We start from the raw sequence: 57,300 nt of genomic DNA on the forward strand, positions 1-57,300 counted from the left end.
GTCGTAAGGCAGTTCATACGACGTCACGGTCGCGGCGTCGTCGGCCGGCGCCCGCACCCCGTACGCCACCGCGTCCGTCACGCCGACGTTGTCCACCAGCACGTACACCCCGTCCCGCCCGAGCCGGTCGTGCACCGCACCGAGCAGCGCCTCACCGGTGTGCCGGTCGGCGAGCACGAGGACGTACGTCGGCACGCCTGTGCCCTTCGCGAGCCGGGCGAAGTCGGAGGTCGTGGACTGGGGAATTTCCCGGGGGAGTTGGTCGGTCACGTAGACCGGGTTGGTGCGGAGGCGGTCGGCGAGGTGGGCGGCTTGGGTGGTATCGGCGGCCCTTGCGGGGATGGCGGTGGAGGTCGCGGTCAGGAGGGCGGACAGCAGGAGGAGCACGAGTGCGAGGACGTATTTCCGGCGAGCGTCGGGCCGTGCCTCGTGGCGTACGTCGTAGTCGTAGGGAGTGATCGCCGTCGCCGGTACGTTTCGTGCGTATCGTCCGTCTCGCAGGCCCCGTGGTCTCATTCGCGGCACCCTACTTATCCGTTCGCTTTGGCGAAACGGGGACTGGACCGGCTTGCACGATGTGCGGGCCCTCGGCCGATACGTATCCGTCATTCGGGAGCCGGGCGTTGCCCAGGGCGGCCAGGAGAGTTCGCATCCGAGCAGCAGTCAACGGGGCCCGGGCACTTCGCCTGGCTGCGTGGTACCGGCCGTTTCAGCATCCGTGCCCGTGCCCCTGCCCCGTCTCCGCATGCGCGGCGCGCGGAGTCCATACGATCGCTGATCGTCGAGAAGGCCTTCTGTAGATCCTCGAAGACGGTGTCTTCGAGGCGCAGGTCGCTCATGTTGTGTTCCGGGTTCCCTGAGCGGTTGTGCAGGTGGGGAATGTGGGGGATGGAGAGGGGCAGTCGCGGTCGGTCCCGGCTGGCTGTACCGACCGCGAAGCGCGTTCCCGCTCAGCGGTTGACGGACTGGATCTCCTGGACGATGACGGCCTGTTCGTTGCCGAACTCGCCGTTGGGGAGGTCTCCGCCCGCGCCGCCGGTGCCGGCCCAGGTGACTTCCCACGTGACAGTCGCCTGGAGTTTGAAGGTGCCGTCGCCGGAGGAGCGGAGGTATTTGAGGCCGCAGGGTGGTGTCTGGTTCGCCTTGCCCTTGGCGTACGGCTCGCCGATTGAACCGTCATCGTTGATCGCGCACTCGCCGGAGGCGGGATAGGTCTCGGCGTCCTCGGTGCCCGGCTCCAGCCTGAGGGAGACCGGCTTGGCGGTGGTGGTCGCCTGGATGTTGAGTCCGCCGGCGTTGAGCTGGGCGGTGACGTCGACCTCCTTGAACGTGGCCTTGTCCAGCCAGGCCCACGTCGGGAGGTTGACCTTGGTGTTCTCCTCGGGCGCGAGCGTGACCTCGGTCTCGGGGAGTTGGAGGCGGTTGTAGGCGAGCTCGGCCAGTACCTCCGGGGTGACGGCGTTCGGGACCCCCGGGTCGTCGCCGTTCTCGACCCAGAACGGCTGCTCGTCGCAGATCTGGGCCTCGGGCTCCAACCAGCGGTCCTCGTCACGGACGGCGACCCACCAGTTGCCCTCGTCCGCCTTGTCCTTGTTGTAGTCCGTGTACTCGCCGTCTTTGTACTTGTCCCTGTACTGACCGACAGCCGTCTTGGCGTAGCCGTGCTGACCGGGGTAGTTGACCGTCTCGTTGTAGGTGTCCTCGACGGACTTGCCGAACTGGTCGGGCGTACGGGGCTCGTACCAGCAGGCCGGCGGGTCCCAGTCGCCGACGGGCCGCACGTTGCCGGTCTTGGCTCGGCCACCGCCTCCGGTACTGCCGCTGAAGGTGACCAGGGACTCGATGGCACCGCCGCGCTGGTTGCCGCTGGTCTGAGTGCCACTTCCCTGCGCGTTACCGCCGCCCCTGTCGGCGAATGCGGTGCCGGGAGTCAGTATCAACGCGGTGGCAGCCGCTCCCGCCACGAGCCACCTTCCCCGCGGTGTCACGGAGCGCACTTCGCGTTCCCCCTCTCCGAGAGGAGACTCGTGGTCTGCCAGATGCCTTGCTCGTTCTTCTCCACGCGTGAGTTGTAGGTGACGTACGAGTTCTTGGTCACGGTCGTCTTGTCGGCCTTGTTGGTCTTCCGATCCTTGTCGTACGCCTTGCTCTCGTCGGAGCAGTAGGCGAGGGCGGCGGTGTCCTTGTCGACGACCTTGAGCTCGGGGTTGAAGTAGCGAGTCTTCCCGGTGATCGACTTACCGTCGTTCTTGTAGCCCTGGACCCACTCCACGGCTCCGATCAGAGCCTCACCCTTGTAGTAGAACTTGATCGCTTCGGAGTCCGGATCGCCTGCTGTGATGGCCGCGTCAGTGGCGTTGATGCGTCGGGTGACGTCCGCGAGCACCGCGTCCTTGGCCGCGTCGCCCGCCTTCCAGTTCTCGAAGGCGTTCGTGACGTCCTTGGGGAGCGTGACCTCAGGCCGCGCGACGGAGTCCGACGCGTCGGCACTCGGTGAAGCCGACTCCTCAGAACCCCCCTGATCGGCCCCGGCGATCTTGTCGCTGTCGTTGGACGTGTCGTCCCCGCCGCCGCAGGCCGTCAGCAGCAGGGCTGCTGTCGCGGCGAGCGCGGTAGCAACGGGCAAAGTGCGGCGCTTCACAGTGAACTCCCCGTGAGACAAAGAAACAGTCAAGAGCAACGACGGTATCCATGGGGCTATAGGTTTCGCTACAGCGAACTTCCTTGCATGGCTGGGCGGATAAGGACGAATTGGGGCAAGCGGATGGCTCTTGTGGCCTGATCGTGTCAGGGCGCACAACGGCCCCGAACGCCACGCGAGCATTCGGGGCCGTGCGATGTCGGGCCGACCCAGCCCGAGTCCGCCCAGCAAGGTGATTGGAAGGTTTGGGACGGTTTTCCGAGGCCATGCGTGTCCCAGACCTTCCAATTACCTGGTAGGGCTCGGCTCTGGTCGGCTTCGGAGGGGTGGATTCTGTCGGTGGGTGGGTTCCGTAGGGCGTGGGATGCGCTGTGTGAGGGTTACCGGGCTCGGCAGCGTTGGCATTCGCACTTCGGGTACGCCGACGTACGCGGCAGCGGGGTGGCTCGGCCGTCGGTCAGGACTTCGACCTTGCCCCGGTCCTCGGTCACCGTGCCCTGCGCGTTGACCTTGTAGACGCGGAGGGTGAGGCGGGGCCGGGGGCGGGTGGTTTCCGGGATTTCCAGTACGTCGGTCATGGGTGGGTAGTGGTCGGCGCACTCTGTGCACGCGTACACGTTGAAGCCTGGGCCCGTCGCCGCGTACACCTCGTGGACCAGGATCGGGGCGTCCGTGGTGCGGTGGCAGCGGGCGCACATCCGTACGGCGGGGCGCGTCATCGGGCGGCCACCGGGACGCCGTGGATGTGGTCCGGGCCTACGTCGATGCCCAGCGTGGCGAGGTAGAGGGCGCGGCGGCGTTCGCGTTGGCGGCGTCGGTGTTCGGCGGGGTCCAGGACGTACGGGCGTACGAGACGGGACGCGTTGCCGTCGAGGAGCTCGGTGAAACGGGGTGGCGGGGCGGGGGTGATTCGGAGGGGTGGGACCGCGCCGAGGCGGTGGCGGCCTCGGGGGCGTGGGGTACAGATGCTCAGCATCCAGCTGAGGAAGCGGACGGTAAGTTCCAGCATGTTGGCGCTCCTGGTTAGGTTCAGCGTCGGCCACGCCCCGGGACGGCTTGCCTCCGTCGCCGGGGTCTTTCGTGCAATCGGCCTACAGTGCTGCGCATGTCAGTGCATAGCAGTGCGCAGCAATAGGGGCATCGCTGCAGCTCAGTGCTGTTTTACGATGGTTGTTATGGCAGCAGACACAGGCGGTTCACCGATCGATCCCAACAAGATCGCGTACGTCTACATGCAGGTGGCTGACCACATCGCTGCCCGGATCGCGTCGGGTGAGCTCAGCCCGGGAGCGCGCCTGCCCGGTGAGCGGGATCTCGGTGCGGAGTACGGGGTCGCCTACCTGACCGCCCGCCGCGCAGTCCGCGAACTCCGCGAACGCGGTCTCGTCGTCACGCTCCCCGCGAAGGGCACCTTCGTCGCGTACCCAGAGGCGGACGAGCCCGCCAACGACGGCCAGGAGTAACGGCGTTGCGGCCTCGCGCACGCCGAAGGCGTCGTCGTCCGTCGCGCGTGCGTGCGTGCGTGCCTGAAGCCTCGCCCAACCCGCCTTCCGGCACACCGCCTCGACGTGGACGTCGACCGGGTTCAGCACGGCCAGATACGCCTCGATGTCCTCCGGGTCGCTGGTGAAGATCACGGCGCTGCCGTGCTTCACGGCGGACAGGGCCACCCACGCGTGCACCGCGTCCGGCTTCTTCTTGGGAGGGAGTTTCGCCTCTCCCAATGCCGCGCCGATGCCGCGCCGATGCGGCGCCAGTCGGTGATGTCAGGGCCGGTGGCGCATGCGATGCACACGGGCTGACCGGCCCTCGTCTCGCGCATTGACGGTTCGGAGGCTCGGGCCTGTGGGACCGTGCAGTCCTTCAGGTGCCGGACAGCGCGTGGATGATCGCTGGACGCGGGCGCCACACCTGGGCGAGAACGGGGCCGAGGACGAGCGCGCGGTGGGGCGTGGCGCTGAGGCCGTTGTGCAGGGCGACGGCCTTCGTCTTCCGGTCCGCCAGGGCGATGAGTAGGCGGCACCTGCCAGGCAATGCCGCGCGTTCACCCGCGCCCTGGTATGCGCGGGTTCCGTACTCGGTCACCGTTACGGGCTTGCCGTGGGCGAAATGCCCGCGCAGTTCGTCCGCGTCTGCTCAGCAAGGCCAGCGCCACCAGCAGAACGCACCCCGCGGCTTCGACGGCGAGGGTCGGCTTGACCAGGTTCGCGTCAAGAGCTTCCTGGAACCCGAAGAGACCGGAGGTGAGGCTGACGATCAGGGCCACCAGTGTGCCGGCCACGAAGAGCGTTCCCAGCGTCGCGAGGGCGGGCAGGAGGCGGGTGGGTGTGATCAGCAGCGACAACGCGAGCAGCCCGGCCCCGATCGCGTTGAGCAGGAACAGCGTGCCGATCGTGTCCAGATATCGGTAGCCGTCATACCAGAGGTGGAGGTGGATCGCGCCCATGGCCACGACCGTTCCCGCCGCGGTCAGCCGGAGGGCGATGAGCGCGACCGTGCGCTCAGTATCCATTGCCGTTGGTTGTGTTGGTGCTGCTGCCCGTTGAGGCGCCGCCCACGGTGAGCTCGGTCTTCATGCCCATGTCCTTGTGGCCGTCGACGGGGCAGTAGACCTCGTACGTGCCGTCCTTCAGCGTGATGGTGAGGTTCGCCGACTCTCCGGGTTCCAGTGTCCGGGTCTCCTCTTCCGTTCCGGATCCCTCGATCTCCAGGGCATGGTCGTGCTGGCCGTCGTTCTTGGCGACGAAGGTGTAGTCGCCCGCCTTCAACGTCGTCTTGGACAGCTCCATCTTGAAGTCGGTCATCTTCACGTCCACCTGGGTGGTTCCCGGCTCGCCGCTCCGTTCCGGGGGCGACGATGTCGACCCGCCACCGTTGTCGTCTCCGCCTCCGCACGCCACGAGGATGCCCGCCAGTGCTCCGGCGGCCAGCCCGGGCCCGACGTTCCTGCGCGCGAACGTCATGAGCGTCGTCGCCATGTCTCGGCCCTCCGTGAGAAATCGTTCGTGAGAAATCGTTCCTGAGTAGAGGTACGGACGGGCCGCGCCAGGGGATTTCCGGCAATCGGGATCAAGCGGGAGAATGGGGCCGTGATCCCGCGTGGAACCGGGGGAATCCGTTCGGCAAAGTTCGCCGTATCCACTGGTATGCGGAGATTGGGCCTACCAGCCGGGCGGCTCTCGGACGAGGCGCTGCTGGCGGGAATGGCGACCGGCGACCCGGAGATCGCCCTCGCGTTCGTCCGCCGGTTCCAGCGCATGGTCTTCGGCATCGCCATCGCTGTCGTCGACGACCCTCAGCTCGCCGAGGACATCGCCCAGCAGACCTTCGAAAGGGCTTGGCGTCATGCGCAGGTATACGACTCCCGGCGCGGATCGGTGAAGACCTGGCTGGGGACCATCACGCACAACCTGGCGATCGACGCCGTCCGCGCGCGCAAGGCGACCCCGGTCTCTCCCGAGGACCTCGACGCTCTGCTCGGCATCGTTACCCGGACGCCCGATACGCCGGAACAGTGGGCAATGGCAGACGAGGCGGCATCCCGTATACGGGCCGCGGTGGCCGGCCTGCCGCGCCAGCAGGCGCGTGCCGTGGTCATGGCCGGGATCTACGGGATGACCGCACGACAGATATCCGAGGTCGAAGGGATCCCCCTGGGCACGGCGAAGACACGGATCAGGACGGCAATGGGGAAACTGCGGACGGTTCTGGGACCCGAGCGAGCAGATCATGGTTGACAGGGACTGCGCGTGGCTGAGGGCCGTCGCCGACGAGCTGGCACTGGGTATCCTCCCTGGTCAGGAGCGCGCCGAGGCCATCGCCCACCTGGACGGCTGCCCCACCTGCCGGGAGCATGTCGAGCAGCTGACGCTCGTCGGAGACGAACTGCTCTCTCTCCTGCCGGGCAGCGAGCCGCCCGCCGGCTTCGAGACACGGGTGACGGACGGGATGGGCCTGAACCGGCCGACGCGACGGCGGCGACCTCGGGTCGGCGTGGCGGTCGCGGCCGCCGCCGCGATCGCCCTCGGGTTCGGCTTCGGCGGCTGGGCCGTCGGTACGGCCATCGAGGGAGCGTCGGCTCCCTCCTCGCGGAGTTCGGAGCCCCTTGGCTCGGAGCACGGCCTGCTCGCAGCGTCTCTGCTGGCCCCCGACCACCGCCCGGTGGGCCGGATCTTCGCCTATACCGGATCTCCGGGCTGGGTCTACATGTCGGTCCACCTCGACCGGGACGGTTCCGGATCCGACTCGCAGGCCGGAGAGGAGTCCGAGGCAGCAGGCTCGCGTGACGAATACCCGGAGGCCGGAGAGGTCAGCTGTCGCCTGGAGCGTGCGGACGGCACTTCGGTCAACATCGGGGAGTTCTCCCTCGACGACGCCGGCCGGGGTTACTGGGGAGCTCCCACGCGTGTCGACCCGGACACGGTGTCCGGTGCCCGGCTGCTGGCCGCGGACGGCTCCGTCCTGGCCACGGCCCACCTCGACGCACGGCAGAACCAGTGACCGCAGTTCACCCCTCATGCCCGGTCCGGTTCGGTTGGGTTCAGTTCGGTTCGGTCAGTGGCGCCAGACGTGACGTCCGGAGTAGCCGCGGCCGCCGAACTCCTCGTGGCGGGTCACGAGCCGCCGCACGCGCTCCGTCTCGTCCGTCGTCGCGGCCGTGGCGATGGGTACGTGGGGAGCGTACGAATGAGCCGCCGGGACCACGCATACGCGGCCTCGTAGGCTTACGCGCACCAGCCTGCGTCGCAACCGTCGCAATCATGGAAACCGTCGGAACCGGGGGAGAACAAACCACATGGCCCGCTACATGGAAGCGCTCACCATCGAGCGCGGCGGCTTTCGAATAAACGTCCCCGAGTCGTGGTGGGAGTTCGACGTGCGGCCCGAGTCGCGGGACGACTCGATTCGGCGGATGGTGGCCGAACGGGTGCGGCAGCGACCGGAGTTGGCCAAGTACCAGGACACCTACACCGCCTTCCTGCAGAAGGCCGCCGCGGACGCCTGGAAGTCGGGGGCGCTGTACTGCGGGTGCATGGCGGAGAGCTTCGGCGGCGATACGCCGATCACGGGGTCGATCACCGTCTCGAACGTCGGCGGACGTACGCAGGCCGGCGAGCCGCTCTCCACCGATCCCCAGGTCATCGTGAGCCAACTCGGTGTACGGGAAGCCAAGAAGGAGGGCGACGCGTGGCGGAAGGTCACGACCGTCGACATCCCGGGCGTCGGCGTGGCCGCGCGCACGTACGGCATCGAGGACATCCCGGTACCCGGTGACAGCCTCAACCGCACCATCCGTGCCGTACTCATGCAAACGTTCATCCCCGTCCCAGGGCAGGACGGCAAGGTCGCCCTCGTCGCCGGGAGCAGCCAGGTGCTCGACCTCGCGGACTCGTTCTTCGACATCTTTGACGCGATCACGTCGACGTTCCGTTTTGCGGAGTAGGGGGGTAGGGGAGCAGAGGCCGTAGCCATGCGTGGCCACGGCCGGGCCACCGCCGCGTGACCTTCCCACCGAACATCAGTGCCTAGTAACTTCGCTTGCGCGTATGTGTGGTTGACGAGGTTGGCGTGACGGGGGTTGCGTGGTGGCGGGTTATCGGCCGACGGACTGGCATGTGCTGGGTCTGGAGAAGGATCCGACGCCGGGGGATCCGGTCCGGGTGCGGTCGCTGGCGAAGAGTCTGCTCGACTTCGCTGATGACGTCTCCGATGCGCTCCGTCTGGTCAAGGGGATGGCGGAGGAGGATGCCGTCCTGGCGATGGTGGGCAAGACCGCCGATGTGTTCCGGGACGAGTTCTCCGGGTCCCGAAGAAGCTGAAGAAGTCGTACGACCTGGCCGGCGATGCGTTGGCCGCGTACTGGCCGAAGCTGGAGCGCGCCCAGGCGCTCGCCGACCGGGCGCTGGTCAAGGGGCTGGAGGTCCAGGCCGACCTGTCGTCCGCCAAGTCCCGTCTGTCGACGGCCGATTCGTGGGTGACGCGGGCCAACAAGGAGGCCGACAAGTACAAGGAGGACAAGGACGCGGGCAAGGACGTCCCGAAGCCGGACGAGGCGAAGGTCCGCGCCGCGACTCGGGATGCGACCAACGCCCAGTCCGCGCAGAGCTCCGCTCAGGTCGTCGCAGAGATCGACCCGCTGGGCGGCACGGTCCGCACCGCCTACGACGCCCATCACCACCTCATCTCCTCAACGGATCAGGTCGAAAACACCACCAGGGCCGTGAACAACCAGCTGGGGCAGCCCACCGAGGTGACCCGGCCGGACGGTACGGTCGTCCGTTTCACCTACAACGACCTCAACCTCATCACCGCGATCGACCTTCCGGACGGAACCACCTGGCGATACGCCTACGACGAGCGCGGTAACTGCGTCGCGGCAACCGACCCGGAGGGGAGAACGGCCCGCAGCGCGTACAGCGCGGCGTATCGAAGTCGGCGGACAGGGGATTCGCGGTCATATGCCACAAAACTCACCCTACACATTATTTTGGACCAGAGGAGACTAAGTTGGCTCGCAATGTGGAAGCCTACTCCGCACTTCGTGAACTCCCCGCTGACTTTCTTGCAGTATTCTGTCTCGCGTCTGTGGAACGTGGGAGCGGAGTATTCACTGTTCTAGCCCAACCCGCGGACGAAGAGTGGTTCTCTTACGCTCTTGAGGTCGCCTGGAGAGCCCCACTCGGGGAAGTCGACGAGGATGACCTCATCGAGATTCTCGAAGAATTCGAAGGCAGAACAGAATCGATCGACGCCGACGACCCGGGCAGTAAAGGGTTCTCCATCGTGCAGTCCGCGATGCTCGCCGTAAACGCCATCGCTGTTTATATGAACCCTAATCCGGCGCGAGCCGAGATGTCCGGCCAGACACTTGAAACGATTCTCGGAAGTTTCGACTTCAAACTCGGCGGAAGTGTCGTTCCAGTGACTCGGGCAGGGGAGGACGAGGGGGTCGGACGCCTTCAGCAGCTGGAGCAAGATGCTCAGAATTCCCTCCTCGAATCAATCAGATCCCTGATCCGCGATCAAGGCGGAAGTGGCCTCGACAGGGATTTCCTTGAAGGTCTGCGTGACTCCTGCGTCCCCATTCGCGACGAGATCAGGGCTGCCACGGAGTCGGTTGCCGAGCTGGTTGGCTGGGATCAGGAGTGAGGCCGGCCCCTCAGGGGACCGAGACCGGCACATTCGCCGCCAGCCCTCAGGTCGAACCTGTGCGCGAGGCGGTCACACGAGGGGACGGCGAGTTGGACTCCACGCATTGCCGTTAGGCACTGATGGCCGACGTGAGTAGCGGTCCCCAGGGAGACATGTGCCCCTGTCCAGGCCATCCCTATTACAGATTGATAAAGATCGCCCGCCAGTGTGGAGTGCATCGGGGCGAAGCGGATCTTTCCGGCCTTGAGTTTAGGTGATGGACACGTCAATATCCCTTCACGGGTTGTGCACTGAGTGACCAGTGATGTGCACGGGGTGTGGGGGTGGGGGAAGTGCTGAGCTCTGTGTCTGCGCGTGTCCGCGTGCTGATCGTGGCGTTGGTGCTGTCCGTGGTTGCGGGCGGCGGCTGGCTGATCAGGGTCAGTGCCGACGGCACGAGTAGTGCCGGTACAGGGAGCGAGGCGTACCGGGGGCCGCGGCCCGCCGCGCAGCAGGAGGCGGTGTCGCCGAAGGAGCGGCGGGAGCAGACCAAGGACCGCGCGAAGGCGACGAAGCCGCATGGTCTGCCTGCGACGAAGAGCAAGCCCGCCACGGCCGCGCAGATCAAGCTGCACCAGCAGAACCAGCGGCAGTTGAAGGCGGCCGGCCCCAAGGCCACGAGGGAGGCGGCCGGTTCGGGCAGCGGTATCCGTCCGGCCTCCTTCACGACCGGTGCGGATGCGGCCGCGGCGTCGTATTCGGCTGGTGCCCTGTGGCAGGTGACAGCCGACCCGTTCGGGAATACGGCGGCCCAGCAGGGCGGGTTCCTGGCGACGCTCGGCAATCACATCGGTGCCGCGGTGCCGGGCGAGCCGCTCCAGCTGTCCGCCGCGATCTGGCAGACCGGGGGCGCCGACGGTGAGGTGCACCCGGTCAAGGTGCGCTGGCAGTTGGACGCGTACAGCTGCCGCCTCAATCAAGCCGACGAGCAGTGGTTCGACTTCGGCCAGACGGTGCAGGCACCGACGCTGAACACCGGGGTGGAACTGCCGGTGGTGAACGCGTCCATCACGATTCCCACCACCGAGTGCACGTACCCGGTCCCGAGGTACTTCATCTACGTCTGCACACAGGTGATGGACGATCCCACGGACACGGAGTCGTGTGGTTCGTACAACGCCTTCGACATCGTTTCAGCCCTGCCCGACGGCGCGGCCTGCAGCGCGGTGTGCGGGGACGCGAGCGGGTCGGCGGGTACGACGGTGATGCGTGCGGACCCGGTGAATACCGCGACGGGCGCGTTCACGGAGGCATTCACCGACGCCCAGGTCCCTGCGCCGGGGGTGCCGCTGACGGTCGGGCGGGTGTACTCCTCGGACAACACACTCACCGGAGCGTTGGGCAAGGGCTGGCAGCTGCCGTGGGAGACGCGGTTGCAGATCGAGTCCGACGGGGATGCGGTCCTGGTCGGTGAGGGCGGCACCCGCCACACCTTCACCAAGAAGTCCGACGGGACGTTCACCACTCCTGCGCAGGCCCGCTCCAAGCTGGCCGCGGACGGCAGCGGCTTCAAGGTCACGACAGCGGATCACTCGACGTACGGGTTCAACGCCTCGGGTCGGCTGACCGCGGTGAAGGACCGCACCGGCCGCGGTCTGACCTTGGCCTACACCGGTGGTCAGCCCACCCAGATCACGGACGCGGCGGGGCGGACAGCCGCCCTCGCCTACGCCGGTGACCGGCTGGACAAGCTGACGCTGGCCGACGGCCGGGTGGTCGACTACACCTACACCGGGGATCAGTTGACCGGTGTGACCGCGCTGGACGGCAAGACGGAGACCTACGGCTACAGCGCCTCCGGCTTCCTCGACAAGGTCACCAACGCCCGCGGCAAGACCGTCACCTCGAACGTCTACGACACCCAAGGGCGGGTGACGTCGCAGACCGACGCGATCAGCCGGACGACCACGTTCGCGTACTCGAAGAACGGCGTGTTCGACCAGGTCGATGTCACGGCCCCCGACCAGGGCGTATGGACGGACATCTACTACAAGAACGTCCTGTTCACACAGCTCGACCCGCTCAACAACAAGAGCTACTACCGCTACGACAAGTTCTTCAACCGCACCAGCGCCGTCGACGCGGAGACCCGTGAAACCCAGTGGGACTTCGACACCTCCGGCCGGCTGAAGCGCCGGTCCAACGCCGCGTCGGACGAGGAGTGGTCGTACGACGCCAAGGGGAACGTCGCCGCCTACTGGGACGGCGAGTACAACAAGACCGTCTTCGGCTACAACACGAGCAACCAGCTGATCTCGGCCACGGATCCGCTGGGCAAGACGTCGAGCTACGGCTACAACGCCACCACCGGGCTGCTGGAGACGTCCACCACGGCGCGCGGCAAGACCACGACCTACGGCTACGACGCCGACGGCAATCTGACGTCGGTCACCACGCCGAAGGGCAACAAGACCACCTACGCGTACGACGCGTCGGGCCGGGTGAAGACGGTCGTCGACCCGCGCGGCAACGTCAGCGGCGCGGATCCGGCGAAGTACACGACGGCCTTCACGTACGACGCCGCCGACCGCACCAAGTCGGTCACCGACGCGCGCGGCAGCACCACCGGCTACGACTACGACGAGGTCGGCAACCCCACCACGGTCACCGATGCCCTGCAGCGGGTCACCACGTATGCCTACAACGAGGCCAACCAGCTGTACCTGATCACGGATCCGGTGCAGAAGCAGACCAGCCTCGGTTACGACCCGGCGGGCCGCCTGAACAAGGAGATCAACCGCCGGGGTGCGAAGGTCACCTACGAGTACGACAAGGCCGGCAACCAGACCCAGGTCGTGAGCGCCCGCGGCAACATCGCAGGGGCCGACGCATCGAAGTACACCTGGAAGATCGGCTACGACAAGGTCGGCAACCGCAAGACGGTCACCGACCCGCTGGGCAAGACCACGGCGTTCACCTGGGACACGGACAACCGGCCGCTGTCGACCACCGACCCGCTCAACCACACCCGCAGCGTCGCCTACGACGACAACGGGTCCGTCACCAAGACCACCGACGGCCTCGGCCACGGCACGACCCTGGTCTACGACGACAACAACCGTCTGCTCTCGTCGAAGACCTGGGCCGGCTATCTCACCAGCTACGAATACGACGACGACGGCAACCTGGCCGCCGAGGTCTCCCCGGAGACCGAGCGCACCACGTACGGCTACGACGATGACGGTCACCTGGCGAGCACCGTCGACCCGCGTGGCAACGTCACCGGCGCCGACCCGGCGAAGTACACCTCGGCCTATGGCTACGACCCGGCGGGCAACCCCACCTCGGTCACCGACCCGCTGGGCCACCAGACCAAGACCGGCTACGACGCCGTCGGTAACGTCACCTCGGTCACCGACGCCGGCAGTAAGCAGACCGCCTACGAATACGACGAGCTGGGACGCCCCACCAAGGTCATCGCGCCGGACACCGGCACCACCAGCCTCACGTACGACGCCGCCGGTTTCCTGGGCACCAGCACCGACGCCAACACGAACACCACCACCTACGGCCACAACTCCGAGGGACAGCTGACCTCGGTCAAGAACCCGCTGGCCAAGACCGTCTCCTACGAGTACGACCTCGACGGCAACCGCACCAAGGTCACCAACGCCCGCGCGCAGACCATCACCACCACCGTCGATGCCCGCAATCTGCCCATGCAGGTCACCTACTCCGACGGCACGCCGGCGCAGACGTACACGTACGACGACGCCAGCCGTATCACCGGTGTCACGGACGCGACGGGTTCCCGCACGCTGGCCTACGACAACGACGACAAGATCCTGTCGATCACGTCACCGGGCGCGGCCAAGCCGTTCAGCTACGTCTGGAACACCGACGACACTCTCAAGTCGCGTACGTACCCGGACAACCGGGCCACCAGCTACACGTACGACAAGGTCGGCCGGATCAAGAGCCAGACCGCCAACAGTAAGGCCACCAACTACGCCTACGACAAGGCGGGCAACCTCACCTCGGTGACGCTGCCCACCACCACGGCGCGCACCGAGACCCGCACCTACGACGAGGCCGGCCGCCTGGCCGCGATGACCACGCCGACCGGCAGCAACACCTACACCTACGACGAGAACAGCCGCCTCACCCAGGACAAGCCCGGCACCGGCAACCCGACCCGCTACGCGTACGACGACGCGGGCCGCACGACCAGGTCCTGCACCGACACCTCGGCCACGTCCTGCCTGACCGGCACCACCGGGGACACGTACAGCTACGACAAGGTCGGCAACCTCAAGACCTCGACCGCCTCGGGCACCACGACGTCGTACGTATACGACGCCGGCGACCAGTTGTCCTCGACCACTGCCGGGTCGACGACCACGAGCTACACCTACGACGCGGACGGCAACCAGACCAAGGACGACGACGGCACCTACGCCTACGACCCGGCCGGCCGGGTCAAGTCCGCGACCATCGGCAGCGACAGCTTCTCGTTCCTGTACGACGCGGACGGCAACCGCACCGTCGCCAACAAGAACAACGCGCTGATACGCACCTCGCGTTGGGACATCAACAACGCTCTCCCGCAGATCGCCACCGACACCGACGCTTCCGGCGCACTCATCGCGGACTACCACTCCGACCCCGACGGCACGGCCCGCTCCATGGACCGCACCGTCGGCTCCTACTACTTCACCCAGGACCGGCAGAACTCTGTCAGTGCAGTCTTCGACTCGGCGGGCGTCGACAACTACCACTACACGTACGGTCCTTGGGGCGCCTCCACCGGCACCGCCACCATCAGCGGCGGCCAGTCCAGCGTCTACGGCTACACCGGCCAGTACAAAGACCAGTACCTGCCCGACCGCCTCCAGCTGCGCGCCCGCTCCTACGACACCACCCAGCAGCGCTTCACCACCCAGGACCCGGTCTCGGCCGCCGCGGACAACCCCAACCAGTCCGCCTACAATTACGCCGACAACGACCCCGCCAACCTCGCCGATCCCTCCGGAAACTGCCCGACGTGCATCGGCGCAGGCCTCGGCGCACTCGTCAGCGGCGGCATCTACGCCTACCAGCACCAGGACGACTTCGACTGGGGCGACTTCGCCGTCGCCACCGGCAAGGGCGCCCTCATCGGCGCCGGCGCAGGCTTCCTCGCCCCGGCGGGCATGGGCCTCGCGGGCTCGCTCGGCCTCTCCGGCGGGCGTGCCCTTGGAGTCGCAGCCATCACCGACGCCGCCATCGGGATGGGCTACACCTGGGCCATCAACACCGCCCAATGCCAGCCCACCACACCTGGAGACCTCCTCATCGGAGGGCTCGGTGGGGCACTTGGCCCCCTGGTCGGCCCTGCTTGGGGAGCCCTGAAGGGCTTCCGCCCCTTCGCCCCCAGGGTCACCGTCTCCGCGCACACGGATGCCGTGTACCCACCCAGCACTCGCGGTGCAGGTGCCGGCAAACCCCCGTGGGCTCCCTTGGACACGTATCCGGCTGCACCCGGCTGGACCCCCGCTGACCAACTGCGGCATGCCGACCAGCTGGCGCTGGATATGGCTGGTAACAGCATTTCCACGTACATCAAGAGGACCGGAAACCGCAGTTATGTCGGCGGGTACAACACCGAAACGGGTGAGATAGCCGTCGGTTCTTCCGGTACCCGTACTCCAGGGGCGCCCAGCTACTGCGCAGAAGGCAACGTGTGCAACGCGCTCGGAGGGGATGGCGCCAAGGTGATCTTCGGCAATGCATACACCGTCGAACGCCAAGCCGGTGGGGCTCTGATGGTGGTTCCCAAGCCTGTGTGTGTAAAGTGCCAGGCAGATTATCCTGAGTCACAATTCGTTGATGGTGTAAAACCGGAGCCTGGCGGCCCCTGGGGTAAGTGAGGGTATGCACGTGCGGACGCTGGAATTTGAGATCTCACGTCATTCTTGGAAAGATATGGAATGCGGCTGCAACAAAACTGCAGCGCACATTCCTGCTGATTTCATGTCCGCCCTGCGCGGCCCTCTCCCGGATCGAATCGGTGAAGGGTGGGCAGACAACCACGCCTACATCCAGTCGAACCTCATGGAGCCTGCTGCGGCGACGGCGGCAATGGTCGCAGCGTGTCTCGCGGACCGTGAAGTGCCGCTGGAATGGAGGCCGCACCTTCTCGGCGTCCTCTCTAATCTCGTCTACGGAGAGCAAGAAGAAATTGCCGAGTCCTGCAAGTCGGCAGTGCGCGGATGCACTGAAGCTCTGTTCGAGGAGATCGCATCGGGCAGATCCAAGATGGCCGCCGCTTATGCGTTCGAATTGCTGATGGCATACGAAGAGCTGAAGGCCAGGCTGGTTTTCTACCAGGCTGCAGCTCAGGCGAATCTTCCGGAGGACCTGCACCCAGGGCGCTTGGACCTCAGCGCCCTGTAGTGCCGAAGATTACGCGACATGCACAGATATCGATCGTGGGTGTCGGCGGGCGTGACCAGATCATCTGGTTCTGGCCGACCACAGCTACGCCCCCGACCCGGTCCTCGCCTTCCTCGGCAGCCTCTGATCCCTACCGTTATGCCGCAAACCGGTCTGGGCCTGTGGTAAGAGCTTGTTCGGGGCTGGCGCGAAGCTCAGCCATCCAAATTCAGGCATCCTGAGGATTTCCCTTCACAGCGTGACCTTGTATTGTCATCGGCTGCTTCTTGAGGAAGAATCAGCGAAGAAGATCAACCGATTTCATGAAGGGGCACAAAATGAGATCACGGGTTGTCCATCGAATTGGCGCGGCGACCGCGGCGCTGGCTGCGGCGATGCTTGTGAACGCGCCCGGAGCCAGCGCCAACTGGAGTAGTTACATCTCGGAATGGGGGCCTTATAGCGAGTCACGCCGCTGGACGGACGAATCTTACTCAGAAGTGCGGTTCGCGAACTGCTACGGGGCGGACGAAGTAATGGATTGGACCGAAGTCAGGCTGAGGCGAGTGGTCGATAACGTTCCGGATGTGAACTACGGCACGAAGACGTACACCAACTGCTTCAACTATATCGAGGGGTCCGATTCTCACTATGTAAGCGCAGGGGCATGGACCGGCCTGCCTTACAGCGCGGCTACCTACGAGGGCGGCGAGTACAAGGGGGGCTACTACTTCGACACCCCGCACATGGATGCGACCGGGCCCCTGAATGTGGAAACCGTGTACCAGGACACCACTCAAGCTGATTGACCCAACTGATTGACACCGGGGCGGCGGAGATTCCGTCGCCCCGGTGTCGTAATCTGAAACTCTGGTATTCTGCGAATGAGATTCACAGCGTCATTGAGATCGAGCACGGCCGCCAAGATGGCGATCTTTGCGCTAGGGCTTACGCTTTTCTACCATCTGGATAATGCCGCTATCCGGCTGCAAGATCAGTCTTATGCCCCAGCGATCGTGGCGGATGCCGTAGGTTCCATAAGCGCATTCGCGTACGCCGTAGCCGGAGCGCTGGCCGCCTGGGAGAGCGGGCGACTCAAGCGTGCACAGATATTGGACTCGACGCTGGTACGGTCCCGCTATTTTGTGGGTTTCAACGCGATCCTGCCGGTCTTGCTACTGTGCTGGATCATGCTGCTGCTCCCCGTCACGATCTCGTTCGTGGAAGCGGCCGTAGTCCCGACTGCTGACAGTTTGCGCCCGCTTGCCCAGCAGCTCGTTCTCTGCGTCATTCATGCGATCATTGGGTACGTAGTCGGCTCGTACGTGCCACGCCTGATCGCAGCGCCGCTGCTGGCGGTTTCTATTTACGGATTCGTCGCATTCTCCGTTTCCATGGAATCTTACTGGGTGAGACATGTCTCGGGAAACTATTACGAGCCCTTGATGTTCGGCGAACTGGCGTCCTTCTCCGCCTTGTATCCGCCGTTGCTATTTTTCGGGTCCGTAGCGGTAGCAGCGATGCTCCTCTGGTCGCCGATCGGGTCGTCAATGGTTAGAGCTGCTCTGGCCGTGGCCGTTGCCATCGCCGGCATGTATGGGGCAGGAGCTGCCGTTCAGGACCGTGGCCCCAGTCTTCCTGTTGTGTCGCACACAGAACCTGACGAGTGTTTTGGAGACGCCCCGAAGATCTGCGCGCCAGTCGCATTCGATGTCGATCTGCAATCAGTTCGCGATCAGGCAGTATCCGTCATTGGTCAGCTCAACGCGGTTGGCGTGAACGTCTCCCCGGAGTTGATTACGGACCGTACGGCATACGGCAGGTATCAGAAGCCGTCTGATGACGAAACCTGGCGCACGGAGATTGTCGTAGGACTGTCGGATGACAGCTTGAGATTCCGATTGATGAGCAGCGCACTCCGCTTCCCCTGCGCAGCCCCCGACCCCATCGTGCGACGGGCAGTTCTTCTGTGGGCAGCTGAGAACATCCATGAACGACGTGCTTTCGAAAATCAGCTGGGACGCGACTTGCATATCCTCTACTCGGCGCAACAGGAGGACGAACAGGTTGCTGATGACATAGAGGATATCGCGCGCACTGGTCTCGATCTTTCGAAAGAGGATCAGGGTTACTGGTACCGACAGACTGCCCGCAAAGCCTGCGAGGTCGGAATATGATCTGGTGGCTAAAGGTGCGGCGTGCTCGCCTTGTCCTGTCTGTATCGCTTCTGTTGTACGCTGCGCTCCTTTTGGTGCTCAATGGCCAGTCGTTTATGATGCCAACCTGGGACGCCGGCACCGCGCAAGCCCGCCTTACACTTTTCGTGCCGCTCGTGATCACCATCGGGCTCGGCCTGTGTATGGAATCGCGGCTCACGGCGCCAGAGGTAGCCGGAATTCGTCCGATCAACCGTCTCGACATCTGTATGTCAGTGGTATCAACACTCGGAGCATTGTTGCTGGGTGTGCTTCTGTCTTTCCTGATCGATTCACCGGAATTCGCGACTGCCGGCCGCAACTCAGTATTCCTTTCAGGGTTGCTCCTGGTTGCGTGGCCTGTACTACGTGAAGCAGCGGTGCTCGTTCCCACAGCCTGGATATTTGTTGTTATGCTGACTGGATTTCGGTCCCCCCTTGATGCTTATCCATGGACAATAATTCCTGAGCCTTCCGACAGGCCCCACGCCTGGATCGGGGCATGCCTGGCATTCCTTCTGGGTATTTTCGTTCAGGCTCGGACCGTACAAAAGGAATCACTGTGACCCTTGTGTTCGAAGAGTGCCGGTACTCGTACCGGTCTTGGCGCCGCCCTATCTTGGACGGGTTGTCTCTTGTGCTGCCCGAAGGTTTCACGATTCTGCTGGGTCCCAATGGGGCCGGTAAATCAACTATGCTGAAGCTTGCAGCGGCTGTCAGCGCCCCTCAGCGTGGAATGGTTTCTTTTCGTGGTGTCGACTCCAAGAAAAAGGAGTACCGGCGGTTGGTCTCGTGGATGCCGCAGCAAATCACTCCGGTGGCAGGACTCACGGTGCGCGAATACGTTGCTTACGTGGGCTGGCTAAAGGGAATGAGCAAGGCGGATGCGTGGGATCGCGCTGTCCAAGCGCTTGAGCGCGTCGAGTTGCAGGACAGGACCAATGTGAAGACCAACCAGCTCTCAGGTGGTCAGATGCGGAGGGTCGGTGTAGCTGGTGCGCTTGTGCACGATGCCGGGCTTCTACTCCTGGATGAACCGACAGCAGGTATGGATCCCAGGCAGCGTCGGGTATTCCGGGATGTGATCCGTTCCCTGAGCGGTGAGGTGCAAGTGTTGATGTCTACGCATGACATCGCAGATCTGGCAGAAGAAGCTGATGCGGTGACTGTCGTCAACGACGGGCGAATACTTACATCCAGCAGCGTCGACGAGTTCATGAAAGCGGCTTCCCCTGACAGCGCTCCCGGCCGCATTGCCGAATCTGCGTACTCGGCCGTGCTCGGCGCTTAGTTGGTACTGCAGCCGCAGTAATGGGGGGCGGTGGCCCCGGCGGCGGTAGTGGCTGAGACGGGCGCGCTGTTGATGGCGGCGGCGCCGGCGTGACCAGTGCCGGATGTGTTCGGTTTCGTGCCGAACGGCCTGGGCTACGGGAACGCCGGGGAGGGGCTCCGCCACCTGGTCAAGGAGCCGCAAGGCGGCGAACTCGCCCCGGGCAGCATCACCCGCATCGCCCGAGCCGCCCTCGTCCTGCTCCAGTTGGAACACGACCACACCACCTGACCGAAGATCACCAATCGTCGCGAGACCTACCGAGAAGGCTCAGCAACTGTCACTTCCTGGTGCCGTGCTGGTGGTTGTCCGCCTGGTTCTGACTGGATCCGCTTGGGTCCGACCATCGATGGCTTCGAAGTGAATAACGTGTAGAGATCATGGCTCTCTTGAGGTGAGATTTCGGCGTGCAGGTTTCGAAGGGCTCGCGCGTGCTGGCTGGGGTCTCGCGGATGCTGTAGTGGTCAAGCGGTAGATGGCTCCGCGTGGCGCCTCTGAGGCTCGTGGTCACTATCACGCCTTGAGGGGCTTATGCGCTGCTGATACGGTGCGGTGACTTGACACTCATTCCACTCATGGCTATTTGGCCAGGTCGGGCAGTATGCCGGATGAGGGGTGAGGTGTTCTAAGTGTCCAGAATGACGAAACCTTCTTGGGTGTACGGGGAGCGGTCGCGTGAAGATCCAAGAGCGTACGGGGGCGGGCAACAACCGTTCCGCTGCGCCGGTTCAGCCGACGATGGGCGAGCGCCTTCCCGCGCCGCCTCGCGAGCGCAAACCCGCGTTGGCCGCGCTTGCGGTGCTGCTGATCCTCGTGGGTGCGCTCGGGGCGACCATGCTGGTGCTGCGCGCGGGGGATCGTATTGAGGTCGTGAAGGTGACGACCGACATCCAGGCCGGAGAATCCGTCACCAAGAGCAACGTGACCTCCGTCATGGTGTCGGCGGACTCGGGCCTCGACTACGTCGAGTGGTCCGAGCGCGCGGCTCTCAAGAACTACAAGGCCAAGTCGACCATCTACAAGGGCAGCGTGCTCGTCGGCCAGATGTTCGCGAAGGGGGCCTCTCTCCCGGCCGGCAAGGCCTCCGTAGGCGTCGCTCTCAAGGAGGGCCAGTACCCGTCCGGCCTGAAGCCCGGCGACATCGTCGCCGCGTACCGCGTCGGCGAAGACAGCGGCGGCTCCAACGCCAGCTCCGGCAGCGACAGTTCGGCCGGTGCGCAGAGCAGAAACTCCCTCATCGTCGACGACGCGCGCGTCAACACCACGAGCAGCGGCGACGACGCCACCATCAGTACCGGCAGCCTCTCGGTCACCGTCCTCGTCGACCAGTCCGACGTCCCCGCCCTCACCGCGGCCGCCGCCGCGGGCAAGGTCGCCGTCGTCCTCGTCCCCGGCAACTAAGGCAAGAGAGTCACCCACCCCATGGCCCTCATCGCCCTCGCCGCAGACAAAGGCTCCCCCGGCGTCACCACCGCGGCCGTCGCCCTCGCCGCGGTCTGGCCCCGTCGAGTCCTCCTCGCCGAGACGGACCCGGCCGGCGGCGACCTCGTCTACCGCAGTGCCGCCGCGCACGGCGGGCCGCTGAACCCCAACACCGGCATGCTGTCCATCGCGGCCACCGCCCGCCGTGGCCTCGTGCCGGACCAACTCTGGGACCACGTCCAGCCGTTGAGCGGCGGGCTCGAAGTCCTCGTCGGGCTCGGCAACGCCGAGCAGGCCGCCGGGCTCGCGGGCCTGTGGCCCACCCTCGGCCGTGCCTTCGCGCAGCTCGCCGACTCCCCGCACGCGCCCGCCGACGTCATCGCCGACTGCGGCCGGATCAGCGGCGATACGCCCGCCGTCGAGATGTTCTCGCAGGCCGCGCTCGTACTCCTCGTCTCCCGCACCGAGCCGGAGGCCATCGCGCGCGTACGCGACCGGGCCGCCGCCCTCACCACCAAGCTGCACGGCGGGGCGCGCGGCGCGGCCACGCTCGGCACGCCCCTCATCGGCGTCATCCTGATCGCCGACCCGAGCGAGTCCGGCAAGCTCCTCCACCAGGTCAACGACATGCTGGTGCACGCCCAGACCGGTGCCCGGGTCGTCGGCACGGTCGCCGACGACCCGGCCGGCGCCGACCAGTTGGCCGGCCGCAGGCGCGGGCGGCTCGACAAGTCGCTGCTCATCCGGTCGGCGCGCAAGGTGACCGCGGATCTCTACCAGCAGTTCGGTGCGGCCTGGGCCGTACCGGCGGCCGCCGGACCCAACGGACAGTCCGCCGCGGGGGCCGGCCGATGACCGCGGCCAGTGAGAACAACAAGAAGAGGACTGCGGGGGCGGGACGATGACCGCCGTCGACCACCAGCTCGTCAAGCGGTTCCGGCAGGACGCCGGTGACCGCATCGCCGAGCAACGCCGCCTCGACCAGGTCTCCGGCGTCACGCCGATGTCCAACGAGGACGAGCGGCACTACGCGCGAGCGGTCATAGCCCAGATCCTCGAGGACTACGCGCGGATCGAGATCAACTCCGGCCGCACACCCCTCGACGCCGAGACCGAGGAGCAGTACGCGGCCGCCGTGCACGCCGCCCTCTTCGGCGTGGGCCGGCTGCAGCCGCTGCTCGACAACCCCGAGGTCGAGAACATCGACATCAACGGGTACGACCAGGTCTTCGTCGGCTACGCGAACGGCGAGGAGGTCACGGGCGATCCCGTCGCGGAGAACGACGAGGAGCTCATCGAGCTGATCCAGATCCTCGGCGCCTACTCCGGCCTCTCCTCCCGGCCCTTCGACTCCGCGAACCCGCAGCTCGACCTGCGGCTGCCCGACGGTTCGCGACTGTCCGCCGTCATGGACGTGACACGCAGGCCCGCCCTGTCCATCCGCCGCGCCCGCATGGGCAAGGTCTTCATGTCCGACCTGGTGGGGAACGGGACGTTGACGCCCGAGGTGGGGCACTTCCTCGCCTGCGCCGTCCGGGCCCGCAAGAACATCATGATCGCGGGCGCGACCAACGCCGGTAAGACGACGCTGCTTCGGGCGCTCGCCAACGAGATCCCGCCGCACGAGCGCCTCATCACCGTCGAGCGCGCCCTGGAGCTCGGGCTCGACACCTTCGTCGACCTGCACCCCAACGTGGTGGCCTTCGAGGAGCGGTTGCCCAACTCGGAGGGCCAAGGCGCCATCACCATGGCCGAGTTGGTCCGCCGGTCGCTGCGTATGAACCCCTCCCGCGTCATCGTCGGTGAGGTCCTCGGCGACGAGATCGTGACCATGCTGAACGCGATGTCCCAGGGCAACGACGGCTCGCTGTCCACGATCCACGCCAACAGCTCCAGCGAGGTCTTCAACCGTATTTCCACGTACGCGCTCCAGGCCAACGAACGGCTCCCCATCGAGGCCAGCCAGATGCTCATCGCGGGCGCGGTGAACTTCGTCGTCTTCGTTCAGCGGCGCAACAACTACCAGGCGGGCGGCCGCCTTCAGCGCGTGGTCACCTCGATCCGCGAGGTCAACGGCGTCGACGGACGTGTCCTGTCCAGCGAGGTGTTCGCGGAGACGCCGGACGGCCGGGTCGTACCGCACGCGCCCATCGCCTGCCTCGAAGACCTGATCCAGCACGGCTATCGCCTGCCCGGCGGGAACTGGGGGTGACCTGACCATGCCTCTAGCCGCTCTCGACTCGCTCGGCTCCATGGGCGGGCTGTTCTCGACGACGGTCCTGTACGCGCTCGCGTGCGGCATCGCGGTCGGCGGTGGCCTCGCCCTGTTCGCCGTCGCGGTGCGCGGACTGCCCGCCAAACCCGAGCACGAGAAGCAGAAGGCGAGTGAACGGGCCAGTGAGCTCGTACGGTTCGCCGGTCAGCGGGGCTCGATCGCGGCCGGCGTCGGCATCGCCGTCCTGCTGCTCACGCGGTGGGCGGTGGCCGGCATAGCGGCCGCCATCCTCGTCTTCTTCTGGGACAAGCTCTTCGGCGGCGCCTCCGAGGAGAAGTCCGCGATGCGCCGCGTGGAGGCGCTCGCGTCCTGGACCGAGTCGCTGCGCGACACCATCGCGGGCGCGGTCGGCCTGGAGCAGGCCATCCCCGCGTCCGCCCGCGCGGCGGCGCCCGTCCTGCGCCCGCATCTCGACGCCCTCGTCGACCGACTCCGCTCCCGTACGCCCCTGCCCGAGGCGCTGCAGCAGCTCGCCGACGAGATCAACGACGCCTCGGCCGACATCATCGTGGCCGCGCTGATCCTCAACGCGCGTCTGCGCGGCCCAGGGCTGCGTCAGGTGCTGGGGGCGCTGGCGAAGTCGGCGCGCGAGGAGGTCGACATGCGGCAGCGCGTGATGGCCCAGCGCGCCTCGACCCGCCGGTCCGTACAGATCGTCGTCGCCGTCTCGGTCGCCTTCGTCCTCGGACTTTCGATCTTCAACCGCGAGTTCGTCGAGCCGTACGGCACGGCGGTGGGACAGCTCGTACTCGCTTGCGTCTGCGGCCTGTTCGCGCTCGGCTTCCTGTGGCTGCGCAAGCTGTCGACCATCGAGACGCCGGAACGGTTCCTGGTCCGGGACGAGGCGGCGGTCCAGTTCGTACGTCCCCGAATGCCGTCGCCGTCCCAGCCGCAGTCGCTGCCGCAGTCGGAAGAGGGGGTCCGCCGATGAACTCGACCCTGACCATGCCCGTCGTGGTCGGCGCGGTTCTGGGGCTCGGGATCTACGCCCTCGTACGCGCCCTGATGCCGACGAAGCGGAGCGCGGTGTCGCAGGTCGCGCGTATCGACGCGATGCGGGCGCGGGGAGCCGCGTACGAGTCCTCGCACCGCACCGCCGACGCCGGGCGGCTCGGGAGCGTACGGACCGGAGTGGGCCGGCGCGTCTCCGAGTTCTATCTGCAGCAGGGCTGGGAGCTGCGGTCGCTGCGGGCCGACCTGGCGGTCCTTGACCGGAGTTGGGAGAACTTCCTCGCGACGAAGGTGCTGCTCGCGGCCGGCGGACTGTTCTTCGGGCCCTTGCTGTTCGCGGTCGTCTGGACGCTCGGCGTCGGCAGGAGCCCGATCATCCCGATCTGGCTGGCGTTGCTCTGCGCGACCGTCTTCTTCTTCCTCCCGGACCTGGAGGTACGCCGGGACGCGGCCGAGAAGCGCCGGGACCTGCGGCGTGTGATCGGCGCCTATCTGGACCTGGTGTCGATGAGTCTGGCGGGTGGCCGTGGTCTCCCGGAGGCCCTGATGGCCGCCGCCGAGGTCTCCGACGGCTGGGCGACGCAGCGCATCCGCAACGCGCTCGCGGACGCCCGCATCACCGGCATCAGCCAGTGGCAGGCCCTCGGCACGCTCGGCGAGGAGCTGGGCATCGAGGAACTCAAGGACCTGTCGGCCTCGTTGGCGCTCGTCGCGGACGACGGCGCGAAGGTGCGCGAGTCGCTCGCCTCGCGCGCCGAGACGATGCGGCACCGCGAGCTCGCCGAGATCGAGGGCAGCGCCGGCGAGAAGTCGCAGTCGATGCTCGTGGCGCAGCTGCTGCTCTGCGCCGGCTTCCTGGTCTTCCTGATCTTCCCGGCGGCGATGCGTGTGTTCCAGGTCTGACATGGACTACTGCTTCGAATCCTGCTTCGACAACTACTTCTTCGATTCTTCGAGTCTTCGAGAGGACAACTCACCATGAACGGACGGAACTTCAACACCGGGATCCCGGGGGTGGACTTCCTGATCACCTTCCTCCAGAGCCGGGTGCGGCGTGCCCGCTCCGGCGAACTCGACCGGGGTGCGTCCGCGGTGGAGTGGGTCATCATCTCGGCGGTCGTCGTGGCGATCGTCGGGGTGGTCGCCGCGATCATCAACGAGGCGCTCAGCACGGGCGCGGAGAAGGTCGGTGACTGCATCGAGGGCGCGGACGCGGGCAGCACCTGCTGACACGTCCCACTTGTCCGACATCTCTCATACGGGGTTGCTGGTGAGCGTACGACGCTGGGTACGCCGCCGGGTGGAGGCCGCCTCCGCCCGGGGTGACTCCGGCATGACCGCGATCGAGTTCGTGCTGCTCACGCCGGTGCTCTTCTTCATGATCTTCGCGACGGTGCAGTTCGCGCTGTACTTCTTCGCCGACCACGTCGCCCAGGCGGCGGCACAGGCCGGCGCCCGCAAGGCCCGCGCGACGGCCGACGAGTCGCCCGGCGCGTGGCGGGGCGAGGCACGGGACGTGGTCGAGAGCTACATCTCGCAACTGGGACCGCAGTTGGTTCTCTCCCCGGACGTGGAGATGCTCCAGCCGGAGCAGAACACGGTGGGGGTGGAGATCACGGCGCGGGTGCCGGCGGTGTTTCCCGGGCTGGATCTGACGGTGCACGCACAGTCGGTGGGGCCGGTGGAACGGTTTGTTCCGGAGGACGAGAACTAGATGCGCTCTCTCGTACGTACGTGGGCCTGGGCCTGGGCCAGGGCCAGGGTCAAGGCCAAGGCCAAGGTTCTGTCCGCCGGTGACCGTGGGCTGTCCACCGTCGAGGTGGTGATCCTCGCGCCGGTGATGATCCTCTTCATCCTGGTGCTGGTGGCCTTCGGGCAAATGGTGGACGGGCGCGGAGCGCTCGACGGCGCGGCGCGGGACGCGGCTCGCTCCGGCTCGCTCCAGCGGGAGGTGGGCACCGCGATGGCGGAGGCCCAGAAGGCCGCGGACGCCGATCTGGCGGACGTCTGCGCCGGTCCGGTGACCGTGGACAAGACGAGCCCCGGCTTCGCGGAGGCCGACCTGTTCACCGTCGAGGTCAGCTGCGAGGTGCGGGGCCTGGCCATGCTCGGCCTGGACGTCCAGACCAGGCTGTCGGCGTCGTTCACCGCGCCGCTGGACCCCTTCAAGAGGAAGGCGTGACGGGGGAGATGGCGGAGAAGGAGGAGAAGGGGGACTGGGGCGGGCGCATCCGGGTGGCCGCGCACGCCTGGGTGGGCGCGCGCCGCGTACGTCTCGACGACCGGGGCTCGGGCGCCGGCGCGGTCATCATCTTCGCGCTGGTCTTCCTGTCGCTGTCGGCCTTCGTCATCGACGGCGGCCTCTCCATCTCCAAACGCGAACGTGCCGCCGACATCGCGGAACAGGCCGCCCGTTACGCCGCGCAGGACGTGGACCTCGAGGAGCTGTACCAGAACGAGGGCGGCGGGGCCCCCATCCTCTTCGAGAACTGCGGCGCCCGCGTCAAGGCCTTCGCCCAGGAGATGGGCATGACCGGCGCCGACATCGCCGCCACCCACTGTGTCGCCGCCAACGCCGACGAGGTCGAGGTCGAGGTCCAGCTCACGTACTCACCGGTCTTCACGGGGATGTTCTACGGCGGGGACGTGACGGTACGGGGGCGTGCGATCGCCGAGAACGAGGTCGGCTGACCGCTGTCACGGGCCTTGCATCCGGCGAGCGGCGGTGACCTCCGAGTCCTTACTTCTCCTCTGTCTTCACTTCTCTTTCTTCACGCCCTCGGAGACCTGCTTCGCCAGGTCGTCGTCCAGCTTCTTGAACTCGCGTACGACGGCGTCGGACATGTCCGCCAGGGCGTCCAGTTGCTGGGTGATGTCCTCACGGCCGTCCTCCCAGTTGGACTCGAAGTCGTCGAGGGCGTCGTAGACGGTGTTGTCGCCGAGGTCGTCCTTGTAGGACTCGAAGAGCTTCTTGGTGTGGTCGAGCCGCGTCTTGATGGAGCGCAGTCGGCTTCCGTAGTCCTCGAGTTCGCTGAGCGGCAGCGCGAGGTCGGGCTTGCCCTTGGCCATGTCGGGTCCTCCCTGTGACGTTTGCGGCTGGTCGGCTGGTCGGCTGGTCGGCTGGTCGGCTGGTCGGCTGGTCGGTTGTTCGGCTATTTGGCTGTGTGGACTGTTCGGCTACGGGGTTATACGAAGCGGAACGTACCTGTGACCGCGTCGAAGATGTCGTGGAACGCCTCCGCCAGGTCCAGGACCGGGCTGGCACCGGAGACGAGCACGACCTGGGCGGTGGTTCCTGGGACGGGGATGTACGTCTGGGTCAGCACCATACGGAGGGTCCGGCTGTCGCCCTGCGCGACGGGCACGTCCTCGACGCCGTACGTGCGGGCGGCCGGGCCGACGCCCTGGATGTCGACGTTCGTCACCTTCCTCCACGCGTCACCCTCCTTGCGGGGCGTGATCGCGCGCAGGCTGTCGGCGATGGCGCGCGGGTCGGTGGAGAGGACCACGCCCTGCTTGTTCCTGGCGCCGAGGACGGAGACGGTGACGGTCGCGGAGAGCGGTACGCCTTCGAGGTTCTCGGCCATGCAGCCCAGGTAGATCGCGCCGGAGTCGTGGGCGTCCTTGGCCATCCTGCGGAGCATGGCGCTCAAGTCGGAGCGGTAGGGCGCGAGTTCGGGGACCTCGCGCACCCGCTCGTCGACGAGGGAGCGGATCGTCGCCTCGCGCCCCTCCGGGCGGATGTCGAACTCCCACCACGATTCGGGGACGGAGAGCGAGATGCCGACGGGCAGTGGTGCCGGTGCCGGCACCGGCACCGGTGTGGGTCTGGGCTCGGTCATGAGGTGGCCGGCCTCGTGTAGAAGGGGTCGACGTTGTCGGCGAGCCAGCCGACCACGGAGTCCGTGGAGTCGTCCATGAACACGCTGTCGACCGTGAAGGACTCCGGTACGAGCGTGACGGCGCGTTTGACGGCCTCCAGCGCGGCTTCCCTGTTCGCGGGGTCGTACGAGGACAGCGCGATCCCCAGGATCAGGCCGGGAGCGGCCTCACCGATCTGGGCCCAGCCGCGGCGCGCGCCGGCGACGGGGGGCACGCGGAGGAACTCGATGGCCAGGGCCTCGAGGAGCGCGGACGGCTCCTGGGCCGGCTCGCCGAGACGGATGCGGGAGCCGGTCGGTACGACATGGCGCTCACCGCGCAGGTACCGCACGCCGTGGCTGCGGATCGGCATGCCCGCGTCGCCGCCGATGTTCACGGCGAGGCCCAGGTACTCCGGCAGGCTCCGTACGAAGTCCCGCACGGGCGGCACCATGTGGGGGACGTCTCCGGCTCCTTTGGCCAGCTGCTCCTGTGACGTGAACACAGGGACGAAGGGGGAGCCGTCGATGGTGACCGTGGGGAGGGAGACGCCCGCCGACGGATCGGCGCCCGACGGCAGCGGTACCCAGACCTGTCCCTCGGTGAGTGCGTCGAGGAATTCCTCGACCGGCCGGTTGTCGTTGACGACGGCCGCCAGAATTTCTTCCGCCTGGTTCGCTGGAAATGCCATGAGAGTTCGCCTGTCGCCCGGGGCTACCATAGGGTGCACAAAATGACTGCTGGGGAGGTGAGTCGTGGCCTGCGGACAGTGCCGAGAGTGGTGTGTAAAACGCGAGTTGGGAAATGCTGTCGAGTTGATGCGGTATGCGGTCGATTTCTGCGTCCCGCTGGTTTCCGAGGGGAAACTGGAGGTCGTCGATGGTACCGGCCCGTTGTCCGACGCGAGGTATGTCGAGCGTATCGGGCAGATTCCCGAGTCGCTCTCCAAGGGCGAGTGGGTGAGCTGGACCCTCGACTGCACGAACTGCCTGCAGCGGTTCTGGCTCGGCGGTCAGCTCGGCCGCGGGGCACGCTGGAACTACGAGTCGGAGGACGACCGGGCACGCCGCGATTCCCCGCCCGCACCGCCGGCGCCGCCCGAGCCCTCGGAGTCGCCGGAGCCGCGCAAACGTCGGTGGGGCAGAGGCTGATCACGCTCCGGCCCATCACGGTCCGGCCCATCACGGTCCGGCTCCCAGTCGCGCGACCCCTGGAACGAGCCAGTCCGGGTCGATTCCGGTCTTCGGGAACAGGACCTGGTTCGCGCCGCCCATGACACTTCCGGGGATGCTGACCCCGCCGCCCTCGCTGATCCCCGTACTGAACTGCGGTGCGGCCGGACCTTCGAAGAACCGGCTTCCGGCCGGGATGTCGGCCGCGACGTAATGCGTGGCCTGCGGAGCGGTGACGTGACCGCCGGGGGCCATGGACCACTCGGGTTTCAGCGCGAGGTCCAACTGGGTCTGCAGGGGACCCGCGGGCTCGACCCGGGCCCAGTAGTCGCCGTCGAGGGCGCGTCCGTCGGACACGGCCCGGTACATCTCGTGATTCGTCGTCGACATCACTTCCGTATAGCTGCCGCTCCGGAACGAATCGACCATCTGCAGGCCGTGGTCGGGATTCCAGCCCATGTCGCCAAGTGGCCCAGGCCCGTTCGCGGCATTCCAGCGGCCCAGAATGAGATCGCCCTCGGAGGTGAACTCGCCGCCCCGCAGCCGGTGGACGGTCGACCGCACATCCATCCACCGATTCGCCAGGAACTCGCTGCCCCCGAGGAATTTCGAATCGCCCCAGCCGAGCGCGCCGTCGAGAGACCTGAAGGCGGTACGCATACCCTTCAGCCCGTCACGCATCCCCCGGGCCATATTGGCCATGTTCTTGAGGCCGCCGCCGATTCCCTTCAACGCCCCGGCACCGAGGGCCGCGAGACCGCCCGCCTTCCAGAGCGTGCCGAGTTTGGCGAGGCTGGTCAGGCCCTTGGTCGCGGGAATGCAGTCGAGGGCGGCCCACAGCAGATCCCCCCACCCCGCCGTCCCGTTGGCCATCTTTCTTATGGTGTCGGCCAGCACGACGAGAGCCGCGGCGAAGACGAGCCAGCCCAGCGGTCCGCCCACGATCATCACGATGATGCCGACGATCGCCACGACCCACTTGCAGACGGTGACGATCTCGTCCCAGTGATCGGAGACCCAGTCGCCGACCTCTTCCCACCAGCGGCGGTTGGGGATCCCGGCGTCGGAGGCCTCTTCGAGCTTCCGCACCGTGCGACGGGCGGCCTCCTCGCGCAGGCCCTTCGCCTGCGCGGCCAGCCTCTTCGCGGCGTCCAGGGCGTTCTGGGCGTTGTCCACGTTCCGCTGGGCGGTGGCCTGCTGCTCCTGGGCGCGGGTGGCGTTCCTGGTGGCCTGGCGGACCTCGGTCTCGTCCGGCGCGGGGACGTCCTTGCCCGGGTTCTTCGCGGGATCGTACGAGTCGGCCTTCGCCGTGGCCGTACGGACCCAGTCGTTCGCGCCCGTCAGCGCCGTCGTCGCGGTGGAGAGCTCGTCGCGGGCCGCGCGGCCGTCGCGCAGAGCCTGGTCCGCCTTCGCCTGGGCGTCCTCCAGGTCCGGCCAGTACGAGGTCAGGGCGTCGCCCGCCAGCTCGTAGGACCTCTTGAGCTTCTTCAGCTTGCCGGGGGCGTCCTCGAACTCCGCGGTGAACACGTCCGCCGTCTTGCCCGCCCAGGCGAGGACCGCGTCCTCTTTCGCCATGCCCTTGATGTCCCGGAGGACCTGGGCCACGTCGTCCGCGAAGTCGTGCAGGGTGCCCGCGAGCTTCTTCACGCGCTGCGGATCGCCCGGCGTCGGGTCTTGGTCGAGGTCGAGTATGTGCCAGTCGGCCGGACGGTATGACACGCGCTTCCCCTTGCGAGGCCTTGTGCTTGAACGCTTGACGCCTGAATGTACGTGGCCGGTTCCGGTCAGCGGTCGATGGCCTGGATCTTCTGCACGTTCATGTCCTGGGTGGTCCCGAAGGTGCCGTCGGGGAGGTCGCCGCCGGCGCAAGCGGCGAGCAGAAGCGCCGCGGTCGCGGCGAACGCGTCGGCGGTCACGGTGCGGCGGGCCACGGGCGTACTCCCCCTGTGTAAGGCGTGTGCGACAGAGAGCGAAGCTATCAAGGGGGAGTAGAGGGCATCAGCGCGGCAATGGGGGATTGTGTGGGGATCGTGAGATCTGTGACGTGGCAGTTGCGAAGGCCGCTGGATCCGGGCGCGGCAAGGCCCGTACACGGGTGGACAACTCGGGCCCAGGGGGCACGGAGTGAGGAAGCGGTCCAGGCGAAGAGTCTGGCCCTCTGTCTGCCCTTCGACACCCTCAATGGATCTAAGTAGGCTCAGCACACCCCCGCTCTCACTTTCTCCACCCCCCTCCACACACGACACCAGGACACCAGCCATGGCGCGACGCACCACTTCCAGCTCGACGGGAAGCTCGCCGGGTCCGAGGAATCGGACGCCGCAGCCCCTGCCCCGGCGTCGGCGTACGTTCGGGGACTTCGTCAAGGCGTTCTTCGCCTTCGTCGCGTTGCTCGTGCTGCTCATCGGTGTGCCCGGGGCGCTGGCCACGCAGATCGGGTGGCCGTTGCCCTCCGGTTCGCCGAGCCTGGACTGGCTCCAGCAGGAGATCACCGTCAGCACGTTCATCAACGTGCTGACCGTCGTCGTCTGGTTCGCCTGGGCCCAGTTCACCGCGTGCGTGCTCGTCGAGGTGAAGGCCGCCCTGTCGGGTGTCGGGCTGCCGAACCGGGTGCCGGGTGCCGGGCCCAGCCAGTTGCTCGCGCGGCAGCTCGTCGCGGCGTTGCTGTTGGTCGGGGCGACCGCGGCGAGCTTCGCGCCGGGACTCTCGCAGCTGGGGCAGCAGTTGGAGGGGAACCAGCGGCCCACCGCCGCCGCGGCGCAGCAGACGCCGGGCGGGCTGTTGGGGCAGCAGCAGGAGCAGTCGGCCAGTGCCGCCGCCGCGCTGGCCGAACAGGCCGCGAGCGCCGCCGTCCACGCCGAGAGCGGAAGCGGCGCCCAGGCGTCCGACGGCGACACGAAGTTCTACCGGATCCAGCCGCCCGAGGGGCGTCACCACGACTCCCTCTGGGAGGTGGCCGAGCGCCACCTCGGCGACGGGCGGCGGTACAAGGAGATCTACCAGCTCAACAAGGACCGTACGCAGCCGGACGGTTCGAAGCTTTCCGAGGCCAGCCTCATCCGGCCCGGCTGGATCATGGAGATGCCCGGCGACGCCCGCGGCGGCGAACTCGTGGAGATGCCGGACGAGGCCCCGAAGGTTTCGCAGGAAGTCCAGCAGCAGATCTCCGACTACGCCAAGACCGGGAGCGGGGCCGGGGCCGGCGGTCAGGAGCAGGGGAGTGGTCAGCGGGGCGGCGGGTCGGGGTCCCTCGACCGGGACACCGCCCACATCAGCCTTCCCGAGCAGCGGCCCGCCCCGGACCAAGGGCAAGGGCAACAGGGACAGCAGGGGCAGGAGGCCAGTCCTGCCGGTGAGGACAGCGGGTTCGGTCTTCCGCAAGCCCTCCTCGGTGCGCCCCTCCTTGCCGCCGGCCTCCTCGGCGCCCTCGGCCGGCGTCGTCGTCAGGCGCTGTGGCAGTCCGCGCTCGGTTCCGTCGGCGGGCGGCGGCGCGGCATGGAGCCGCCGACGCCGACCGGTGCGGCCGCCGACGCGCAGGACGCGCTGCTGGTGGGGGCCGACCCCGAAGGCGTACGGCTGCTCGACCGGTCGCTGCGCGGGCTCGCCGCGTCGCTCGCGGGCGAGTCCCGGCCGCTGCCGACCGTGTACGCGGCCTGGATGAGCGGCAACGGCGATCTGCACCTTCAGCTCGCCCAGCCCGCCGGGAAGCCGCCGGCGCCCTGGCAACTCGGGCAGGACCAGACGTTCTGGATGCTGGCGCGGGCCGACGCCGAGCGGTACGAGGACGTGGACACCGCAGCGCCGTACCCGGGCCTCGTCAGCCTCGGCACGATGGACGACTCGCGGCTGCTGCTCAACCTGGAGGCCGTGCCCGGCATCGTGTCGCTGAGCGGCCGCGAGCAGGACCGGGCGGGCGTGTTCGCCTCCGTCGCCGCCGAGTTGGCCACCAACGGGTGGTCCGACCGCATGACGATCACGCTCGTCGGCTTCGGCGAGGACCTGACGCCCCTAGCGCCCAACCGGCTCCGCCACCTCGACGACGTCGAGGCGCTCGTCGAGACCATGGAGGCCGAGACGCGGCAGCGGCGCGGAGCGCTGGGAGCGGCCGGCCACGATTCCGTACTCACCGGGCGTACGGGCCCGGCCCAGCACACCCGTTGGGCCCCGCACCTCGTACTCCTGGCCGCCGAGCCGTCCGCCGACGACGCCGTCAAGCTCGCCGAACTCGCCGCCGACGCGAGCCGGTTGGGCATCGGCTACCTCGTCGGTACGCAGTCGGGCGATCTGCCCGGCGCCGCCTGGGAGATGGAGATCACCAGCGAGGGCAAGCTGCTCGCGCCGCTCCTCGGGCTCGAACTCGACGCGCAGCTCCTGCCGGTGGCCCAGCAGCGGGCCGTCGTCGAGCTGTTCGTCGACGCCGATCCCGAGAACGAAGGCCGACGCGACGACGGTCGCCCGGCCGCCACGCCGCCGTTCCTCGTCGACGTCAGCGAGCAGGGCAGGCCGGCGGTGTACGCGCGGCTCGTGGGCCCGTACGAGATCATCGGCCTCGACACTCCGGACGGTGAGCGCAGCCCGCTGCTGCACGAGGCGCTGGCGCTGCTGTTGCTGCACCGCGAAGGCGTGCATCCCCGGGTGCTGTCCTCCGCGCTGTGGCCGCGTGGGGTCACGGACGATGTGCGGGACGCGCTCGTCGAGCGGCTTCGCGCGTGGCTGGGCAACGATCCGGACGGCACGCCGCGGCTCGGCACCGACACGACCGGGCGGCTCAAGCTCGCCAAGTCCGTCGTGTCCGACCTGGACGTGCTGCGGTCGCTGTACCACGAGGCCACGCAGGGCCGGGGTGCCAACAGCCGTGCGGTGCGCGGGCGTCTGCTGACCGACGCGCTGGTGCTGGTACGCGGGCCCTTGCTGGCCGAGCGGCCGGCCGGGCGGTACGGATGGCTCACGCACGAGATCATCGACGCCCAACTGCCGCTCCTCGTCGCGGACATCGGGCTGGCCTTGTCCGCCTTCCACCTGGAGAAGAACCGGGCGGAGAAGGCCATCGAGGCGCTGAACGCCGCGCTGGGCTCCGCGCCGGGCGACGAGCGGCTGTGGAACGAGCTGCTGCGGGCCACGCACGCCACCGGTGACAGCGACCGCTTGAAGCGGCTCGCCGCGGATCTGGTGACGCGCAGTGGGGCACGGGGGCTGCCGCCGCGGACCGAGGCGTTGCTGGACGAGCTGCTGCCGGCCTGGCGCAGCGGCGTGGCCGCAGTGGGATGAGCGACCTCCTGGACCGCCCGGAGCTCAGGGACCTCCTGTTGATCGTCGGCGCCGTCCTCTGGGGCGGCGCCGCCGGGCTTTTCGTCCCCCGCGCCGCCTACCGTTTCTCCGTCGCCCCCGAAGAGGCCTGGCAGACGCGGTGTCCCGAGGGGCATCTCATCTCCGGCTGGATCGGGTGGGCCCGCTGTGCGGGGCGTGCGTACGGCCCCAGCACCCCCCTCGTCGCCCTCGCCACCGCCCTCGTGTGCGGAGCCCTGGCGGCAGCGACCGGCACCCGCCCCGAGCTGGGCGTCTGGCTGCTGCTCGCGCCCCTCGGTGTACTCCTCGCCGTCGTGGACTTCAAGGTGCAGCGGCTGCCGGACGCGCTGACCCTGTCCCTCGCGGGAGCCGCCCTGGCCCTCCTCGCGGCAGCCGCGGCCGGCCCCGAACACGCCGGCGACTGGCCGACCGCGCTGTACGGAGCCCTCGCCCTCGGCGGCGGCTACTTCGTCCTCTTCCTCATCAATCCCAACGGCATGGGCTTCGGCGATGTGAAGCTCGCGCTGGGGCTGGGAGCCGTCCTCGGCTGGTACGGCTGGGGGGCCGTCCTGCTCGGCACCTTCGCCGGGTTCCTGTTCGGGGGGCTGTACGGGATGGGGCTCATCGTCATCCGGAGGGCGGGCCGCAAGACCTCCATCCCCTTCGGCCCCTTCCTGATCGCGGGGGCGTTCGTGGGCCTGCTCATCGGGGCGTACGCGGCCTGACGGGACGGTCGTACACAGCGACGGAACCCGTACACGGCCTGACGTCAAGTGATCGGCAACGCTGGCGTACGCTGGATCAGTCCGTCCACACCCTTATGAAAGGGACCGTCCCGGTGACCGAGAAGGCCGACCTTCAGTCCGTCCTCGACCGTGCCGCCGAGGGTGGGCGGATCACCCCGGAAGAGGCGCTCGACCTCTACCGGGACGCCCCGCTGCACGCGCTGGGCGCCGCCGCCGACGCCGTACGCCGCCGCAGGTACGCCGGTACCGAGCACATCGCGACGTACATCATCGAGCGCAACATCAACTACACGAACGTCTGCGTCACGGCGTGCAAGTTCTGCGCCTTCTACGCCGCGCCGAAGGACACCGCAAAGGGCTGGACCCGCGACCTCGACGACATCCTGCGCCGCTGCGCGGAGACCGTCGAACTCGGCGGCACGCAGATCATGTTCCAGGGCGGGCACCACCCGGACTACGGCGTCGAGTACTACGAGAAGCACTTCGCCGCGATCAAGGCCGCGTACCCGCAGCTCGTCATCCACAGCCTGGGGGCGAGCGAGGTCGAGCACATGGCCCGTATCTCCAAGGTGAGTGTGGAAGAGGCCATCTCGCGCATTCACGCCGCCGGTCTCGACTCCTTCGCCGGAGCCGGTGCGGAACTCCTCCCGGCGCGGCCGCGCAAGGCGATCGCCCCGCTGAAGGAGAGCGGCGAGCGCTGGCTGGAGATCATGGAGACCGCGCACGGGCTGGGTGTCGAGTCGACGTCCACCATGCTCATGGGTACGGGCGAGACCAACGCCGAGCGCATCGAGCACCTGCGGATGATCCGTGACGTACAGGACCGGACGGGCGGCTTCCGCGCCTTCATCCCGTACACGTATCAGCCCGAGAACAACCACCTCAAGGGCCGTACGCAGGCGACGCTCTTCGAGTACCTGCGGATGATCGCCATCGCGCGGCTGTTCATGGACAACATCGCCCACATCCAGGGTTCGTGGCTGACCACCGGCAAGGAGGTCGGCCAGCTGTCGCTGCACTACGGCGCCGACGACCTCGGTTCGATCATGCTGGAGGAGAACGTCGTCTCCTCGGCCGGTGCCAAGCACCGCTCCAACCGGATGGAGATCATCGACCTGATCCGCAAGGCGGGACGCGTCCCGGCCCAGCGGGCGACGACGTACGAGCACCTGGTCGTCCACGACGATCCGGCGAACGACCCCGTCGACGAGCGGGTCCAGTCGCACATCTCGTCCACGGCGATCGAGGGCGGGACGGCTCACCCCGAGTTGAAGCTGCTCGCCTCCAACTAGTGTCCGACTGGCCCTGTTGTGCTGACGATTCACGCGGCGGACGAGCTGCGGCATGCGTGGGGTGACGCCGAGCCGGTCAAGGACGGCGCCGTTGCTGTGGACGGGATCCGGGTGGCCGGTACCGGGCCGCTGGCGGAGCTCCAGGAACGGTTCCCGGGCGCTCGCGTACGGCGTTGGCCCGGTGTCCTCGGCCCCGCTCTCATCCATGAAGGGCCGCTCCCGGCCGCCCCGACACCGCGTGAACGTGTGCATGCCGTGCTGAAGTTGGGCGCGGTGGCGGTTCTGGAGGAATACGCGGACACGCCCGAACTCCGGTCAGCCGCTGGGCGCAACGACGTCGTCGTCCTCCCGCGCTCCCGCTCCACGGCGATCACCGACGCGGGACGCGCTGACCTGGCGGTCTTCGACGAGGACGGGGCGTGCCTGGCCACGGTATGCGCGGGCCGCTTGGTGCATCGCCGCCGCTGAGCTCGCCTTCTTCTTCAGGGGCGCGGGGCTGCGACATATGCGGCTCCGCAGCGATGGGGGTCCCCGCTCGAGCGAAGCCGATGGCGACAAACCACAACTGTCCCGCAGCCCAAACACAGGATTCCTGGACGGATTTCCGAGACCGGCGTACGGACCGGGCGCTGGAGACCCGCCAGGCCTGTACTGCCACAATGGGACCGTGACCCGCGCATCCCTGAACAAGCAGCCGCACGAAGTCGCCTCGATGTTCGACGACGTGGCGGAACGGTACGACCTGACGAACGACGTGCTGTCGCTCGGCCAGGACCGGGTGTGGCGCAAGGAAGTCGCGAAGGCGGTCGACGCGCGGCCGGCGCAGAAGATCCTGGACCTGGCCGCCGGGACGGCGACCTCCTCCCTCCCCTTCGCGCGCACGGGTGCGTACGTCGTCCCCTGCGACTTCTCCCTCGGGATGCTCAAGGTCGGCAAGAAGAACCATCCCTGGCTGCCGCTCACGGCGGGCGACGCCACCAAGCTGCCGTTCAAGGACGACACCTTCGACGCGGTGACGATCTCCTTCGGGCTGCGGAACGTGCAGGACACGGACGCGGCGCTGCGCGAGCTGTACCGGGTGACGCGGCCTGGCGGGCGGGTGGTGATCTGCGAGTTCTCACACCCGACCTGGGCGCCTTTCCGCACGGTCTACACCGAGTACCTGATGCGCGCCCTGCCGTCGGTGGCCCGTGCGGTCTCCTCAAACCCCGACGCGTACGTCTATCTCGCCGAGTCCATCCGCGACTGGCCGGACCAGCCCGCCCTCGCCGAACGCCTGCGCAAGGCCGGCTGGTCGAAGGTCGCCTGGCGCAACCTCACGGGCGGGGTCGTGGCGCTCCACCGGGGTTTCAAGCAGGGCTGAGCAGTCTCGCGGGGCTCACCTGAGGACCTCGAACGGGTCGCCCGGCGTGTCGAGTTCGCGTTGCAGCCCGCCCGACGGCGGTCGAGGCAGCCGTGGCTCGCGTACCCCCGCGCCCCCGCCGCCCTCACCCTCGCCGAGGTCGAACCACACCGTCACGACCGCTCCGCGTGGCACCTCGGCGCCGGGCCGCGGGTACTGGCGTACGACGTAGTCGACGACGGTCAGATGGAAGTCGGGCCGGTCGGGCGCGGCGAGTAACACCCCACGCGCCTCGGCCGTCTCGCGCGCGTCCACGGCCATCAGACCGACGAGCCGTGGTACGCGCACTTCGGATGTCTTGGGTGTTATGCGCACAGACGTCACCCCCAGCGGTACCGGCAGAGTAAGCCTTGCCGGGCCCTGCCGGAAGTCGCCGGGCCTCGGGCCGGAGGCCCGGCGGGAAGCCCGTCGGAGCCCCGGCGGGAAGCCGTCGGAGATCAGCCGGAAGTCGTCGAAGCTTCAGCCGACGGCCGTGAGAGAACGAGCGGGCAGCCGTCGGAGATCCAGTCGGCAGCCGTCAGAGTACGAGCCGGAAGTCGTCGAAGCTTCAGCCGACGGCCGTGAGAGTACGAGCGGGCAGCCGTTGGAGATCCAGTCGGCAGCCGTCAGAGTACGAGCCGGAAGTCGTCGAAGCTCCGGCCGACGGCCGTGAGAGTACGAGCGGGCAGCCGTTGGAGATCCAGTCGGCAGCCGTCAGAGTACGAGCCGGAAGTCGTCGAAGCTCCGGCCGACAGCCGACAGCCGACAGCCGACAGCCGACAGCCGACAGCCGACAGCCGACAGCCGACCAGTCGCCAGGCGTCAGAGAACCAGTCGATAGCAGTGCCCGAGCTGATTCGACTTCGGTGACGTGAATGTCTCGGCGAGCTCCATGCCGAGGCGTCTGGTCACCGCGATGGAGCGTTCGTTGCGCGAGTTCACCATCGCCACCACGCTGCGTACGCCTGTCGCGCTCACCCGTTCCAGCGCGGCCTGCGCGGCCGCGGTGACGTATCCCTTGCCCCAGTACTCCCGTCCGAGCCGCCAGCCGAGCTCGATCTCGCCCTTCGGGCCCCACTCGTACGGCCACGGCTGGGCGCCGGTGAAGCCGATGACCTGCCCTTCCTCGTCGAGCATGGTCCAGAAGCAGAAGCCGTGCTCGGCGTCGTGCCGACGCTGCCGTGCGGTCAACTCCTCGTACACGGACAGCTCGGCCGACTTGCCGCCGTGGAACTCCATCACGTCCGGGTGGTCGAAGATCCGGTGCCAGGCGAAGGTGTCCTCGTCGGTGGGGACACGCAGGTGTACCACGGGGAGAGCTCGGTTCACGGGGCAACCCTTCAGCCAGGTGATCGGTACTGCTGCATAGACTGCCCATGTCCAGTGCCCGTCGGCACACGGATTTCGAGACTTTGCGTTTCGGGATTTCGCGAGTTCAAGACCGACTTCAAGCTTCAAGACCGACTTCAAGATCAACCTCAGACTGACTTCACGACTGACTTCACGACTTCGAGACTTGGGGAGAACCCGCCGTGACCGAGCCCCGACCCCTCTCCGAACACACCGCCGATGTGATCGTCGTCGGGGCCGGGCCAGCCGGTTCCACCACCGCGTACTACCTGGCGAAGGCCGGGCTGGATGTCCTGCTCCTGGAAAAGACCGCGTTTCCGCGGGAAAAGGTGTGCGGTGACGGGCTGACGCCCCGCGCCACCAAGCAGCTCGTGTCGATGGGCATCGACATCTCGGAGGAGGCGGGCTGGCTCCGGAACAAGGGGCTGCGCATCATCGGCGGCGGTGTCCGTCTCCAGCTGGACTGGCCGGATCTCGCCGCTTACCCGGACTACGGACTCGTACGCAAGCGCGACGACTTCGACGAGCAGCTGGCCCGGCAGGCGCAGAAGGCGGGCGCGCGGCTGTACGAGCGCTGCAACGTCGGTGCCCCGATCATCGACGACCAAACGGGCCGCATCACGGGGGTCCGGGCGAAGCTCGGTGACGTCGACTCCAAGGAGAAGCGCGAAGTCACCTTCCACGCGCCGCTGGTCGTGGCGGCCGACGGCAACTCGACCCGGCTTTCCCTGGCGATGGGTCTGCACCGCCGTGAGGACCGCCCGATGGGCGTCGCGGTGCGTACGTACTTCACGTCCCCGCGCCACGAGGACGACTACCTGGAGTCCTGGCTGGAGCTGTGGGACCGCCGCGGCCCCGGCGAGGACCGTCTCCTTCCCGGCTACGGCTGGATCTTCGGCATGGGCGACGGCACGTCGAATGTCGGCCTCGGGGTCCTGAACACCTCCAACTCCTTCAAGGAACTGGACTGGCGTGAGGTTCTCAAAGCCTGGTGCGCCTCAATGCCCGAGGACTGGGGTTACACCCCGGAGAACATGACGATCCCGATCCGCGGCGCCGCCCTCCCCATGGCCTTCAACCGCCAGCCCCACTACACCAAGGGCCTGTTGCTCGTCGGCGACGCGGGCGGCATGGTGAACCCCTTCAACGGCGAGGGCATCGCCTACGCCATGGAGTCCGGCCAGATCGCCGCCGACGTCATCGTCCAGGCCCACGCCCGCGCCACCCCCGCCCAGCGCGAACTCGCCCTCCAGCGCTACCCGAAGGTCCTCAAGGACACCTACGGCGGCTATTACACCCTCGGCCGCGCTTTCGTGAAGCTCATCGGCAACCCGAAGGTCATGAAGATCGCCGCGCAGCGCGGTCTCACCCACCCGCTCCTGATGAAGTTCACGCTCAAGATGCTCGCCAACCTGACGGACCCGACGGGCGGCGACGCGATGGACCGCATCATCAACGGCCTGAGCAAGGTGGCTCCGAAGGCCTAGATCGGGCCTGGGCCACCAACATCGCTCATGAACACCGGGCTCATGAACACCGGGTTCACGAACGCCGTGTGAGGGTGCTGTGGTGGCTGGTTCGGTGCCTTTCGCCTCATGGCCGCTCTCTCTACCCTGCCGTACCCATGACAACAGAACACATGGACCCTCAGCAGGAGAACACGGGTCACCTAGACCTCGCGGGTTACCCAGGGCTCACGGGTCACACGCGCAGACGGTTCCTCGCCGGAGCCGGAGGAGCCGTCGGCGCGGCCGCGTTAGGGACGGCAGCGGCGCTCGGCACGGCCGGGAGCGCGGCCGCCGCAGGGCCCGCGGCGGCCGGGAAGCGTGTCGCGGTCCTCGGCGGTGGCGTGTCCGGGCTGAGCGCCGCGCAGGAACTCGCCGAGCGGGGCTACGCCGTGACCGTATACGAGTACTACGACGTCCTCGGCGGCAAAGCCCGCTCGATGGACGTCCCCGGCACGGGCTCCGAGGGCCGCAAACCGCTCCCCGGCGAACACGGCTTCCGCTTCTTTCCCGGTTTCTACCGAAACCTCCCCGACACCCTGCGTCGCATCCCCTTCCCAGGCAACCCGAACGGCGTCCACGACAACCTCCGCAGCGGCACCGAGGCCCTCTTCGCCCGCGAGGCCGGCCGCCCCGACCTGCACTTCCCGCTGCGCCGCCTGACGACCCCGCCGCGGCCGGTGGACCTCACCCCGTCCTGGATCCGCGACCAGGTGCTGAGCGTCCTCGACCTCGGCACCCGGCTGCCCGCGCACGAGGCCGCGTACTTCGCCGACCGCCTGCTCGTCCATCTCACCAGCTGCGACGCCCGCCGCGAGGACGACTGGGAGAAGACCGCCTGGTGGGACTTCATCCGGGCCGGGGAGATGAGCGAGGAGTACCAGATGCTCCTCGGTATCGGACAGACCCGCAACCTCGTCGCCACCCGCGCCCAGGAGGCCTCCACCCGCACGGTCGGCCGCATCATCATCGAGGCCCTGATGCTGTGGGGGCTCCTCGGCCGCGGCATGGACGGCGACGCGGACGTCGACCGCGTCCTGAACGCCCCCACGAGCGAGGCCTGGATCGACCCCTGGGTCACTCACCTGCGCTCACTCGGCGTGGAGTTCGTCCTCGGCACCAAGGTGAACGACGTCGTGTACGAGGGCGGCAGGGTCAGCGGCGTACGCGTGTCCGCGCCGGACGGCGGTGAGGCCCGTACCGTCACCGCCGACCACTACGTCTCCGCCCTGCCCGTCGAGCACGCCCGCACGACGTGGGGCCCGGCCCTGCGCGCCGCCGATCCGCAGCTGGCGAAGTGCGACGCGCTGAAGACGGACTGGATGGTCGGGGTCATGTTCTATCTGCGCACCCCGACGCCCGTGGTGCACGGACACATCAACTGCCTCGACTCGCCCTGGGCGGTGACCGGAATCGGCCAGGCCCAGTTCTGGGACGTACGGAACTTTCCGGAGGACTACGGGGACGGGCGGGCGTCCGACTGTCTCTCCGCCATCGTCTCCGAATGGGACCTGCCCGGGATCCTGTACGGCAAGACGGCGCGGGAGTGCACACGCGAGGAGATCGTCGCCGAGTGCTGGGCGCAGCTGAAGGACGGTCTGAACGACGCGGGCAAGACGACGCTCACCGACGACGACCGGCTCGGCTGGTTCATGGACCCGGCGGTGACGGGCCTCGGCGGCCCCGACCCGCAGAACCGCGAGCAGCTGCTGATCCACCCGACGGGCACGCTCTACAACCGCCCGTCCGCCCGCACGGCGGTGCCGAACTTCTTCCTCGCGGGCGACTTCGTCCGTACGGATGTGGATCTCGCGACGATGGAGGGCGCCAACGAGTCGGCCCGGCTGGCCGTCAACGCACTGCTGGACGCGGACAATTCGGGCGCCGAGCGGTGCGAGACCTGGGAACTCTTCCGGCCGCCGGAGCTGGAGCCGCTGAAGCGGGTGGACGAAGTCCGCTACAAGCTGGGGCTGCGCAACACGTTCGACCTGGGCTGAGACCCTGCTGCTGAGGCCGCGCTCCTGAGGCCCGCGCTCCTGGGCCGGGCCGTTGACGCCGGGCTCCTGAGACCGCGCCTGCGGGCCGCTCCCCCCACATGGGAAGCGGCCCGTCAGAGCGGTCACAACGCTGACCGAAGGTCAGAGCACGCGCACCGCGCCGGTCGCCGGGTAGCCCGACAGGTCCTGGATGACGACGCCCTTCGAGGGGTTCGCGGCGTCCAGGTACTTGCCGCCGCCGATGTAGGCGCCCGTGTGGTACGCCGAGCCCTTGGCACCCCAGTACAGGATGTCGCCGACCTGGAGGTCGTCCAGCGAGACCGGCGTGCCGGCCATCGACTGGTCCTGGGAGACCCGCGGCAGATCCACGCCGACCTGCTTGAACGCTGCCTGCATCAGCGAGGAGCAGTCCCACGCGTTGGGACCGGTGGCGCCCAAGACGTAGGCGTCACCGACCTGCGCCTGGAGGAAGCTGATGACAGTGGCGACACTGCCGCTCGCCGGGGCGGGGACGTCGGCGGTGCTCGCGGAGGGGGTGGTGAGCGTGGTCCGCTCGGAGGACCGCGTGGCGCGCTCCGCGGCGGCCTTGCGAGCGTCCTCGGCCTTCTGCTTGACCTCCGCCTTCTTCTTCGCGTCGGCGAGGTCCGCCTTGGCCTGCTTGGCGGCCTTGGCGGCGGCAGCGTCACGCTCGGCCCGCAGTTCGTAGTCGGCGGCGGCCTGCTGGGTGACATCCGCGGACTCGGCGACCTGAGCGGCCAGGTCGGCCGTGAGTGCGGGCAGCGACATGGTCTGGGTCGTCGACTCGGCCGCGTTCGCCGATCCGGACGCACCGGCCACTGCCAGGGTGCTGAGGACGCCACCGGCAACTCCGGCGCGCATCGCGAGCGTCGAACTGCTGCGAGGCCGGGGTTTCCGGTGGCTGCGTATGTGAGCGGTGTGGGACATGAGTACAACCGGTATCAGGGGCTCCTCCATACCTTCAAGAAACGTGTGGTGCGCCACATTTACTCAATGGGTCGCCTGAATCCCGCACCTGTCGTTCCTTATTGACGCCGTAACGGGCATTGTGGACACGGCCCAACCCGCCTGTGATCAAGGCCTTTTCACATTACGTCCGAATTGCCCGCCACCTAGCACTCGTTGGGGCCGATGGCCAAGCCCGGCTTATTCGGCCCCGCCTGGATGTGGCGCAGGTCACGGAACGGTCACCGCGGCAGTCGTGCCGTGCGCGTGGGGTCGGGTCGAGGTCGGGTCGAAGCTGTGTCGACACCGTGTCCCGCTCGTGAACGGATGCACGCACGCCCCGCCGTCCACACCGGCCCTCCAACTACCCCCGAAGTGTGAACGACTTCCACTATCAAGCGTCGGCGGCCAACGCCAATTTGCCTTGGCTCCCAGCCTCTTGGTAAAGCGCCGCATCCTGGACCAGCGATAACGAGCGAAAATGTCACCTCTGGTGATCACTCGGACGCTTCTCGTTCGAAGATCGACGCTCATCCGACTTCATGATCCTTCGTCGGGTGGTGGAGATCACAAAGACGTTGTCGCACCCCGTGTCGCAGATCACAGACCGGCAGGCATAGGATGCGGGGCAGTTGGGCTTGTGACCTGCTTCACATGTACACGATCTTCGTGGAGCCGCACGGAGCTCGTGGGCCTCATGAGGTTCATGGGGTTCGTGAGGCAGGAGCGCCGCCCGATGTAACCGCCAGCAGTCAATGCCGACTGAGAGGAGCGAGGAGCGGTGAACGCGTATGCGCCCATCCTCGTACTGGGAGCCCTCGGGGCAGGCTTTGCGATCTTCTCCGTGGTCATGGCCACGCTTATCGGTCCAAAGCGATACAACCGGGCCAAGCTCGAGGCTTACGAGTGCGGTATCGAGCCGACCCCCACGCCGGCCGGCGGCGGGCGGTTCCCCATCAAGTACTACCTGACGGCGATGCTCTTCATCATTTTCGATATCGAGATCGTCTTCCTCTATCCCTGGGCCGTCACCTTCGACGCGCTCGGGGTTTTCGGGCTCGTGGAGATGCTGCTCTTCGTGCTCACCGTCTTCGTCGCGTACGCGTACGTATGGCGGCGCGGCGGCCTGGAATGGGACTGAACCCCCTATGGGACTGAACCCCGTCTAGGGGACAGAGGAGCCACTGAGCATGGGACTCGAAGAAAAGCTGCCGAGCGGTTTCCTGCTGACCACCGTCGAGCAGGCCGCGGGGTGGGTGCGCAAGTCGTCCGTCTTTCCCGCCACCTTCGGCCTCGCGTGCTGCGCCATCGAGATGATGACGACGGGCGCGGGCCGCTACGACCTGGCGCGCTTCGGCATGGAGGTCTTCCGCGGCTCGCCGCGCCAGGCCGACCTGATGATCGTCGCAGGGCGTGTCAGCCAGAAGATGGCACCGGTCCTGAGGCAGGTCTACGACCAGATGCCGAACCCCAAGTGGGTGATCTCCATGGGGGTTTGCGCCTCGTCGGGCGGCATGTTCAACAACTACGCGATCGTGCAGGGCGTCGATCACATCGTCCCTGTCGATATCTATCTGCCCGGCTGTCCGCCGCGGCCCGAGATGCTGATGGACGCGATTCTCAAGCTCCACCAGAAGATCCAGTCCTCGAAGCTCGGCGTGAACGCCGAGGAGGCGGCCCGCGAGGCGGAGGAAGCGGCGCTCAAGGCGCTTCCCACCATCGAGATGAAGGGCCTGCTGCGGTGAGCGACGCGAACGGCAACGGCGTCAACCCCGAGAAGGACCTCGGCGCCGACAACCTCCCGGGCCAGCGCGGCGAGGGCGGCGAGGAGATCCGCGTCCAGCGCGGCATGTTCGGCGCCAACAACGGCGGGGACACCTCCGGCTACGGCGGCCTCGTCCGCTCGGTCCGGCTACCGGGCCCGGCCACCCGCCCGTACGGCGGTTGGTTCGACGAGGTGGCCGACGAGCTGGAGGGCGCCCTGGAGGAACAGGGACTCGTCCCCGAGAACGCGATCGAGAAGACGGTCGTCGACCGCGACGAGCTCACCTTCCACGTCGAGCGCGAGCACCTGCTCCGCGTCGCCCAGACCCTGCGCGACGACCCGGCCCTGCGCTTCGAGCTCTGCACGGGCGTCAGCGGAGTCCACTACCCGCAGGACAAGGGGCGCGAGCTGCACGCCGTCTACCACCTGCGCTCGCTCACCCACAATCGGCTGATCCGCCTCGAAGTCAGCGCCCCCGACGCCGACCCGCACATCCCGTCCCTCGTCTCCGTCTATCCGACGAACGACTGGCACGAGCGCGAGACGTACGACTTCTTCGGCATCGTCTTCGACGGCCACCCGGCGCTGACGCGGATCATGATGCCGGACGACTGGCAGGGCTTTCCGCAGCGCAAGGACTATCCCCTCGGCGGCATCCCCGTCGAGTACAAGGGCGCCCAGATCCCGGCTCCGGACCAGCGGAGGTCGTACTCATGAGCACGTCGCACGCATCAGCCGCTTCCGCCCGCGAGACGACCGAGGGGACCGTGTACACGGTCACCGGCGGCGACTGGGACGAGGTCGTCCAGACCGCGGCCAGGGCCGACGACGAGCGCATCGTCGTCAACATGGGCCCGCAGCACCCGTCCACGCACGGCGTGCTCCGGCTCATCCTGGAGATCGACGGTGAGACGGTCACCGAGGCCCGCTGCGGCATCGGCTACCTCCACACCGGCATCGAGAAGAACCTCGAGTTCCGTACGTGGACACAGGGCACGACCTTCGTGACGCGCATGGACTACCTGACGTCCTTCTACAACGAGACCGCGTACTGCCTCGCCGTCGAGAAGCTCCTCGGCATCGAGGACGAGATCCCGGACCGCGCGACCCTCGTCCGCGTGCTCCTGATGGAGCTGAACCGGCTCTCCTCGCACCTGGTGTGCATCGCCACCGGCGGCATGGAGCTCGGCGCCACCACGATCATGATCTACGGCTTCCGCGATCGTGAACTCATTCTCGACCTCTACGAGCTGATCACCGGCCTGCGCATGAACCATGCGTTCATCCGGCCCGGCGGCCTCGCCCAGGACCTGCCCCCGGGCGCGGTGGACCAGATCCGCGAGTTCGTGAAGAAGATGAAGAAGAACCTTCCCGAGTACGACAAGCTCGCCACCGGGAACCCCATCTTCAAGGGCCGCATGCAGGACATCGGCTATCTCGACCTGGCCGGCTGCATGGCCCTCGGCGCCACCGGCCCGATCCTCCGCTCGGCCGGCCTGCCGCACGACCTGCGCAAGGCCCAGCCGTACTGCGGCTACGAGACGTTCGACTTCGACGTCCCGACCACCGACACCTGCGACGCGTACGGGCGCTTCCTGATCCGCCTGGAGGAGATGCGCCAGTCGCTGCGGATCGTCGAGCAGTGCCTGGACCGGCTGCAGCCCGGTCCGGTCATGGTCTCCGACAAGAAGATCGCCTGGCCCGCGCAACTCGCGCTTGGCCCGGACGGGCTGGGCAACTCGCTCGACCACATCAAGAAGATCATGGGCACCTCCATGGAGGCCCTGATCCACCACTTCAAGCTGGTGACCGAGGGCTTCCGGGTCCCGCCCGGCCAGGCGTACGCCGCTGTCGAGTCGCCCAAGGGCGAGCTCGGGGTGCACGTCGTGTCCGACGGAGGCACCCGCCCCTACCGGGTCCACTACCGCGACCCGTCCTTCACCAATCTGCAGGCCATGGCGGCGATGTGCGAGGGCGGCCAGGTCGCCGACGTCATCGTCGCCGTCGCGTCCATCGACCCCGTGATGGGAGGCGTCGACCGGTGACCACCACTCCTTCCGAGCAGGGCGTACAGGGGGCACAAGGCATCAGCCTGGGCATGCCCCAACTGCCCGCGCCCGACTACCCGGACGACGTTCGAGCCCGGCTCGAGGCGGACGCGCGCGAGGTCATCGCCCGCTATCCGGACTCCCGCTCCGCCCTCCTTCCGTTGCTGCATCTGGTGCAGGCGGAGGAGGGCCATGTGACGCGCACGGGGCAGCGGTTCTGCGCGGAGATGCTCGACCTCACCACAGCCGAGGTCACCGCCGTCGCCACCTTCTACTCCATGTACCGGCGCAAGCCGAGCGGTGACTACCAGGTGGGCGTCTGCACCAACACCCTGTGCGCGGTCATGGGCGGCGACGCCATCTTCTCCGCCCTCCAGGAGCACCTGGGCGTCGGCAACGGCGAGACCACCGACGACGGCAAGGTCACGCTGGAGCACATCGAGTGCAACGCGGCCTGCGACTTCGCACCGGTCGTGATGGTCAACTGGGAGTTCTTCGACAACCAGACCGTGGCGAGCGCGAAGAGCCTCGTCGACGACCTGCGCGCGGGAACACAGGTCGAGCCGACGCGCGGCGCCCCCTTGTGCACGTTCAAGGACACCGCCCGCATCCTGGCGGGCTTCCCCGACGAGCGCGCCGGCGCGGTCGAGGCGGGCGGCAGCGCGGGACCCGCCTCACTGGTCGGCCTCCGGCTGGCCAAGGGCGAGAAGGCCCCCGCACGCGTGGTCCACCCGCGCACCGGTGCCGCACCCCAGGGCGAGCCGCCGCACGAGCCGTCACCGACCGAACACCTCAGTTCGCACGACGCGCCGCAGGACACGTCGGCCTCCGACCCCGCCCACCCGGCCGGGCCCGTCGCCGAGGAGGGTGAGTGATGACCTTGGCAGCCGAGATCAACAACGACACCAGCCCCGAGAAGCTGCTCGCACCGGTGCTGTCGGCCTTCTGGGACGAGGAGAAGTCCTGGACGCTGGACGTCTACCGGAGGCACGACGGGTACGAGGGACTGCGCAAGGCGCTCGCCATGACGCCGGACGACCTCATCGCGTATGTGAAGGACGCCGGTCTGCGCGGCCGCGGCGGCGCGGGATTCCCTACGGGAATGAAGTGGCAGTTCATTCCCCAGGGTGATGGAAAGCCTCACTATCTAGTTGTCAACGCCGACGAATCAGAGCCGGGCACTTGTAAGGACATCCCGCTCCTCTTCGCGAACCCGCACAGCCTCATTGAGGGCATTGTCATCGCCTGTTATGCGATCCGGTCCTCGCATGCCTTCATTTATCTGCGCGGTGAAGTGGTCCCCGTGCTGCGGCGGTTGCACGAGGCCGTGCGCGAGGCCTACGCGGCGGGCTACCTCGGCGAGAACATCCTGGGCAGCGGACTCAATCTCCAGCTCACGGTGCACGCGGGCGCGGGCGCGTACATCTGTGGCGAGGAGACCGCACTGCTCGACTCGCTCGAAGGCCGTCGTGGGCAGCCGCGACTTCGTCCCCCTTTCCCTGCCGTCGCGGGCCTCTATGCCTGCCCAACTGTTGTGAACAACGTCGAGTCGATCGCGTCGGTTCCCGCGATTCTCCACAAAGGCAAAGAATGGTTTCGCTCGATGGGCAGCGAGAAGTCCCCGGGCTTCACGCTCTACTCGCTCAGCGGCCATGTCGCCAACCCCGGTCAGTACGAGGCACCGCTCGGCATCACGCTCCGTCAGCTGCTCGACATGAGCGGCGGGATCCGGCCGGGCCACCGGCTGAAGTTCTGGACGCCGGGCGGCTCTTCGACCCCGATGTTCACCGACGAGCACCTCGACGTCCCGCTCGACTACGAGGGTGTGGCCGCCGCAGGCTCGATGCTCGGCACCAAGGCGCTGCAGTGCTTCGACGAGACGACCTGCGTGGTCCGGGCGGTCACGCGATGGACCGAGTTCTACGCCCATGAGTCCTGCGGCAAGTGCACGCCCTGCCGCGAAGGGACGTACTGGCTCGTGCAGTTGCTGCGCGACATCGAGGCCGGCAAGGGCGTCATGTCCGACCTCGACAAGCTGAACGACATCGCCGACAACATCAACGGCAAGTCCTTCTGCGCCCTCGGCGACGGCGCCGCCTCGCCGATCTTCTCCTCCCTCAAGTACTTCCGCGCGGAGTACGAGGAGCACATCAGGGGCCGGGGCTGCCCCTTCGACCCGGCGAAGTCGACCGTCTGGGCGGACAAGCACACGGAGGTGAACGCATGACAGTGACCACAAGCGCTCCCTCCGGGGGCGGGGAGGCGGCGATTCCGCCGGAAAATCTCGTCTCGCTGACCATCGACGGAGCGGAGATCAGCGTGCCCAAGGGCACCTTGGTCATCCGCGCCGCCGAACAGCTCGGCATCGAGATCCCCCGCTTCTGCGACCACCCGCTCCTCGACCCGGCCGGCGCCTGCCGCCAGTGCATCGTCGAGGTCGAGGGCCAGCGCAAGCCCATGGCGTCCTGCACGATCACCTGTACGGACGGGATGGTCGTCAAGACCCACCTCACCTCGCCCGTCGCGGAGAAGGCCCAGAAGGGTGTGATGGAGCTGCTGCTCATCAACCACCCGCTGGACTGCCCGGTATGCGACAAGGGCGGCGAGTGCCCCCTGCAGAACCAGGCCATGTCGCACGGCCACGCGGAGTCCCGCTTCGAGGGCAAGAAGCGGACGTACGAGAAGCCGGTCCCGATCTCCACACAGGTGCTGCTCGACCGCGAGCGCTGTGTGCTGTGCGCCCGGTGCACCCGCTTCTCGAACCAGATCGCGGGCGACCCGATGATCGAGATGGTCGAGCGGGGCGCGCTCCAGCAGATCGGCACCGGTGAGGGCGACCCCTTCGAGTCGTACTTCTCCGGGAACACCATCCAGGTCTGCCCGGTGGGGGCGCTGACGTCGGCGGCGTACCGCTTCCGCTCGCGCCCCTTCGACCTCGTCTCGTCCCCTTCGGTGTGCGAGCACTGCTCCGGCGGCTGCGCCACCCGCACCGACCACCGGCGCGGCAAGGTCATGCGCCGCCTCGCGGCGAACGACCCCGAGGTCAACGAGGAGTGGATGTGCGACAAGGGGCGGTTCGGTTTCCGGTACGCGCAGCAGCGTGACCGACTGGAGACGCCTCTCGTACGCAACTCTGAGGGAGAACTCGAGCCCGCCTCCTGGCCGGAGGCTCTGGAAGCCGCCGCTCAGGGGCTCTTGGCGGCGCGCTCCAGGGCCGGCGTCCTGACCGGCGGCCGTCTCACCGTCGAAGACGCCTACGCGTACAGCAAGTTCGCGCGCGTGGCCCTCGACACGAACGACATCGACTTCCGCGCGCGCGTGCACAGCGGCGAGGAGGCCGACTTCCTGGCCGCCCAGGTCGCCGGACGCGGCCGGGACCTCGACGGTACGGGCGTCACGTACACCTCTCTGGAGAAGGCACCCGCCGTCCTGCTCGTCGGATTCGAGTCCGAGGAGGAGGCACCCGGCGTCTTCCTGAGGCTGCGCAAGGCCTGGCGCGGACATGGACAGATGACGTTCTCCCTGGCCACGTACGCGACACGCGGCCTGGAGAAGGCCGGCGGCACGCTGCTGCCCGCCGCGCCGGGCACCGAGACCGAGTGGCTGGACGCGCTCGCCTCCGGGGTCGGCCTGGAGGGTGACGGGGCGAAGGCCTCCGATGCGCTGCGTGCCGAGGGCGCGGTGATCGTCGTCGGTGAGCGGCTGGCCTCCGTGGCGGGCGGGCTCACCGCCGCCGTACGGGCCTCGTCCGCGACCGGTGCCCAGCTGGTGTGGATTCCGCGCCGGGCCGGGGAGCGCGGCGCCGTCGAGGCGGGGGCACTGCCCTCGCTGCTGCCCGGCGGGCGCCCGGCCACCGACCCGCGCGCGCGGGTCGAGATCGCCGCCGCCTGGGGGGTCGCCGAACTCCCGCACCGCTACGGCCGTGACACCGGACAGATCGTCGAGGCCGCCGCCACGGGCGAGCTGTCCGCGCTCGTCGTCGCGGGCGTCGAGGTCGCGGACCTTCCCGACCCGGCACGCGCGCGTGAGGCACTGTCCGAAGTGGGCTTCCTGGTGTCGCTGGAACTGCGTCCCGGTGAGGTCACCGAGCACGCGGACGTCGTACTGCCCGTCGCGGCGGTCGCCGAGAAGGCGGGCACCTTCCTCAATTGGGAAGGCAGGGCACGTCTCTTCGAGGCCGCGCTCAAGCCCGATCAGATGACACGCCGCCTGGCGCCCACCGACGGGCGTGTCCTGCAGATGCTCGCCGACGCCATGGACGTACACCTCGGTCTTCCCGACCTGCGCACCGCGCGTGTGGAGCTCGACCGGCTCGGCGCCTGGGACGGGCCGCGGGCCACCGAGCCGCTGGAAACCGCCGCCCAACTGCCGCGACCCGCGGCCGGGGAGGCCGTGCTTGCCGGGCACCGGCTGCTGCTCGACCAGGGCCGCCTCCAGGAGGGCGACGAGGCACTCGCCGGGACACGGCACGCCGCACGCGCGCGCGTGTCGCCCGCCACGGCCGCCGAGGCGGGCGTCAAGGACGGCGACGCACTGGCCGTGACCGGACCCTCCGGAGTGGTCGAACTCCCGCTGCAGATCACGGAGATGCCCGACCGCGTGGTCTGGCTCCCGCTGAACTCCGCCGGGGGAGGCGTCGCCTCGGACACGGGCGCGCTGCCCGGCGCACTCGTCCGCATCGGCCCGGCGACGCTCGCCACCGAGGCCCTCAAGGAGGTGGAGGCATGACCCCGCACCTCGCGGTCACCCCGTACCTCGCGGCTGAAGACCTCTCCATGTTCGGCCGCGACCCCTGGTGGCTGGTCGTCATCAAGGCGGTCTTCTGCTTCGCCTTCCTGATGATCACCGTGCTCTTCTCCATCGTGTGGGAGCGCAAGGTCGTCGCCTGGATGCAGCTGCGCATCGGCCCCAACCGGCACGGCCCCTGGGGCATGCTCCAGTCGCTCGCCGACGGCATCAAACTGATGCTCAAGGAAGACCTCGTCGTCAAACGCGCGGACAAGGTGGTCTACGTCCTCGCGCCCATCGTCGCCGCGATCCCGGCCTTCATGGCGATCGCCGTGATCCCCTTCGGGCCGGCCGGCAACGAGGTCTCGATCTTCGGCCAGCGCACCACGATGCAACTCACCGACCTGCCGATCGCGATGCTCTACATCCTCGCGGTCGCCTCGGTCGGCATCTACGGGATCGTGCTCGCGGGCTGGTCCTCCGGGTCCACGTATCCGCTGCTCGGAGGTCTGCGCTCCTGCGCGCAGATGATCTCGTACGAGATCGCCATGGGCGCCGCCTTCGCGTCGGTGTTCCTCTACTCCGGGTCGATGTCGACCTCGGAGATCGTCGCCCAGCAACAGGACCGCTGGTACATCATCCTGCTGCCCGTCTCGTTCCTGATCTACATCGTGACGATGGTCGGCGAGACCAACCGTGCCCCGTTCGACATGCCGGAGTCCGAGGGCGACCTGGTCGGCGGCTTCAACACCGAGTACTCGTCGATCAAGTTCGCGCTGTTCATGCTCGCCGAGTACGTGAACATGGTGACGGTCTCGGCGGTCTCCGTGACGCTCTTCCTGGGCGGCTGGCGGGCTCCATGGCCGGTCAGCACCTTCTGGGAGGGTGCGAACCACGGCTGGTGGCCGATGCTCTGGTTCGTCATCAAGGTGCAGCTGTTGCTGTTCTTCTTCATCTGGCTGCGCGGCACGCTCCCGCGTGTCCGCTACGACCAGCTGATGAAGCTCGGCTGGAAGGTCCTCATCCCGGTCTCCGTGGTGTGGCTGATGCTCGTCGCGACCGTACGGACGCTCAGGAACGAGAACTACGACTTCGCCGACATCGCCCTGTACGTGGGCGGCGCCGTCCTTGTCCTGCTCCTGCTCTCCTTCCTCGCCGATATGTTCCGTGACCGGAAGGCCGCTCAGGAGGTGCCGCCCGAGCCCCCCGTCTTCGACCCGATGGCGGGCGGATTCCCCGTACCGCCACTGCCGGGACAGGAGCTTCCGCCGGTGCCGCGGCGACGTCCGCGCCGGGAGCGGGAGTTGATTGTCAGTGGCGGGGTCGATACTGCCAGTGACGGAACCGATGGACCTCGTGACGGAAAGGAGGCGTCCGATGGCTGATGAGCCGAAGGAGACCAAACCCGGTTTCCAGAATCCCGTCGCAGGCTTCGGCGTGACCTTCAAGGCCATGTTCAAGAAGCGGCTGACCGAGCAGTATCCGGAGCAGCAGAAGACCACCGCCCCGCGGTTCCACGGCCGGCACCAGCTCAACCGCCATCCGGACGGCCTGGAGAAGTGCATCGGCTGCGAGCTGTGTGCCTGGGCCTGTCCCGCTGACGCCATCTACGTGGAGGGCGCGGACAACACCGAGGAGGAGCGCTACTCCCCGGGCGAGCGGTACGGCCGCGTCTACCAGATCAACTACGCCCGCTGCATTCTGTGCGGCCTGTGCATCGAGGCGTGCCCCACGCGCGCGCTGACGATGACCAACGAGTTCGAGCTGGCCGACAGCAGCCGCGCCAACCTCATCTACACCAAGGAGCAGCTGCTCGCCGGCCTCGATGAGGGCATGGTCGACAGCCCGCATTCGATCTTCCCCGGGACGGACGAGCAGGACTACTACCGCGGGCTGGTGACGGAGGCGGCGCCGGGTACGGAACGTCAGGTCGCCCTCTCCAAGGGCGAGGTCCCGCAAGAGGCCGCCTCGACCTTCGGAGAGGACGAGCCGGCGTCGGAGAAGGTGATCGGCCGATGATGGATCTCGCCGCCTACTCCACGTCCACGGGAGAGGCCTTCCAGTTCTGGGTGCTCGGCACTGTCGCCGTGATCGGCGCCCTGTGCACCGTCTTCATGAAGAGGGCCGTGCACAGTGCGCTCTGCCTCGCCGGAACCATGATCATTCTGGCGGTGTTCTACCTCGCCAACGGCGCCTACTTCCTGGGCATCGTGCAGGTTGTCGTCTACACCGGCGCGATCATGATGCTGTTCCTCTTCGTGGTCATGCTCGTCGGTGTCACCGCGGCGGACTCCCTGAAGGAGACCATCAAGGGCCAGCGCTGGCTGGCCCTCGTGTGCGGCCTCGGCTTCGGCATCCTGCTGTGCGCGGGCATCGGCAACGCGTCGCTGAACGAGTTCAACGGCCTGGCCCAGGCCAACGCCGGTGGCAACGTGGAGGGTCTCGCGGCCCTCATCTTCACGAAGTACGTCTTCGCCTTCGAAATCACGGGCGCCCTGCTCATCACGGCAGCCGTCGGCGCCATGGTGCTCACCCACCGCGAGCGCACCGAGCGTGCCAAGACCCAGCGCGAGCTGTCGGAGGAGCGCGTACGGGAAGGCAAGCAGCTGCCTCCGATGCCCGCGCCCGGTGTCTACGCCCGGCACAACGCGGTGGACATCGCGGGTCTCCTCCCTGACGGGACCGCATCGGAGCTCACCGTCATCAAGACGCTGCGGGACCGCGGCCAGATCCGCGACGTGTCGACCGACGCGATCAACGATCTGAAAGCCCTGGAGCAGCGCTCCGAGGATCGGCTCGGCCGGGAAGAGGAGGCCACGAAGTGAACCCCGTCAACTACCTCTACCTCGCCGCCCTGTTGTTCACGATCGGCGCCACCGGCGTCCTGATCAGGCGGAACGCGATCGTGGTGTTCATGTGCGTCGAGCTCATGCTCAACGCCTGCAACCTCGCGCTCGTCGCCTTCTCCCGGATGCACGGCAATCTCGACGGCCAGATCATCGCCTTCTTCACGATGGTCGTCGCCGCCGCGGAGGTCGTGGTCGGGCTCGCGATCATCGTGTCGCTGTTCCGTTCCCGCCACTCGGCCTCGGTCGACGACGCCAGCCTGATGAAGCTGTAAGGGGTCGCTGAATCGTGGAGAACCTGATTGCGCTGCTCGTAGCGGCGCCTCTGCTCGGAGCGGCCGTACTGTTGTGCGGCGGCCGGCGGCTGGACGCCGTCGGCCATCTGATCGGCACGGCCCTCGCGTCCGTCTCCTTCGTGATCGGCGCGATCCTCTTCGCCGACATGCTGGGGAAGGACGAGGAGCACCGGGCCATCGCCCAGCACCTGTTCAGCTGGATCCCCGTCGAGGGCTTCCAGGCTGACGTCGCCTTCCAGCTCGACCAGCTGTCGATGACGTTCGTGCTGCTGATCACCGGCGTCGGCTCGCTGATCCACCTGTACTCGATCGGGTACATGGAGCACGACGAGCGGCGCCGCCGCTTCTTCGGCTATCTGAACCTGTTCCTCGCGGCGATGCTGCTGCTCGTCCTCGCCGACAACTATCTGCTGCTGTACGTCGGCTGGGAGGGCGTCGGCCTCGCCTCGTACCTCCTGATCGGCTTCTGGCAGCACAAGCCCAGCGCCGCCACCGCCGCGAAGAAGGCCTTCCTGGTCAACCGCGTCGGTGACATGGGGCTTTCGATCGCGATCATGCTGATGTTCACCACGTTCGGGACCTTCGCCTTCGGGCCGGTCCTGGAGTCCACCGGGGACACCAGCGAGGGCAAGCTCACCGCCATCGGCCTGATGCTGCTGCTCGCCGCCTGCGGAAAGTCCGCCCAGGTGCCGCTGCAGTCCTGGCTCGGGGACGCGATGGAGGGCCCGACCCCGGTCTCGGCCCTCATCCACGCCGCGACCATGGTGACCGCGGGCGTGTACTTGATCGTCCGCTCCGGGGAGATCTTCAACGCCGCGCCGGACGCACAGCTCGCGACCACCGTGGTCGGAGCGGTCACGCTCCTCTTCGGTGCGATCGTCGGTTGTGCCAAGGACGACATCAAGAAGGCGCTCGCCGGATCGACCATGTCGCAGATCGGCTACATGATCCTCGCGGCGGGCCTCGGCCCCATCGGCTACGTCTTCGCGATCATGCACCTGGTGACGCACGGCTTCTTCAAGGCCGGGCTCTTCCTCGGCGCCGGTTCGGTCATGCACGGCATGAACGACGAGGTGGACATGAGGAAGTACGGCGGCCTGAGGAAGTACATGCCGGTCACTTTCGTGACGTTCGGTCTCGGCTACCTCGCGATCATCGGCTTCCCCGGTCTGTCCGGCTTCTTCTCCAAGGACAAGATCATCGAGGCGGCCTTCGCCAAGGGCGGCACCGAGGGCTGGATCCTTGGCAGCGTTGCCCTGCTGGGCGCGGCCATCACCGCGTACTACATGACGCGCGTGATGCTGATGACCTTCTTCGGAGAGGAGCGCTGGCGCCACGCGCCGACACCGTCTCCGGCCGAGCCGAGCGTGGAGCCCGCCGCCGAGCACCGTGGCGAGGCTGCGTCTGATCATGTCGCTGCCGCGACGGGCGAGCCGCACCCGCACGAGTCCCCGAAGTCCATGACGATCCCGATGATCGTGCTCGCCTTCGGTTCGGTCTTCGCGGGCGCCTTCTTCGGCATCGGCGACCGCTTCCTGCACTGGCTGGAGCCCGTCACCGAGCATGCGCACGGGAATCCGCCGATCAGCGCGACGACGGTCACGCTCTCCACCATGGTGGTGCTCGTCATCGGCGCCGGGCTCGCGTACGCCCAGTACGGGCGCCGTCCTGTCCCGGTCGTCGCCCCGCGCGGCTCGCTGCTCAC

General features: G+C 67.7%; 59 protein-coding genes (2 of these 59 only partly in view). 43 read left to right on the forward strand and 16 right to left on the reverse strand.

Annotation, left to right across the window (positions count from 1 at the left end):
• The 5 genes from ACTWQR_RS11005 to ACTWQR_RS11025 form a co-directional block, all read right to left on the reverse strand.
• Positions 1-516, reverse strand: the 5' portion of a protein-coding gene (locus ACTWQR_RS11005) for a hypothetical protein (protein WP_443226783.1). 1,683 nt of this gene lie to the left of the window's left edge; only the first 516 of its 2,199 coding nucleotides appear in the window; the start codon lies at positions 514-516; its stop codon lies beyond the left edge, outside the window.
• A gap of 434 nt (positions 517-950) precedes the next feature.
• A complete protein-coding gene (locus tag ACTWQR_RS11010) occupies positions 951-1,964 on the reverse strand; it encodes a hypothetical protein (protein ID WP_443226784.1) in 1,014 nt (337 codons plus the stop codon).
• A gap of 20 nt (positions 1,965-1,984) precedes the next feature.
• A complete protein-coding gene (locus ACTWQR_RS11015; RefSeq protein WP_443226785.1) occupies positions 1,985-2,641 on the reverse strand; it encodes a hypothetical protein in 657 nt (218 codons plus the stop codon).
• A gap of 380 nt (positions 2,642-3,021) precedes the next feature.
• Positions 3,022-3,360 (reverse strand): hypothetical protein, encoded by a 339-nt coding sequence (locus ACTWQR_RS11020; RefSeq protein ID WP_443226786.1) that lies wholly within the window; start codon positions 3,358-3,360, stop codon positions 3,022-3,024.
• Positions 3,357-3,650 carry a hypothetical protein gene (locus ACTWQR_RS11025; protein WP_443226787.1) on the reverse strand — a complete coding sequence of 98 codons (294 nt, stop codon included), beginning with the start codon at positions 3,648-3,650 and terminating at the stop codon, positions 3,357-3,359. The genes ACTWQR_RS11020 and ACTWQR_RS11025 overlap by 4 nt, the downstream gene beginning before the upstream one ends.
• Before the next feature lie 223 nt (positions 3,651-3,873).
• On the opposite strand from ACTWQR_RS11025, the gene ACTWQR_RS11030 reads away from it, so the two are divergent.
• On the forward strand, positions 3,874-4,104 hold the full coding sequence (locus ACTWQR_RS11030; protein WP_443226863.1) for a winged helix-turn-helix domain-containing protein: 231 nt from the start codon (positions 3,874-3,876) through the stop codon (positions 4,102-4,104).
• 400 nt (positions 4,105-4,504) lie between these two features.
• Here the strand turns inward: ACTWQR_RS11030 and ACTWQR_RS11035 are convergent, their stop codons facing one another.
• Genes ACTWQR_RS11035 through ACTWQR_RS11045 form a run of 3 tightly spaced genes read right to left on the reverse strand, consistent with a single transcriptional unit; the run spans position 4,505 to position 5,619 of the window.
• The gene (locus ACTWQR_RS11035; protein WP_443226788.1) at positions 4,505-4,675 is read right to left on the reverse strand and encodes a hypothetical protein; all 171 of its coding nucleotides are present in this window, start codon (positions 4,673-4,675) and stop codon (positions 4,505-4,507) included.
• Between the two features lie 10 nt (positions 4,676-4,685).
• A complete protein-coding gene (locus ACTWQR_RS11040; protein WP_443226789.1) occupies positions 4,686-5,153 on the reverse strand; it encodes a hypothetical protein in 468 nt (155 codons plus the stop codon).
• A complete protein-coding gene (locus tag ACTWQR_RS11045; protein ID WP_443226790.1) occupies positions 5,143-5,619 on the reverse strand; it encodes a cupredoxin domain-containing protein in 477 nt (158 codons plus the stop codon). Before ACTWQR_RS11045 ends, ACTWQR_RS11040 begins: the two co-directional genes overlap by 11 nt.
• A 168-nt stretch (positions 5,620-5,787) precedes the next feature.
• On the opposite strand from ACTWQR_RS11045, the gene ACTWQR_RS11050 reads away from it, so the two are divergent.
• The 22 genes from ACTWQR_RS11050 to ACTWQR_RS11155 all read left to right on the forward strand — a co-directional run bounded on the left by ACTWQR_RS11050 (position 5,788) and on the right by ACTWQR_RS11155 (position 27,050).
• Positions 5,788-6,378 carry an RNA polymerase sigma factor gene (locus tag ACTWQR_RS11050; protein ID WP_443226791.1) on the forward strand — a complete coding sequence of 197 codons (591 nt, stop codon included), beginning with the start codon at positions 5,788-5,790 and terminating at the stop codon, positions 6,376-6,378.
• Positions 6,371-7,141, forward strand: a complete 771-nt coding sequence (locus tag ACTWQR_RS11055; RefSeq protein ID WP_443226792.1) for a hypothetical protein — start codon at positions 6,371-6,373, stop codon at positions 7,139-7,141. The genes ACTWQR_RS11050 and ACTWQR_RS11055 overlap by 8 nt, the downstream gene beginning before the upstream one ends.
• Positions 7,142-7,436: 295 nt before the next feature.
• Positions 7,437-8,084 carry a hypothetical protein gene (locus ACTWQR_RS11060; protein ID WP_443226793.1) on the forward strand — a complete coding sequence of 216 codons (648 nt, stop codon included), beginning with the start codon at positions 7,437-7,439 and terminating at the stop codon, positions 8,082-8,084.
• A gap of 139 nt (positions 8,085-8,223) precedes the next feature.
• The gene (locus ACTWQR_RS11065) at positions 8,224-8,460 is read left to right on the forward strand and encodes a hypothetical protein (protein WP_443226794.1); all 237 of its coding nucleotides are present in this window, start codon (positions 8,224-8,226) and stop codon (positions 8,458-8,460) included.
• Between the two features lie 29 nt (positions 8,461-8,489).
• Complete coding sequence (locus tag ACTWQR_RS11070) at positions 8,490-9,260, forward strand: hypothetical protein (RefSeq protein ID WP_443226795.1); 771 nt, start codon at positions 8,490-8,492, stop codon at positions 9,258-9,260.
• The gene (locus ACTWQR_RS11075; RefSeq protein ID WP_443226796.1) at positions 9,227-9,790 is read left to right on the forward strand and encodes a hypothetical protein; all 564 of its coding nucleotides are present in this window, start codon (positions 9,227-9,229) and stop codon (positions 9,788-9,790) included. Before ACTWQR_RS11070 ends, ACTWQR_RS11075 begins: the two co-directional genes overlap by 34 nt.
• Positions 9,791-10,137: 347 nt before the next feature.
• Complete coding sequence (locus tag ACTWQR_RS11080; protein ID WP_443226797.1) at positions 10,138-15,681, forward strand: DUF6531 domain-containing protein; 5,544 nt, start codon at positions 10,138-10,140, stop codon at positions 15,679-15,681.
• Positions 15,682-15,691: 10 nt separating this feature from the next.
• Positions 15,692-16,207 carry a hypothetical protein gene (locus ACTWQR_RS11085; RefSeq protein ID WP_443226798.1) on the forward strand — a complete coding sequence of 172 codons (516 nt, stop codon included), beginning with the start codon at positions 15,692-15,694 and terminating at the stop codon, positions 16,205-16,207.
• A gap of 302 nt (positions 16,208-16,509) precedes the next feature.
• Positions 16,510-16,995, forward strand: a complete 486-nt coding sequence (locus ACTWQR_RS11090) for a hypothetical protein (RefSeq protein WP_443226799.1) — start codon at positions 16,510-16,512, stop codon at positions 16,993-16,995.
• Positions 16,996-17,112: 117 nt separating this feature from the next.
• Complete coding sequence (locus tag ACTWQR_RS11095; RefSeq protein ID WP_443226800.1) at positions 17,113-18,363, forward strand: hypothetical protein; 1,251 nt, start codon at positions 17,113-17,115, stop codon at positions 18,361-18,363.
• Between the two features lie 74 nt (positions 18,364-18,437).
• Positions 18,438-18,947, forward strand: coding sequence for a hypothetical protein (locus tag ACTWQR_RS11100; protein ID WP_443226801.1), 510 nt, complete (start codon positions 18,438-18,440; stop codon positions 18,945-18,947).
• Complete coding sequence (locus ACTWQR_RS11105) at positions 18,944-19,672, forward strand: ATP-binding cassette domain-containing protein (RefSeq protein ID WP_443226802.1); 729 nt, start codon at positions 18,944-18,946, stop codon at positions 19,670-19,672. The genes ACTWQR_RS11100 and ACTWQR_RS11105 overlap by 4 nt, the downstream gene beginning before the upstream one ends.
• 117 nt (positions 19,673-19,789) lie before the next feature.
• Positions 19,790-19,942, forward strand: a complete 153-nt coding sequence (locus tag ACTWQR_RS11110; RefSeq protein WP_443226803.1) for a hypothetical protein — start codon at positions 19,790-19,792, stop codon at positions 19,940-19,942.
• Between the two features lie 444 nt (positions 19,943-20,386).
• Positions 20,387-21,112 carry a hypothetical protein gene (locus tag ACTWQR_RS11115; RefSeq protein ID WP_443226804.1) on the forward strand — a complete coding sequence of 242 codons (726 nt, stop codon included), beginning with the start codon at positions 20,387-20,389 and terminating at the stop codon, positions 21,110-21,112.
• Positions 21,113-21,133: 21 nt separating this feature from the next.
• Entirely contained in the window at positions 21,134-21,988 is an 855-nt protein-coding gene (locus ACTWQR_RS11120; protein WP_443226805.1) for a hypothetical protein, read from the forward strand.
• Between the two features lie 46 nt (positions 21,989-22,034).
• Positions 22,035-23,345 (forward strand): CpaF family protein, encoded by a 1,311-nt coding sequence (locus tag ACTWQR_RS11125; protein WP_443226806.1) that lies wholly within the window; start codon positions 22,035-22,037, stop codon positions 23,343-23,345.
• Between the two features lie 40 nt (positions 23,346-23,385).
• Positions 23,386-24,339, forward strand: coding sequence for a type II secretion system F family protein (locus tag ACTWQR_RS11130; RefSeq protein ID WP_443226864.1), 954 nt, complete (start codon positions 23,386-23,388; stop codon positions 24,337-24,339).
• Positions 24,336-25,262, forward strand: a complete 927-nt coding sequence (locus ACTWQR_RS11135) for a type II secretion system F family protein (protein WP_443226807.1) — start codon at positions 24,336-24,338, stop codon at positions 25,260-25,262. Before ACTWQR_RS11130 ends, ACTWQR_RS11135 begins: the two co-directional genes overlap by 4 nt.
• Before the next feature lie 75 nt (positions 25,263-25,337).
• Positions 25,338-25,589 carry a hypothetical protein gene (locus tag ACTWQR_RS11140; RefSeq protein ID WP_443226808.1) on the forward strand — a complete coding sequence of 84 codons (252 nt, stop codon included), beginning with the start codon at positions 25,338-25,340 and terminating at the stop codon, positions 25,587-25,589.
• A 34-nt stretch (positions 25,590-25,623) separates the two neighbouring features.
• Positions 25,624-26,073 carry a TadE family protein gene (locus tag ACTWQR_RS11145; RefSeq protein WP_443226865.1) on the forward strand — a complete coding sequence of 150 codons (450 nt, stop codon included), beginning with the start codon at positions 25,624-25,626 and terminating at the stop codon, positions 26,071-26,073.
• Positions 26,074-26,541, forward strand: a complete 468-nt coding sequence (locus ACTWQR_RS11150; RefSeq protein WP_443226809.1) for a TadE/TadG family type IV pilus assembly protein — start codon at positions 26,074-26,076, stop codon at positions 26,539-26,541.
• An 8-nt stretch (positions 26,542-26,549) separates the two neighbouring features.
• Positions 26,550-27,050 carry a TadE/TadG family type IV pilus assembly protein gene (locus tag ACTWQR_RS11155; RefSeq protein WP_443226866.1) on the forward strand — a complete coding sequence of 167 codons (501 nt, stop codon included), beginning with the start codon at positions 26,550-26,552 and terminating at the stop codon, positions 27,048-27,050.
• Between the two features lie 66 nt (positions 27,051-27,116).
• On the opposite strand, the gene ACTWQR_RS11160 is transcribed toward ACTWQR_RS11155, so the two are convergent.
• The 3 genes from ACTWQR_RS11160 to ACTWQR_RS11170 form a co-directional block, all read right to left on the reverse strand.
• The gene (locus ACTWQR_RS11160) at positions 27,117-27,428 is read right to left on the reverse strand and encodes a hypothetical protein (RefSeq protein ID WP_443226810.1); all 312 of its coding nucleotides are present in this window, start codon (positions 27,426-27,428) and stop codon (positions 27,117-27,119) included.
• Positions 27,429-27,544: 116 nt separating this feature from the next.
• Positions 27,545-28,201, reverse strand: a complete 657-nt coding sequence (locus ACTWQR_RS11165; RefSeq protein WP_443226811.1) for a hypothetical protein — start codon at positions 28,199-28,201, stop codon at positions 27,545-27,547.
• Positions 28,198-28,911: an enhanced serine sensitivity protein SseB C-terminal domain-containing protein gene (locus tag ACTWQR_RS11170; protein WP_443226812.1), complete on the reverse strand. Its 714-nt coding sequence runs from the start codon at positions 28,909-28,911 to the stop codon at positions 28,198-28,200. Before ACTWQR_RS11170 ends, ACTWQR_RS11165 begins: the two co-directional genes overlap by 4 nt.
• A 202-nt stretch (positions 28,912-29,113) precedes the next feature.
• On the opposite strand from ACTWQR_RS11170, the gene ACTWQR_RS11175 reads away from it, so the two are divergent.
• Positions 29,114-29,371 carry a hypothetical protein gene (locus ACTWQR_RS11175; RefSeq protein WP_443226813.1) on the forward strand — a complete coding sequence of 86 codons (258 nt, stop codon included), beginning with the start codon at positions 29,114-29,116 and terminating at the stop codon, positions 29,369-29,371.
• Positions 29,372-29,401: 30 nt separating this feature from the next.
• Here the strand turns inward: ACTWQR_RS11175 and ACTWQR_RS11180 are convergent, their stop codons facing one another.
• The gene (locus ACTWQR_RS11180) at positions 29,402-31,111 is read right to left on the reverse strand and encodes a putative T7SS-secreted protein (protein ID WP_443226814.1); all 1,710 of its coding nucleotides are present in this window, start codon (positions 31,109-31,111) and stop codon (positions 29,402-29,404) included.
• Positions 31,112-31,176: 65 nt separating this feature from the next.
• Positions 31,177-31,323: a hypothetical protein gene (locus ACTWQR_RS11185; RefSeq protein WP_443226869.1), complete on the reverse strand. Its 147-nt coding sequence runs from the start codon at positions 31,321-31,323 to the stop codon at positions 31,177-31,179.
• A gap of 328 nt (positions 31,324-31,651) precedes the next feature.
• Between ACTWQR_RS11185 and ACTWQR_RS11190 the strand changes: the two genes are divergently transcribed.
• From ACTWQR_RS11190 to ACTWQR_RS11210, 5 genes are all read left to right on the forward strand, one after another.
• The gene (locus tag ACTWQR_RS11190) at positions 31,652-34,660 is read left to right on the forward strand and encodes a BTAD domain-containing putative transcriptional regulator (protein WP_443226815.1); all 3,009 of its coding nucleotides are present in this window, start codon (positions 31,652-31,654) and stop codon (positions 34,658-34,660) included.
• Complete coding sequence (locus ACTWQR_RS11195; RefSeq protein WP_443226816.1) at positions 34,657-35,403, forward strand: prepilin peptidase; 747 nt, start codon at positions 34,657-34,659, stop codon at positions 35,401-35,403. Before ACTWQR_RS11190 ends, ACTWQR_RS11195 begins: the two co-directional genes overlap by 4 nt.
• Positions 35,404-35,516: 113 nt before the next feature.
• The gene (gene mqnC / locus ACTWQR_RS11200) at positions 35,517-36,716 is read left to right on the forward strand and encodes a cyclic dehypoxanthinyl futalosine synthase (protein WP_443226817.1); all 1,200 of its coding nucleotides are present in this window, start codon (positions 35,517-35,519) and stop codon (positions 36,714-36,716) included.
• A gap of 18 nt (positions 36,717-36,734) precedes the next feature.
• A complete protein-coding gene (locus ACTWQR_RS11205; protein WP_443226818.1) occupies positions 36,735-37,184 on the forward strand; it encodes a hypothetical protein in 450 nt (149 codons plus the stop codon).
• A gap of 199 nt (positions 37,185-37,383) precedes the next feature.
• Complete coding sequence (locus ACTWQR_RS11210; protein WP_443226819.1) at positions 37,384-38,079, forward strand: demethylmenaquinone methyltransferase; 696 nt, start codon at positions 37,384-37,386, stop codon at positions 38,077-38,079.
• Between the two features lie 15 nt (positions 38,080-38,094).
• On the opposite strand, the gene ACTWQR_RS11215 is transcribed toward ACTWQR_RS11210, so the two are convergent.
• Positions 38,095-38,406, reverse strand: coding sequence for a PASTA domain-containing protein (locus tag ACTWQR_RS11215; protein WP_443226820.1), 312 nt, complete (start codon positions 38,404-38,406; stop codon positions 38,095-38,097).
• Positions 38,407-38,919: 513 nt separating this feature from the next.
• Entirely contained in the window at positions 38,920-39,426 is a 507-nt protein-coding gene (locus ACTWQR_RS11220; RefSeq protein WP_443226821.1) for a GNAT family N-acetyltransferase, read from the reverse strand.
• Between the two features lie 203 nt (positions 39,427-39,629).
• On the opposite strand from ACTWQR_RS11220, the gene ACTWQR_RS11225 reads away from it, so the two are divergent.
• A complete protein-coding gene (locus ACTWQR_RS11225) occupies positions 39,630-40,934 on the forward strand; it encodes a geranylgeranyl reductase family protein (protein WP_443226822.1) in 1,305 nt (434 codons plus the stop codon).
• Between the two features lie 137 nt (positions 40,935-41,071).
• Positions 41,072-42,949: a hydroxysqualene dehydroxylase gene (locus ACTWQR_RS11230; RefSeq protein WP_443226823.1), complete on the forward strand. Its 1,878-nt coding sequence runs from the start codon at positions 41,072-41,074 to the stop codon at positions 42,947-42,949.
• A 141-nt stretch (positions 42,950-43,090) separates the two neighbouring features.
• On the opposite strand, the gene ACTWQR_RS11235 is transcribed toward ACTWQR_RS11230, so the two are convergent.
• On the reverse strand, positions 43,091-43,924 hold the full coding sequence (locus ACTWQR_RS11235) for a C40 family peptidase (protein ID WP_443226824.1): 834 nt from the start codon (positions 43,922-43,924) through the stop codon (positions 43,091-43,093).
• A 769-nt stretch (positions 43,925-44,693) separates the two neighbouring features.
• Here ACTWQR_RS11235 and ACTWQR_RS11240 point away from each other — a divergent pair.
• The 12 genes in view from ACTWQR_RS11240 to nuoL are tightly spaced (at most 49 nt apart) and all read left to right on the forward strand, a layout consistent with a single transcriptional unit that may run on beyond the window.
• On the forward strand, positions 44,694-45,053 hold the full coding sequence (locus ACTWQR_RS11240; RefSeq protein ID WP_033319564.1) for an NADH-quinone oxidoreductase subunit A: 360 nt from the start codon (positions 44,694-44,696) through the stop codon (positions 45,051-45,053).
• Positions 45,054-45,102: 49 nt separating this feature from the next.
• Positions 45,103-45,657: a NuoB/complex I 20 kDa subunit family protein gene (locus tag ACTWQR_RS11245; RefSeq protein WP_018528252.1), complete on the forward strand. Its 555-nt coding sequence runs from the start codon at positions 45,103-45,105 to the stop codon at positions 45,655-45,657.
• Positions 45,654-46,394, forward strand: a complete 741-nt coding sequence (locus ACTWQR_RS11250) for an NADH-quinone oxidoreductase subunit C (protein ID WP_443226825.1) — start codon at positions 45,654-45,656, stop codon at positions 46,392-46,394. Before ACTWQR_RS11245 ends, ACTWQR_RS11250 begins: the two co-directional genes overlap by 4 nt.
• Positions 46,391-47,722, forward strand: a complete 1,332-nt coding sequence (locus ACTWQR_RS11255; RefSeq protein ID WP_443226826.1) for an NADH-quinone oxidoreductase subunit D — start codon at positions 46,391-46,393, stop codon at positions 47,720-47,722. The genes ACTWQR_RS11250 and ACTWQR_RS11255 overlap by 4 nt, the downstream gene beginning before the upstream one ends.
• A complete protein-coding gene (gene nuoE / locus ACTWQR_RS11260; RefSeq protein ID WP_443226827.1) occupies positions 47,719-48,600 on the forward strand; it encodes an NADH-quinone oxidoreductase subunit NuoE in 882 nt (293 codons plus the stop codon). The genes ACTWQR_RS11255 and nuoE overlap by 4 nt, the downstream gene beginning before the upstream one ends.
• Positions 48,597-49,952, forward strand: a complete 1,356-nt coding sequence (nuoF, locus tag ACTWQR_RS11265; protein ID WP_443226828.1) for an NADH-quinone oxidoreductase subunit NuoF — start codon at positions 48,597-48,599, stop codon at positions 49,950-49,952. The genes nuoE and nuoF overlap by 4 nt, the downstream gene beginning before the upstream one ends.
• Positions 49,949-52,453: an NADH-quinone oxidoreductase subunit G gene (locus tag ACTWQR_RS11270; protein ID WP_443226829.1), complete on the forward strand. Its 2,505-nt coding sequence runs from the start codon at positions 49,949-49,951 to the stop codon at positions 52,451-52,453. Before nuoF ends, ACTWQR_RS11270 begins: the two co-directional genes overlap by 4 nt.
• Positions 52,450-53,838, forward strand: coding sequence for an NADH-quinone oxidoreductase subunit NuoH (gene nuoH, locus ACTWQR_RS11275; RefSeq protein ID WP_443226830.1), 1,389 nt, complete (start codon positions 52,450-52,452; stop codon positions 53,836-53,838). Before ACTWQR_RS11270 ends, nuoH begins: the two co-directional genes overlap by 4 nt.
• Positions 53,831-54,472 (forward strand): NADH-quinone oxidoreductase subunit NuoI, encoded by a 642-nt coding sequence (nuoI, locus tag ACTWQR_RS11280; RefSeq protein WP_443226831.1) that lies wholly within the window; start codon positions 53,831-53,833, stop codon positions 54,470-54,472. The genes nuoH and nuoI overlap by 8 nt, the downstream gene beginning before the upstream one ends.
• Positions 54,469-55,278, forward strand: a complete 810-nt coding sequence (locus ACTWQR_RS11285; protein WP_443226832.1) for an NADH-quinone oxidoreductase subunit J — start codon at positions 54,469-54,471, stop codon at positions 55,276-55,278. Before nuoI ends, ACTWQR_RS11285 begins: the two co-directional genes overlap by 4 nt.
• A complete protein-coding gene (gene nuoK / locus ACTWQR_RS11290; protein ID WP_009310327.1) occupies positions 55,275-55,574 on the forward strand; it encodes an NADH-quinone oxidoreductase subunit NuoK in 300 nt (99 codons plus the stop codon). Before ACTWQR_RS11285 ends, nuoK begins: the two co-directional genes overlap by 4 nt.
• Before the next feature lie 14 nt (positions 55,575-55,588).
• Positions 55,589-57,300, forward strand: partial view of an NADH-quinone oxidoreductase subunit L gene (gene nuoL, locus ACTWQR_RS11295; RefSeq protein ID WP_443226833.1) — the 5' portion only. Its footprint extends 262 nt past the window's final position; the window shows 1,712 of its 1,974 coding nt (coding positions 1-1,712); it begins with the start codon at positions 55,589-55,591; the stop codon falls past the right edge of the window.

Origin of the sequence: Streptomyces sp. 2A115, assembly GCF_052245575.1 — a bacterium.
Lineage (GTDB): Bacteria > Actinomycetota > Actinomycetes > Streptomycetales > Streptomycetaceae > Streptomyces.

Coding starts and splice junctions, on each gene's coding strand:
- ACTWQR_RS11020 (WP_443226786.1), bottom strand. CDS start 3,360: ATGACGCGCCCCGCCGTACGGATGTGCGCCCGCTGCCACCGCACCACG.
- ACTWQR_RS11140 (WP_443226808.1), top strand. CDS start 25,338: ATGAACGGACGGAACTTCAACACCGGGATCCCGGGGGTGGACTTCCTG.
- ACTWQR_RS11190 (WP_443226815.1), top strand. CDS start 31,652: ATGGCGCGACGCACCACTTCCAGCTCGACGGGAAGCTCGCCGGGTCCG.
- ACTWQR_RS11285 (WP_443226832.1), top strand. CDS start 54,469: ATGATGGATCTCGCCGCCTACTCCACGTCCACGGGAGAGGCCTTCCAG.
- ACTWQR_RS11125 (WP_443226806.1), top strand. CDS start 22,035: ATGACCGCCGTCGACCACCAGCTCGTCAAGCGGTTCCGGCAGGACGCC.
- nuoI (WP_443226831.1), top strand. CDS start 53,831: ATGGCTGATGAGCCGAAGGAGACCAAACCCGGTTTCCAGAATCCCGTC.
- ACTWQR_RS11040 (WP_443226789.1), bottom strand. CDS start 5,153: ATGGATACTGAGCGCACGGTCGCGCTCATCGCCCTCCGGCTGACCGCG.
- ACTWQR_RS11195 (WP_443226816.1), top strand. CDS start 34,657: ATGAGCGACCTCCTGGACCGCCCGGAGCTCAGGGACCTCCTGTTGATC.
- ACTWQR_RS11130 (WP_443226864.1), top strand. CDS start 23,386: ATGGGCGGGCTGTTCTCGACGACGGTCCTGTACGCGCTCGCGTGCGGC.
- ACTWQR_RS11245 (WP_018528252.1), top strand. CDS start 45,103: ATGGGACTCGAAGAAAAGCTGCCGAGCGGTTTCCTGCTGACCACCGTC.
- ACTWQR_RS11270 (WP_443226829.1), top strand. CDS start 49,949: ATGACAGTGACCACAAGCGCTCCCTCCGGGGGCGGGGAGGCGGCGATT.
- ACTWQR_RS11025 (WP_443226787.1), bottom strand. CDS start 3,650: ATGCTGGAACTTACCGTCCGCTTCCTCAGCTGGATGCTGAGCATCTGT.
- ACTWQR_RS11160 (WP_443226810.1), bottom strand. CDS start 27,428: ATGGCCAAGGGCAAGCCCGACCTCGCGCTGCCGCTCAGCGAACTCGAG.
- ACTWQR_RS11050 (WP_443226791.1), top strand. CDS start 5,788: ATGCGGAGATTGGGCCTACCAGCCGGGCGGCTCTCGGACGAGGCGCTG.
- ACTWQR_RS11155 (WP_443226866.1), top strand. CDS start 26,550: ATGGCGGAGAAGGAGGAGAAGGGGGACTGGGGCGGGCGCATCCGGGTG.
- nuoH (WP_443226830.1), top strand. CDS start 52,450: ATGACCCCGCACCTCGCGGTCACCCCGTACCTCGCGGCTGAAGACCTC.
- ACTWQR_RS11170 (WP_443226812.1), bottom strand. CDS start 28,911: ATGGCATTTCCAGCGAACCAGGCGGAAGAAATTCTGGCGGCCGTCGTC.
- ACTWQR_RS11120 (WP_443226805.1), top strand. CDS start 21,134: ATGGCCCTCATCGCCCTCGCCGCAGACAAAGGCTCCCCCGGCGTCACC.
- ACTWQR_RS11055 (WP_443226792.1), top strand. CDS start 6,371: ATGGTTGACAGGGACTGCGCGTGGCTGAGGGCCGTCGCCGACGAGCTG.
- ACTWQR_RS11165 (WP_443226811.1), bottom strand. CDS start 28,201: ATGACCGAGCCCAGACCCACACCGGTGCCGGTGCCGGCACCGGCACCA.
- ACTWQR_RS11045 (WP_443226790.1), bottom strand. CDS start 5,619: ATGGCGACGACGCTCATGACGTTCGCGCGCAGGAACGTCGGGCCCGGG.
- ACTWQR_RS11030 (WP_443226863.1), top strand. CDS start 3,874: ATGCAGGTGGCTGACCACATCGCTGCCCGGATCGCGTCGGGTGAGCTC.
- ACTWQR_RS11235 (WP_443226824.1), bottom strand. CDS start 43,924: ATGGAGGAGCCCCTGATACCGGTTGTACTCATGTCCCACACCGCTCAC.
- ACTWQR_RS11095 (WP_443226800.1), top strand. CDS start 17,113: ATGGCGATCTTTGCGCTAGGGCTTACGCTTTTCTACCATCTGGATAAT.
- ACTWQR_RS11255 (WP_443226826.1), top strand. CDS start 46,391: ATGAGCACGTCGCACGCATCAGCCGCTTCCGCCCGCGAGACGACCGAG.
- ACTWQR_RS11135 (WP_443226807.1), top strand. CDS start 24,336: ATGAACTCGACCCTGACCATGCCCGTCGTGGTCGGCGCGGTTCTGGGG.
- ACTWQR_RS11060 (WP_443226793.1), top strand. CDS start 7,437: ATGGCCCGCTACATGGAAGCGCTCACCATCGAGCGCGGCGGCTTTCGA.
- ACTWQR_RS11230 (WP_443226823.1), top strand. CDS start 41,072: ATGACAACAGAACACATGGACCCTCAGCAGGAGAACACGGGTCACCTA.
- ACTWQR_RS11150 (WP_443226809.1), top strand. CDS start 26,074: ATGCGCTCTCTCGTACGTACGTGGGCCTGGGCCTGGGCCAGGGCCAGG.
- ACTWQR_RS11090 (WP_443226799.1), top strand. CDS start 16,510: ATGAAGGGGCACAAAATGAGATCACGGGTTGTCCATCGAATTGGCGCG.